This is a genomic window from Pediococcus sp. AC40, from assembly GCF_030252485.1.
GTDB lineage: Bacteria > Bacillota > Bacilli > Lactobacillales > Lactobacillaceae > Pediococcus > Pediococcus acidilactici.
Map to the genome: position 1 here is coordinate 1038089 of NZ_CP127012.1, position 57671 is coordinate 1095759.

General features: G+C 40.4%; 45 protein-coding genes, 1 pseudogene and 1 riboswitch (2 of these 47 running past the window's edge). Of the genes and pseudogenes, 9 read left to right on the plus strand and 37 right to left on the minus strand.

Annotated features, from left to right (window positions below):
• Positions 1–931: the 5' portion of a LacI family DNA-binding transcriptional regulator gene (locus tag NL111_RS05030; RefSeq protein WP_004165123.1), read on the minus strand. Its footprint begins 2 nt before the window's first position; the window shows 931 of its 933 coding nt (coding positions 1–931); the start codon lies at positions 929–931; its stop codon straddles the left edge of the window (only 1 of its three bases is visible, at position 1).
• 162 nt (positions 932–1093) lie between these two features.
• On the opposite strand from NL111_RS05030, the gene NL111_RS05035 reads away from it, so the two are divergent.
• Entirely contained in the window at positions 1094–1369 is a 276-nt protein-coding gene (locus NL111_RS05035; protein WP_002831640.1) for a hypothetical protein, read from the plus strand.
• Between the two features lie 119 nt (positions 1370–1488).
• Positions 1489–3000, plus strand: a complete 1512-nt coding sequence (locus tag NL111_RS05040; RefSeq protein ID WP_002831641.1) for a YfcC family protein — start codon at positions 1489–1491, stop codon at positions 2998–3000.
• A 482-nt stretch (positions 3001–3482) separates the two neighbouring features.
• Here the strand turns inward: NL111_RS05040 and NL111_RS05045 are convergent, their stop codons facing one another.
• Complete coding sequence (locus NL111_RS05045) at positions 3483–4508, minus strand: LCP family protein (protein ID WP_063504317.1); 1026 nt, start codon at positions 4506–4508, stop codon at positions 3483–3485.
• A 140-nt stretch (positions 4509–4648) separates the two neighbouring features.
• Positions 4649–7306, minus strand: a complete 2658-nt coding sequence (gene mgtA / locus NL111_RS05050) for a magnesium-translocating P-type ATPase (RefSeq protein ID WP_285109968.1) — start codon at positions 7304–7306, stop codon at positions 4649–4651.
• 117 nt (positions 7307–7423) lie between these two features.
• Positions 7424–7595: riboswitch (M-box (ykoK) riboswitch) on the minus strand.
• Positions 7596–8020: 425 nt separating this feature from the next.
• Between mgtA and NL111_RS05055 the strand changes: the two genes are divergently transcribed.
• Both NL111_RS05055 and NL111_RS05060 read left to right on the plus strand, forming a co-directional pair.
• The gene (locus NL111_RS05055) at positions 8021–9196 is read left to right on the plus strand and encodes a multidrug effflux MFS transporter (RefSeq protein ID WP_285109969.1); all 1176 of its coding nucleotides are present in this window, start codon (positions 8021–8023) and stop codon (positions 9194–9196) included.
• A gap of 336 nt (positions 9197–9532) precedes the next feature.
• Complete coding sequence (locus tag NL111_RS05060) at positions 9533–10102, plus strand: NAD(P)H-dependent oxidoreductase (RefSeq protein WP_024862342.1); 570 nt, start codon at positions 9533–9535, stop codon at positions 10100–10102.
• Between the two features lie 688 nt (positions 10103–10790).
• On the opposite strand, the gene folP is transcribed toward NL111_RS05060, so the two are convergent.
• The 6 genes from folP to folB are packed head-to-tail and all read right to left on the minus strand — an operon-like array spanning position 10791 to position 15227.
• Complete coding sequence (folP, locus tag NL111_RS05065; RefSeq protein ID WP_285109970.1) at positions 10791–11921, minus strand: dihydropteroate synthase; 1131 nt, start codon at positions 11919–11921, stop codon at positions 10791–10793.
• A gap of 11 nt (positions 11922–11932) precedes the next feature.
• Positions 11933–12529, minus strand: coding sequence for a non-canonical purine NTP pyrophosphatase (locus tag NL111_RS05070; protein ID WP_024862340.1), 597 nt, complete (start codon positions 12527–12529; stop codon positions 11933–11935).
• Positions 12510–13814, minus strand: a complete 1305-nt coding sequence (locus NL111_RS05075; protein WP_285109971.1) for a bifunctional folylpolyglutamate synthase/dihydrofolate synthase — start codon at positions 13812–13814, stop codon at positions 12510–12512. The genes NL111_RS05070 and NL111_RS05075 overlap by 20 nt, the downstream gene beginning before the upstream one ends.
• Entirely contained in the window at positions 13807–14400 is a 594-nt protein-coding gene (gene folE / locus NL111_RS05080) for a GTP cyclohydrolase I FolE (protein ID WP_416277131.1), read from the minus strand. Before folE ends, NL111_RS05075 begins: the two co-directional genes overlap by 8 nt.
• Positions 14360–14869, minus strand: a complete 510-nt coding sequence (gene folK, locus NL111_RS05085) for a 2-amino-4-hydroxy-6-hydroxymethyldihydropteridine diphosphokinase (RefSeq protein WP_002831662.1) — start codon at positions 14867–14869, stop codon at positions 14360–14362. Before folK ends, folE begins: the two co-directional genes overlap by 41 nt.
• Entirely contained in the window at positions 14862–15227 is a 366-nt protein-coding gene (folB, locus tag NL111_RS05090; RefSeq protein ID WP_080548161.1) for a dihydroneopterin aldolase, read from the minus strand. The genes folK and folB overlap by 8 nt, the downstream gene beginning before the upstream one ends.
• Positions 15228–15627: 400 nt before the next feature.
• Here folB and yjeM point away from each other — a divergent pair, with 400 nt between their 5' ends.
• Positions 15628–17130, plus strand: a complete 1503-nt coding sequence (gene yjeM, locus NL111_RS05095) for a glutamate/gamma-aminobutyrate family transporter YjeM (RefSeq protein ID WP_002831664.1) — start codon at positions 15628–15630, stop codon at positions 17128–17130.
• A 62-nt stretch (positions 17131–17192) separates the two neighbouring features.
• On the opposite strand, the gene msrA is transcribed toward yjeM, so the two are convergent.
• The 6 genes from msrA to NL111_RS05125 all read right to left on the minus strand — a co-directional run bounded on the left by msrA (position 17193) and on the right by NL111_RS05125 (position 25097).
• The gene (gene msrA, locus NL111_RS05100) at positions 17193–17708 is read right to left on the minus strand and encodes a peptide-methionine (S)-S-oxide reductase MsrA (protein WP_024862337.1); all 516 of its coding nucleotides are present in this window, start codon (positions 17706–17708) and stop codon (positions 17193–17195) included.
• 3 nt (positions 17709–17711) lie between these two features.
• Positions 17712–18164, minus strand: coding sequence for a peptide-methionine (R)-S-oxide reductase MsrB (gene msrB, locus NL111_RS05105; RefSeq protein WP_002831667.1), 453 nt, complete (start codon positions 18162–18164; stop codon positions 17712–17714).
• A gap of 193 nt (positions 18165–18357) precedes the next feature.
• The gene (locus tag NL111_RS05110) at positions 18358–19512 is read right to left on the minus strand and encodes a glycerate kinase family protein (RefSeq protein ID WP_285109973.1); all 1155 of its coding nucleotides are present in this window, start codon (positions 19510–19512) and stop codon (positions 18358–18360) included.
• Between the two features lie 15 nt (positions 19513–19527).
• A complete protein-coding gene (locus NL111_RS05115) occupies positions 19528–20820 on the minus strand; it encodes a GntP family permease (RefSeq protein ID WP_285109974.1) in 1293 nt (430 codons plus the stop codon).
• 174 nt (positions 20821–20994) lie between these two features.
• Entirely contained in the window at positions 20995–23526 is a 2532-nt protein-coding gene (locus tag NL111_RS05120; protein WP_285109976.1) for an ATP-binding cassette domain-containing protein, read from the minus strand.
• 251 nt (positions 23527–23777) lie between these two features.
• A complete protein-coding gene (locus tag NL111_RS05125; RefSeq protein WP_128737045.1) occupies positions 23778–25097 on the minus strand; it encodes a replication-associated recombination protein A in 1320 nt (439 codons plus the stop codon).
• A 95-nt stretch (positions 25098–25192) separates the two neighbouring features.
• On the opposite strand from NL111_RS05125, the gene NL111_RS05130 reads away from it, so the two are divergent.
• The gene (locus NL111_RS05130; RefSeq protein WP_119178901.1) at positions 25193–25993 is read left to right on the plus strand and encodes a MerR family transcriptional regulator; all 801 of its coding nucleotides are present in this window, start codon (positions 25193–25195) and stop codon (positions 25991–25993) included.
• 223 nt (positions 25994–26216) lie between these two features.
• On the opposite strand, the gene NL111_RS05135 is transcribed toward NL111_RS05130, so the two are convergent.
• The 4 genes from NL111_RS05135 to parE form a co-directional block, all read right to left on the minus strand.
• Positions 26217–27149 (minus strand): manganese-dependent inorganic pyrophosphatase, encoded by a 933-nt coding sequence (locus NL111_RS05135; RefSeq protein ID WP_005916961.1) that lies wholly within the window; start codon positions 27147–27149, stop codon positions 26217–26219.
• The gene (locus NL111_RS05140; RefSeq protein ID WP_002831679.1) at positions 27142–28128 is read right to left on the minus strand and encodes a LysR family transcriptional regulator; all 987 of its coding nucleotides are present in this window, start codon (positions 28126–28128) and stop codon (positions 27142–27144) included. The genes NL111_RS05135 and NL111_RS05140 overlap by 8 nt, the downstream gene beginning before the upstream one ends.
• Before the next feature lie 95 nt (positions 28129–28223).
• Complete coding sequence (gene parC, locus NL111_RS05145; protein ID WP_002831680.1) at positions 28224–30677, minus strand: DNA topoisomerase IV subunit A; 2454 nt, start codon at positions 30675–30677, stop codon at positions 28224–28226.
• 18 nt (positions 30678–30695) lie between these two features.
• Entirely contained in the window at positions 30696–32741 is a 2046-nt protein-coding gene (gene parE / locus NL111_RS05150; protein ID WP_002831683.1) for a DNA topoisomerase IV subunit B, read from the minus strand.
• A 169-nt stretch (positions 32742–32910) separates the two neighbouring features.
• On the opposite strand from parE, the gene plsY reads away from it, so the two are divergent.
• On the plus strand, positions 32911–33522 hold the full coding sequence (gene plsY / locus NL111_RS05155; protein ID WP_002831684.1) for a glycerol-3-phosphate 1-O-acyltransferase PlsY: 612 nt from the start codon (positions 32911–32913) through the stop codon (positions 33520–33522).
• A 45-nt stretch (positions 33523–33567) separates the two neighbouring features.
• Here plsY and NL111_RS05160 read toward each other — a convergent pair whose 3' ends face one another.
• The 9 genes from NL111_RS05160 to NL111_RS05200 form a co-directional block, all read right to left on the minus strand.
• A complete protein-coding gene (locus tag NL111_RS05160) occupies positions 33568–34452 on the minus strand; it encodes an aldose 1-epimerase family protein (protein WP_285109978.1) in 885 nt (294 codons plus the stop codon).
• A 12-nt stretch (positions 34453–34464) separates the two neighbouring features.
• Positions 34465–35877 carry an ATP-dependent protease ATPase subunit HslU gene (gene hslU / locus NL111_RS05165; RefSeq protein ID WP_285109979.1) on the minus strand — a complete coding sequence of 471 codons (1413 nt, stop codon included), beginning with the start codon at positions 35875–35877 and terminating at the stop codon, positions 34465–34467.
• 3 nt (positions 35878–35880) lie between these two features.
• Positions 35881–36435, minus strand: coding sequence for an ATP-dependent protease subunit HslV (gene hslV / locus NL111_RS05170; RefSeq protein WP_002831687.1), 555 nt, complete (start codon positions 36433–36435; stop codon positions 35881–35883).
• A 20-nt stretch (positions 36436–36455) separates the two neighbouring features.
• Positions 36456–37361, minus strand: a complete 906-nt coding sequence (xerC, locus tag NL111_RS05175) for a tyrosine recombinase XerC (protein WP_285109980.1) — start codon at positions 37359–37361, stop codon at positions 36456–36458.
• A 71-nt stretch (positions 37362–37432) separates the two neighbouring features.
• On the minus strand, positions 37433–39505 hold the full coding sequence (topA, locus tag NL111_RS05180) for a type I DNA topoisomerase (protein WP_002831689.1): 2073 nt from the start codon (positions 39503–39505) through the stop codon (positions 37433–37435).
• A gap of 172 nt (positions 39506–39677) precedes the next feature.
• Complete coding sequence (dprA, locus tag NL111_RS05185) at positions 39678–40547, minus strand: DNA-processing protein DprA (protein ID WP_128688422.1); 870 nt, start codon at positions 40545–40547, stop codon at positions 39678–39680.
• A gap of 45 nt (positions 40548–40592) precedes the next feature.
• On the minus strand, positions 40593–41360 hold the full coding sequence (gene rnhB, locus NL111_RS05190; RefSeq protein WP_128688423.1) for a ribonuclease HII: 768 nt from the start codon (positions 41358–41360) through the stop codon (positions 40593–40595).
• Positions 41347–42210 carry a ribosome biogenesis GTPase YlqF gene (gene ylqF, locus NL111_RS05195; protein ID WP_002831694.1) on the minus strand — a complete coding sequence of 288 codons (864 nt, stop codon included), beginning with the start codon at positions 42208–42210 and terminating at the stop codon, positions 41347–41349. Before ylqF ends, rnhB begins: the two co-directional genes overlap by 14 nt.
• A 772-nt stretch (positions 42211–42982) precedes the next feature.
• Positions 42983–43201: a preprotein translocase, SecY subunit, secY gene (locus NL111_RS05200; protein WP_128688424.1), complete on the minus strand. Its 219-nt coding sequence runs from the start codon at positions 43199–43201 to the stop codon at positions 42983–42985.
• A 653-nt stretch (positions 43202–43854) separates the two neighbouring features.
• On the opposite strand from NL111_RS05200, the pseudogene NL111_RS05205 reads away from it, so the two are divergent.
• Positions 43855–44313 (plus strand): annotated as a pseudogene (locus NL111_RS05205) (transposase); the annotation flags it as partial.
• Between the two features lie 86 nt (positions 44314–44399).
• On the opposite strand, the gene nagE reads toward NL111_RS05205, so the two are convergent.
• The 3 genes from nagE to NL111_RS05220 form a co-directional block, all read right to left on the minus strand.
• Complete coding sequence (gene nagE, locus NL111_RS05210; RefSeq protein ID WP_162013352.1) at positions 44400–46379, minus strand: N-acetylglucosamine-specific PTS transporter subunit IIBC; 1980 nt, start codon at positions 46377–46379, stop codon at positions 44400–44402.
• 693 nt (positions 46380–47072) lie between these two features.
• Positions 47073–48443, minus strand: coding sequence for an FAD-dependent oxidoreductase (locus tag NL111_RS05215; protein ID WP_285109981.1), 1371 nt, complete (start codon positions 48441–48443; stop codon positions 47073–47075).
• 232 nt (positions 48444–48675) lie between these two features.
• On the minus strand, positions 48676–49854 hold the full coding sequence (locus NL111_RS05220; RefSeq protein ID WP_285109982.1) for a thiolase family protein: 1179 nt from the start codon (positions 49852–49854) through the stop codon (positions 48676–48678).
• A 444-nt stretch (positions 49855–50298) separates the two neighbouring features.
• Between NL111_RS05220 and NL111_RS05225 the strand changes: the two genes are divergently transcribed.
• A complete protein-coding gene (locus tag NL111_RS05225) occupies positions 50299–50931 on the plus strand; it encodes a GyrI-like domain-containing protein (protein ID WP_002830248.1) in 633 nt (210 codons plus the stop codon).
• Between the two features lie 365 nt (positions 50932–51296).
• On the opposite strand, the gene NL111_RS05230 is transcribed toward NL111_RS05225, so the two are convergent.
• From NL111_RS05230 to purH, 6 genes are all read right to left on the minus strand, one after another.
• Complete coding sequence (locus tag NL111_RS05230) at positions 51297–53411, minus strand: ATP-dependent Clp protease ATP-binding subunit (RefSeq protein WP_002830250.1); 2115 nt, start codon at positions 53409–53411, stop codon at positions 51297–51299.
• A gap of 422 nt (positions 53412–53833) precedes the next feature.
• Positions 53834–54205, minus strand: a complete 372-nt coding sequence (locus NL111_RS05235) for a YxeA family protein (RefSeq protein WP_053906053.1) — start codon at positions 54203–54205, stop codon at positions 53834–53836.
• A gap of 16 nt (positions 54206–54221) precedes the next feature.
• Positions 54222–55238, minus strand: a complete 1017-nt coding sequence (locus NL111_RS05240; RefSeq protein WP_053906054.1) for a YdcF family protein — start codon at positions 55236–55238, stop codon at positions 54222–54224.
• Positions 55239–55462: 224 nt separating this feature from the next.
• Positions 55463–55972, minus strand: coding sequence for an isochorismatase family protein (locus NL111_RS05245; protein ID WP_063504332.1), 510 nt, complete (start codon positions 55970–55972; stop codon positions 55463–55465).
• 261 nt (positions 55973–56233) lie between these two features.
• Entirely contained in the window at positions 56234–57493 is a 1260-nt protein-coding gene (gene purD, locus NL111_RS05250; protein ID WP_063504333.1) for a phosphoribosylamine--glycine ligase, read from the minus strand.
• A 12-nt stretch (positions 57494–57505) separates the two neighbouring features.
• Positions 57506–57671: the end of a bifunctional phosphoribosylaminoimidazolecarboxamide formyltransferase/IMP cyclohydrolase gene (gene purH / locus NL111_RS05255; protein WP_063504746.1), read on the minus strand. 1370 nt of this gene lie beyond the right edge of the window; the window shows 166 of its 1536 coding nt (coding positions 1371–1536); the start codon falls outside the window, past its right edge — the gene reads right to left on this strand; the stop codon is at positions 57506–57508.

Below are 57671 nucleotides of genomic sequence, written 5' to 3' on the forward strand. Positions count from 1 at the left end.
AACGAATGATTAGGTCGGATTCAATGGCAATTTGACGAACGTCCCCAGAGATTGCTAAACGTCCCGCAGCTTGTCCTAATTGACGAAGATGGTGGTCAATAGTGGGAATTTTTAATAATTTCCCGGATATTTGATTTTCTTGGCCCATCATTTTCGGTAATTTCAATTGATTATCTATGTAATACTGGTAGACTCCAGCAATCACGTCATCGATGTTGCCAAAGATAAAATCTGGGTGGATTTGAGCGATCCGGGAAGCAGCTTGGTAAGCAACTGGATGACTATCAACTCCCTCAAAAATCAACTGGTCGTCTGGAAAAGTTTCGAAAACGTCTCGATAGGCTTGCAAAGTTACCTTACTAGTTGCACTAAGTTGGTAGGGCCGGCTTAAAGTAATGGCAATCTTAGAATACCGGTTTTTTTTAATCCAATTAAAAGCAGCCACGTAAGTCTTTTTTCGTAAAACATACGCCGCTGCAATTGGCGTAACCCCGGGGTCTTCACAGCAGATTACCGGACCGTATTTTTGATAGGCAGCTAAACGTGCCAATGGTAGCTTGTGTGAAGTAAAGATGAGCGCATCAAAAGCTTTGCGATGCAATTTTTCTAAGTATTTTTCTTCCAGTTGCTCATCGTAACGCGATTCTAGCACAGAAACGTGATAGTCCGCAGCAAAGGCGGTATCCATAATTCCGTTAATTAATTCAGTAAAGAACGGGTGCTGCATTTGTGGGATTACGATACCGATCGTGTTAGATTTACCCTTACTTAAATCGCGAGCAAGCGCGTTGGGTACGTAATCTAGTTCGTCGATGACTTGTTGGATAGCTTGCTTCGCCGATTGGGATACGTAACCAGTCTGATTGAGAAAGCGGGAAACAGTAGATGCCGAATACCCAGATTTTTTAGCAATGTCTCTAATGTTGGTCATGTAATCCATCTCCTAATCCTGATAAGTCTATTTTAATATATGAAACGCGTTTCATAACAAATTAGGTAAAAGGGAACCCGTTCCAGTTGACAAAATAAAGTACTTCACTTGATGTGAAACCGATTTCCCCCTTTAAACTTCAAGGTAAAGGGGGAGATTTATATGTATACGTATTTTGAAGTAATCGCTGGTACTCATAGTCAAATGTATTATGCTAACCTTAAATGCCATAATGGATATTTGGTTATTTCCAGCACTAGTAAGTTTAATTGTTCAATAAAGCTCAGCGATATTATTTACGTAACCCAAAGTGATTTTCTAGGTACTAAAGTATATTCCTTTAATTACCAGGGCGCGCAGCTGAAATTTTTCGAAAATGGGTTAGGGATCGGCGAATATTTACGAAACCAATTTAAAGATGTCTTAGTTAAGCTTTAAAGTTAATACGCTTAAAAGGCTACAAAATGTATCCTGACAATTGTTTTTTTGTTCAAAAAAACTTATCATCATTTTAGGTACATCAATGTGCAATTTGAATGAAAGGTGATGAGATGACTATGAACAAAAAATTTAAGTTCAAAATGCCATCCGCGTATACCGTTTTAGTATTTATTATCATTATGATCGGTATTTTAACGTGGTTCATTCCAAGCGGTCACTACGCAATGGACAAAGCGGGGCGGATTATTGCTGGAACTTACCAGCAGACGGGATATCGTCCCCAAGGCATTTGGGATATTTGTATGGCCCCAATCATTGGAATGATCGGGAACAAGTACACAGACGGTGCCATTTCAATTTCCTTATTCATCCTGGTAATTGGGGGATTTTTAGGAGTGGTTAATAAAACCGAAGCCTTAGATAAGGGGATTAATCAAATCGTCTATAAGCTACAAGGGCGTGAAAAAGCACTCATTATTATTTTAATGATTTTATTTTCCCTTGGGGGCACAACTTTTGGAATGGGGGAAGAAACCATCGCGTTTTATCCCTTACTAATTCCAGTAATGATGAAAGTAGGCTTTGATTCCCTTACTGCAGTTGGGATTGCGTTAATTGGTACGCAAATTGGATGCTTAGCTTCCACGGTTAATCCGTTTGCTACCGGAGTTGCTTCCCAAACGATTAATATCTCGATGGGAGACGGATTATTTTCTCGGATTCTCTTGCTAGTTCTATTCGACGTTATTAGTATTACGTTCGTTTATCGCTATGCTACTAAGATTAAAAAGGATCCTACTAAATCTCTGGTTTATGGTCAACGCGAGGCCGATCAGAAGCGCTTTTTACAAGGATTTGATGAGAATCAGGCTGCTGAAACTGAAAAGTTAACTAAGGCGCAAAAACGGGTGCTTTTCATCTTCTGTTTAACTTTCGTACTCATGATTATTGCTTTGATTCCGTGGAGTTCAATTAACCCAAACTTTACTTTTTGGGACCAGTCGGTTAAGTGGCTAACTGGAATTCCATTCCTTGGCAAGTTACTTGGAACGGATATTGTACCGTTTGGTAGCTGGTACTTTAATGAAATTACCATGCTTTTCATCGTAATGTCGGTTGTGATTATGTTTGTAACCCACATGAAGGAAAGTGAATTTATTGAAGCCTTTATGAATGGAATGAGCGAGCTATTAAGCGTAGCAATCATTGTCGCCGTTGCTCGGGGGATCCAAGTAATTATGAATGATGCTGCAATTACAGATACCGTTCTTCACTGGGGTGAAATGGGGCTCAAGTCGTTACCAAAGACTGTTTTCATTATCTTGACATACTTGTTCTACATTCCAATGTCGTTCCTAATCCCATCTACTTCTGGATTAGCATCGGCAACAATGGGAATCTTAGGTCCAATGGCGAACTTTGCTCACGTTGCAGAAAGCACCGTAGTAACTGCATTTCAAGCTGCGTCAGGCTGGGTAAACTTGATTACGCCAACCTCTGGGATCGTGGTCGGTGCGTTAGGAATTGCGCATGTTAACATTACCGTTTGGTGGAAATGGATGGCTAAATTGATGGTCGTTTTATTGATTGCCACGTGCGTATATTTAGCAGTACTTGCAATTATCTAAAGTTTCCTAATTAAATAAAAACACGTACTTTGTCAGCGAATTAAATTCAACGTTGTAAGTGCGTGTTTTTTATATGCTACTTAAAAATGATTGTATAGCATTAAGAAACTACATAGCAGAACGTTAACCGCCAATTTAACCGTTGTAAACAGCTTAGCTTGGTATAACTTGGTACAGATAAAGAATGCAAAGCTATCTGATCTGGGACAAGTCAAATGTCTATGAATCCTGGTGAAAGGAAGAGTGGGGACCATTAAAGTGCAGATGAATTGCTACTGAATTAGTTTTCTTTTTCTAGTTTACATAATATATATTATTGAAAGTAACGTACAACTTTAATAATGGTCTGATTTTATAAGTAATCTAAAAAATCCATGATTACTACAAAATTTAATAAAGTACAAATAAATACTCTTCTTGTAATAATCATGGTTTTTTTGAGCTGCTACTACGCTTAAACTATTTGGTTAGTACGATGCCTGCTAATAAGTGTTATCTGTATAGTAAGTTGTGTCTAGTCCCGCAGTATTATACGTGGTGCTGTTAGGATTGCTAAAGAAATCAGTGTTCAATTCGTTGAGCTTAGTTTCTGTATTGTGCAATTTCTTAGATGTTAATCCAAGATTTTTGCGCAACTGGTCTGACGCGCTTTGTAGACTAGCAGTATCGATTACTTGATAAGAACTTCCGTTGATCCAAGCTTCTCGGCCAACGAGTTGTTTTGTCACGACGTGCTTAGTACATTGATGGTAATGACTAATTAATTTTTCGATTTGCTGCGTAGTTAAGTCGGTACTAATATGCGAGCCTAATTTGTTCATCAAAGTTGGTATCCTAAACATATATTGTGGAGACTGCAATTTGTGGACGATCTGCATTAAAACTTCTTGTTGTCGTAATTGTCGTCCGTAGTCCCCACGCGGATCCTGATAACGCATCCTGGTGTAAGCTAAAGCTTTTTCACCATTCAGATGATGGGTACCCTTTGGAATTGTTTGACCATCAAAGCTAACCACAATGTCAGTTTTGACGGTCACCCCGCCCACAAAGTCGACTAACTCTTTTAAAGCGCCCATATCAATGGTTACACTGTAATCAAGTGGCATACCTAAAAAAGCGCTCACAGTTTTCTTAGCAACTGGTGCTTTACCAATTTCATAAGCAGCGTTGATTTTCTGAACGTCTTTTTTAGCATGGTTGGTCTTAATTTCGGCCAAAGAATCTCGTGGGACCGAATAAAGCAGCGTCTGCTTAGTGCGTGGGTTTAGCGTCGCGACCATCATCGAATCGGATAATCCTCTATCAATCCGGCCGTCAGAGCCCGTGTCAACGCCTAATAGTAGAACCGAGAACGGTTTTTGCTGATTAATTTTATTAGATACCGAAGAAGTACTAGTTTTTATCGTCTTAAACGCTTTATACTCGTAAAACTTAAAAACTAGTACTCCAATCACCGAAAGCACTAACACTATTGTTGCTACATATCCAAATACTTTTTTCGCTCTCATAATACAGTTCCTCCAATCTTAAAACCCTTTAATTCAGCTGTAAATATAAAATTACCTGCGCTATATTTAAAAGTCCTATACAATCAATTTTATTTAGTATCGTCCCGGTTATTATTCATATTTTGATGGGCCAAAATTTGTTAAATGAAGCCCTTGTAACGACGAATATAGGTTGATTTAACGATCGTGGCAAGCGCAAGATAGCTAAAGATTGTTACTACTAACCAAATCCAATAGCTGCCTGGTACAGCGGTCAAGCCTAAACTTTTGCCAATCGGAGTAAATGGAATAACGGTGCCGATGACAATACTCAAACTCGTGATTATCGTTAGGACGGCTGAGGCACTACTTTGAATAAACGGAATTTTGTCGGTTCTTAGCGCGTGTAAAACCATGGTTTGGGACCATAGTGACTCAATAAACCAGCCGCTTTGAAAAAGCGCGATGAAATACATTTGATTTGGATGGGTCAAATGTATAAAATCACCGCCCACAATCGCGGGACAGATAACGAAAAACATTAGTAAATAGGTGGTGATGTCAAAGATAGAACTAGTTGGGCCAAACCAAACCATGAATTTGCTGATACTGTTAACTTGCCATTTTTTATGCCTTTCTAAATAGTCTTTGTCCATCGTGTCCCAAGGAATGGACATACAAGAAAGGTCATAAATGAAGTTTAATAAAAGGATCTGAAGGGGGAGCATTGGCAAAAATGGCAGGAAGATGCTTGCAATTAATACGGAAAACATATTTCCAAAATTAGAGCTCGCGGTTGCTTTAATATACTTCATGATATTGCCAAATACTTCCCGGCCAATTAATATTCCATGCTTCAAAATAACTAAGTCGCTTTCCGTTAAAATTACGTCAGCAGTTTCTTTTACTACGTCTACGGCCGAATTAACGGATATTCCAACATCAGCCGCTTTAATTGCTGGAACGTCATTAATTCCATCGCCTAAAAAGCCCACGGTGTGTTTATTTTTTCTTAACGCCTTTATGATTCTTCGCTTGTTTTGCGGGGTTAGTTTTATAAAAACATTATTTTGGGTGACCACCGGACCTAGTTCCTGGTCGGTTAAATGATCAATATTTTCACCGCTTACTATACCAGTTACCCTTAAGCCGACTTGTTGACAGATTGCTTTAGTCACAATTGCATTATCCCCCGTCAAAACTTTGATGGTAATCCCCTTTGACTTCAAGGCTGATAGGGCCTGCTTAGCAGTCGGTTTAGGAAAATCTAAGAACGATAGAATTCCGATAAAGCTGAGGTTGGTTTCATCTTCAACAGAACAAGTGTTCGGGGCAGTCGCTAAGCGCTTATGAGCAACCGCCACCACCCGTAAACCAGCTTGGTTTAACTGGCTAACTTGCCTTAAAATTTCGTGCTTGATTTCTATTGTTAGCGGGATCAAGCTACCTGCAGAGTAAACCGTATTAGTGATTTCAAGCATCTCTTCTACCGCACCTTTGGTAATTAGCTCGTAATGGCGCTGGGATTGATCTTTAAGAATAACGGTCATTCGCCGACGCTCAAAGTCGAAAGGAATTTCATCAACCTTTTGGTAATTAGCTGCTTGAGCTTTAACTTCCGGTTTAGCTGCGTCGATAACGGCCTGATCCAACGGATTATTAAAACCAGTTTGGTAACGACTGTTTAAATACGCCCATTTTAAAGTTTCTTCGTCCGTCGTCCCCTTCCAATTTAAATAACGGTTTAAGGAAAATTGATTTTGGGTTAACGTACCCGTCTTGTCCGTGCATAAAACGTCAATCGCTCCTAAATTTTGAATTGCTTTTAAATTTTTAATGATCGTTCCACCCTTGGCCATTTTAGTTGCTCCCTTAACTAAATTAGTAGTAACGATCATCGGTAGCATTTCGGGGGTGAGACCGACCGCTACTGAAAGACCAAATAACAACGCTTCTAGCCAATCCCCTTTGGTTAAACCGTTAATTAGGAAAATAACGGTAGTCATTATTACGGTGAATTTTATAAAAAGGTACGAAGTTTTTCGAATTCCTAGATCAAAGTTAGTTTCGGTCGGCGTAATTGATGCCGAATGGGCAATTCCACCGAATAAAGTTTGGTTTCCAGTCGCTATTACCACTCCTTCAGCTTGCCCGTTAGTGACGTAACTTCCCATAAATAGTAAGTTTTCGTAGTCCGTTTCGCTTTTAACGGTCTTCTTAGATTGCAAATGGTTCTTTTCCACTGGATAGCTTTCGCCGGTGAGTGATGCTTCAGAAACCAATAAATCTTTTGACTTAATTAATCGAATGTCAGCAGGTACCATGTCTCCTACGGAAAGCTGTACTATATCCCCACAAACCACGTGATCTACTGGGATTTTTTGGATTCCGTTCGCCCTTTTGACTGTGGTGACAGATTTAATCATGGTTTTTAATTGTTCTACGGCTTTTGTAGACCGAAGTGACTGTATAAGGGTCATCGTTCCGCTTATAATTACCATTCCAAAAATTATTCCACTGCCCAGATAGTTACGTTCCCCAGGCGGAGCTAAAACCACGTCGGTAATGAAGGACACTAAGCCAATGCAAATTAAAACAATCGTAAACGGCGTAATGTATGCTCCTAAGATCGCACTGATAATTGATTTTTTCGCATTATCTGTTAGCTTATTAGGGCCAAACTTATTTCGCATTTTTTGAACCTGGGTTTGCCTAAGGCCCGTCGTCGTGATATTAAAATCTTTAAATAACTCACGAATACTTGCCTTAGCAAATTTTTCGTAATTTGGTTTTAAATTTGTCTTACCTACATTTTTCATTTTTCTCCCTCCTTAAAAACCTATAAAAGTTGTTGAGGTGGAGACTTCAGGGCAAATAAAAAACGACTTTTTGCCCCGAAGCTCAGCAAAAAGCCGCATTTAGTTTATAGTAAGTAAACGCTGATCTATTCGTTGAGCTTTAGCACTATACAACGTAAAAATTTTCCAATTTTAGCTACCTTAAGAAAAGCCTTGAATTCGACAATTCCTGTTCTACCCATTAGTGTCTCTCGACATTTTTGGGCAGCAGCCTATGTTTGTATAGGAGCCTCACCTAACAAATGTATTCAATTAAAACAGAGTACCCTGTTATGGTTTCATCATACTTTATATTTACAAATAAAACTAACGCAAACCAAACACTTAACTAATTATTTATAATTTTTTCTTGACGGTTAATAGTAACGATTTTGGGAAAGGGGGCCTCCCCAGCTAAATCCCGACTAAATTATATAAAAAGAGTGACTAAAAAAACACTTTTTTGATTATGCTTTTTAGTATTTATAAAGTTATTCTTCAAGAGGTTCGCTCACGGTAATGGGCGACTGTTGCATGTAAAATAATTAATTGTTACCCTAGTAAAGATATGCAAAATGGGAAGATAAGTGTAGAAAGAAGGTTTAAATAATCGAATATAAAGACTTTATCTCATGTGTGACAGTAATTAAATTAGGACGTTTTTCTTAAAAAATATTAAATAAAGGAAGTATAAAAATGAAAAACGTCCAAAAACAAGTTCCATCTTTAATGATTATTATCGCATTAGTGGGTTTCCCGCAAATTAGTGAATCCATCTTCACTCCCGTCCTCCCTGCCTTGAGTGCTAATTTAAATGTAGCCGATCGGACTGGTCAATTAGTAATGAGCACTTACTTTGTTGCTTTTGCAGCGGGGGTATTATTTTGGGGGAAGCGTTCAGATGTCAAGGGCCGCAAACCTGCGATGTTAGAGGGCTTATTAGTCTACCTTGTCGGCAACGTCGGACTATTTTTTGCGCCTAATTTTATAGTCATGATTTTCTTTAGATTGATCCAATCTTTCGGAGCTAGCGTGGGATCGGTAGTGACCCAGACAATCATGCGAGAAAGTTTCTCGGGAAGTAAGGGAGCTAAGGTTTTCGCTAACGTAGGTGCGGCCTTGGCCCTCTCCCCTGCGATTGGTCCCCTGCTTGGTGGATACGCCCAAACTTACTTTGGCTATCGCAGCGTTTTTGGTGTGCTAATTGCTATTGCAGTTTCATTGATAATTTATACCGGGGCGCGGTTGCCAGAAACCAATCCGGCAATTGGTATTAAAGGGCCCGAAATTTCTCTGATTGCGGTAGTTCGGCGTCTTTTTACAGACCATAATGTACTGGCCTATGGTTTATTGATCAGTGGAATTAACGGAATTTTATTTAGTTTCTACGCGGAAGCTCCGTTTATTTTTATTGATCATTTTCGTTTCTCACCAGTCCAGTATGGAATCATAGGTATTATAATTGCCTTATCCAGCATCATTGGTGCCATAATGGTTAACAAGTTAGTCTTAATCTGGTCGCCCACTAAGATTATTAAATTAGGTTTAATTTTTTCTTTATTTGGCGGACTATTTATGTTTCTAACGGTTTTACAAGATTCAGTAATCGGATTTATTACTGGTACCTTTATTGTTTTCTTAGGTTTATATACTGTACTCCCCCTTTCCTTAAGCCTTGCTTTAGTAGGTTATGAAAAAATTATTGGAGTGGCTAGTGGAATTTTTAGCTTTGCTTATTACCTAGTGATTAGTTTTCTAACCTATCTAATTAGCGTGTTCCACACTGGCTGGGTCGGCATCTTACCAATTTATATTTTTATAGTAGTTGGGATCATGTCCCTGGTTTATTGGCTTAGTTTTAATAAACAGTAAAGCCTGATTCATTTAAAAACAATAATGATTAGCTATTAATTTGGTTAATGAAAGACCATCAACTGAAGATATACAAATTATTAAGTAAATGGATTAATTAGTAAGTACCTTGTGTGCTCCTAAGTTACCTTTTTTACGGCTTATAATTTTGGATATTGTTCGGGGATGGTCTTTTTATATTAGATTAGATACGGTAGATGATTTTTGAATTCTAAGCTTTATACAAAGAATGCCTAGTTGACATTTAGAACATAAAATAAAAACAATACCCTCTATTGAATAAAACGCTTTCAAAGGATACACTTAGGATATAAATAAAAAGGAAGGCGACATTTTATGAAAACTATCATTTACGTACATCCCTGGGAAGGCAGTTTTAATCACGCAATTCTTGAAAGTGTAAAAAAGAAATTTGGCCAAAAGCATGAAGATTACCAAGTAATCGATTTGTATAAGGATCAATTTAACCCTACTTTTTCCGCTGAAGAACTGAGCATGTTCAATGCCGGAGATACTCCTTATCTAAAGGTTAAAGAGTATCAAAAAATGATCAAAGATTCTTCAGAATTGGTTTTCATCTTTCCAATTTGGTGGTTCTACTTGCCAGGAATTTTAAAGGGCTTCTTTGACAAAGTGATGTTGAAAAAATTTGCTTACCAAGTCGACGAACAAGGCACTTGGACAGGGCTCTTAACCAATATTAAGAAAGTAACCGTCATTACTACGGCTTCCATGACTAAGGACATTTTAAAAGCTAGCGGTGATCCAATTCAAGGACTGTTTATTAACGGCACCTTAGGATCCGTTGGGATTACGCCTGATAAAGTTAGCTGGCTGCATTTCGGAAACGTGGAAACTGCATCTCCAGAAGAACACACTGCGTTTTTAGAAAAAATAATTGTTTAAATATAAAAACAGCCCTGGCCATTAGAATTAATGACTAGGGTTGTTTTTTACTATTTATAACGATGCTTACCTATTCCAGTGACCAGTTTTAACTTTAAAATACACCTGAGCGCCAAAAAATACTAAATAAGATAGCCCTAAAAATATTAAAGCTCCGGTAATGATACCTGGCATTTAACTCACGCTCCCTTTGCTTGATTTTATTTTGATTGATGATATCATAATAGAAAAGGCAAGGGGTGCCTCCCTTGCCACGCCGATGGGTTTTAATGTGCGAGCTAATTACTTAATGTGATTAGCTTTTTTTATTATCTCGTAAGCTTTAGCCAGAAGCAAAATGCCCCGGCATACCACGTAGAAAGCAAGCGCCCACGCCATTAACAATCCCTTTCAAGTTATTCATATCTGACACCTCCACGCCTCTGGATTTTTTTGAAGGGTGCCATATAAAAACTCAAACGGCGGCAATTTTTCGGGGGTTGCAGATCCCCTACTTAATTACGTATCCGATTATATCATTTTGTCTCGGCTGATCACATTTCCTTCTACTTTTTAATGGGTGTATGCCAGTAGTTCCCAGTTTTATTAAATAAAAAAGAGCGCGAAACAAACTAACTTTTGTCTCACCCTCACCGAAATAGCTTTTTAAGATTTTTATCCAATTACTCATCATTTAGTGTGGTTAAAGCTAACTACCAAACCAATACCCATTTTGGATGACGTCCAACATTTTAGCTAGTTGAACCGTTTCGGCAATGTCGTGGACTCGTAAAATCCGGCCACCATGCAGATACATATATGCCTCAGCCACCAGCGTTACCGGGAGCCGGTCTTCTTTTGGTAACCCGAATAATTTAGCCCCAAACCCTTTTCTCGAAATGGCAATCATCATGGGCCGGTTTAGGTAATTAAACTGGTCGATATTTTTCATCATCGCGTAGTCTTGATAGCCATCCGCTTTTTTCGCGTAACCAATCCCCTGATCTAACGCAATTCGATTAATATTAATTCCGTTTTGAACTAGCGTGGCAATATTTTCTTCAAAGAATGTCTTCATTTCTGCCGTAAGGTTATCGTAATCTTTATTACGCGCACTGTGCATCGTTAGCAGTCCAACATTAGAATTACGCATCAGTGCCAGCTTTCGTTGGTCATCGGTAAAGGCGTTGACGTCATTAATGATATCGACATAATCGATCACCCGTTCCATTACCGCGTATTTATAAGTATCAATCGCTACCGCCACTTGACTAAAGTTCTTTTGAATTAGGTCGAGTACTTGGGTAACTCGTTTGAGCTCTTCTTCCGGGGGAATTTCTACAAAGCCTGGCCGAGTAGTTTGGCCACCAACTTCGATAACGTCTACTCCGGCGCCAACCATTTCAGAGACCCGTTTTAAGATTGCGGTTTCACTTTGATACCAGCCGCCATCGTAAAAAGAATCGGGAGTAACATTTAAAATCCCATAGATTACGGGACGTTCAGTAAGGTTAAATTCAAAGCGACCAGCTTGCCACAGCACCCGGTACTTTTGATTTAGATTGTTCATTTGTTGGTCTAAACTCGGATCATTAAAAATTTCCGTCAATTTTTCCTTAAAAAGGGCTAAGTTAACCCGTGGTAAAAGTAAGTCTACTTTTAGCCCCTCCACTGTATGAATTAAATCCATCTGGTCTAATAGTTTGGCTAACAACCTTAACTTCGCATCGTCATCAGCAATTACCTTTAACGCTAAGTAACGCTGCCGGTTAAGCAGGTCATCCCATATTTTATTTTCCAATTGACTGCTAAATTGTAAATGCCGTTCGTAGATTTCCATAACTGATTCCTTTATATAAAGTAGCTGTCCAATAAATTCTGAACCGCCTTTGTCCGATGCAATAGCGGTATTTTTTCATCGTTAGGCAGTTCCGCTAGCGTAGCGTTTTTTCCCGGGACTTCCAATATTAGATCAAAACTTTTCCCATTGTTTCCGCGGGGCTCGGCACTAATTTGCCCAACAAATTTACCGGTTGCTTTAAGGACGTGAGGTTGGTTTACCGCCACCAAAGTAGACTGCATGGTTACTTCCCTACTTTGATTGGCGACCATCTTTAAAATTTCTTGGTTCAACGCCGAATCCGTAGTTTGGTCCATGTGTAAATCTCGCGAAGTAGTGATTCCTAAACTTTGAGGGCATGCTTTTAACATCATCCCAGTATCGTCAGCCACGATCCACTTTCCCGGAAGTTTTTGAGCAATCCAGTTGGCCTTGGTAAGCGCATTTTCGGAATAACTTGTGGTACCTTCCTTAGGAAAATCAACTCGCCCTAGCAAAGACTGGTACGAAATTGACTGCTGCCCAAACCATTCAAAAATCTGAATCAGTTCCCTAGTTTTATTTCTATTATTGGAAGCAATTATAAAGTTAGTTGGCATTGGAAACATTCGGTACCTCCAGCTCCTTGATCAAATAAAATGAACCGGTAACTACAATGGTCGTATCTGCATCAGCTAATGTTAAAGCCTGTTGCAAAGCGGTATATAGGTCACGATAACTACCCACGACTTTATTGCCTAACACGGTCTGAATCGTTGTCGGACGTAGTGCTCGGGATGGATTGTCTGGTTGAACCGCAAAAATCCGATCGGCCGCTTTAGCATACAAGTGCAACATTCCTGAATAATCTTTGTCTTTTAAGAACCCTAAAATAAAAAATAATTTGTGATTGGCGTTCAAATTGGACAATCCCTTAATCAGGGCTTGAGTACCGTCCACGTTATGAGCCCCGTCTAAAATAACCAACGGATCCCGTTGCAAAACTTGAAATCTACCCGGAATCTGAATGTGCTGCATCATTTCTATTAGTGGTTGCCAATCGTTAATCACTTGCTGATTAAACAGCCATTCGTAAACTGTTACCATGGTCGTTAAATTATCAATTTGGTAATCGCCCAGCAATTTAAACGGCGTCGCTGCAATGTTAGTGGTCTTGGCATGCAGACTAACTTTGAACCCAGTTATCGAGCGCTTAATCACTTGGATTGTTCCCGGAACTGCTTGAATTACCGAAGTGGCCCGTTTTTGAACCGCCTTTTTTTCAAGGATTGTCCGCACCTGCTGCGTTTGTTTGGGGGCGATAAAGACGGTTGCATCTTTTTTGATAATTCCCGCCTTATTTTGCGCAATTTGTTCTAAGGTATCACCTAAAATTTGTACATGGTCGTAATCAATGTGGGTGAAAACGACCGCTGCGGGATGTTCAATAATGTTGGTTGCGTCATTTTCGCCACCGAGTCCTGCTTCGATAATTGCCCACTCTACGCCATTTTCAGCAAAATATTCCAACATAATCAACGTAAACCATTCGAAGATTGAAATACTTGCCGGTGTGATAGTTTGGGGAAGTTTTTGTGCGATTTTTTCGTATAAAGCCACAAAAGCTTCTTTTTCAATCATCGAGCCGTTAATTTGAATTTGTTCGCGCTGGTCAATCATTGCCGGGCTGGAAAAATGGCCCACCCGGTAGCCCGCGTTTTCGAGACTTTTTGCAAGCATAGCGCCTGTAGAACCTTTCCCGTTGGTCCCCGCTAAGTGGATGATTCGATAATTTAAATCAGGATGTCCTAAGGCTGCGAGGACTGTTTTTAGTAATGGAATGCGATCTTGGTGACTAACCAGCATGTTATGGTTTAATTTTCGAATTAATTCTTCGTAAGCTGTTTTAGGCATTTTGTTGTCCGACCTGCTGGAAAAAGTTAGCCCTTAAAGCTTGATCCGTTTTAAAAACCCCGGTCATTTTTGAAGTATAGGTAAATAAGTTCGATTGATTAATACCACGCATTTCCATACATAAATGCCGTGCTGACACGGTAACTGCGACCCCTTGAGGATCTAAGATGTTAGCTAATTCGGTGCTAATTTGGGTAGTTACTTTTTCTTGCATTCCGGGCCGTTTAACAACAAAGTCAACCAACCGGGGGATTTTGCTAATCCCAATGACTTTGCCATCCTTAGGGACATAAGCGACGTTGACGTTACCAAAAAATGGTAATAGATGGTGCTCGCATACCGAATAAAACGGAATCTTTTGAACTAAAACCATTTCAGGCTCTTCGTCTACGTGAAAGATCTTATAATCGGTAAAATCGGTCGCTTGGTGGTTTAGCCCCGCAAAAAATTCTGCATAAGCTTTCGCCACTCTTTTAGGCGTTTCCACCAAACCTTCTCGTTGGGGGTCTTCCCCAATGCCTTCTAATAAATCACTGACTGCTTTTTCAATTTTGGGTAGGTTCAATGTTTTCACTTCCTGAATCATATATTCTGACCATATTTTTGTCCGAAGTTGCATCAAGTAAAGCTTGGATTGCTTGATGAAGTTTAGGATCGTCCTGACTGACTTCCAACATCGGAATTAAAACAAAACGCCGATTTGGAATCTCCGGATGGGGAAGCGTTAATTCCGGAGAAGACACATGGTCGTTATTAAAAAATAAGATGTCTAAATCAATCGTCCTCGGACCCCAGTGGATGATTCGTTTACGTTTTAAAGCTTTCTCAATCGCGTGCAAATCATCTAATAGCTCATAAGCACTCTTCGAAGTCTTAACTTGAATCGCCATATTAAGAAAATCATCCTGTTTGACGCCACCCACCGGTTCAGTTTCATAAATATGGGAAAGTCGGCTAACTTGAGCCACCTGATTTAACTTCTCAATTGCTAATTCTAAATTCTTTTTACGATCCCCTATATTACTGCCAATGCTTAAATAAGCCGTATTAACCATTCTGTTGACCACTCACTTCTATTTCTACGTTATCAAAATGTCCGTTAATCGGGACGCTGTATTTTCTAATTTTCAACCGCACGGCTTGAAGACTTGGATACTCACGTAAAATCAATTCTAATAGGTGATTGGCAACGCTTTCGATCAAGTCATAGTTATGAGTTAAAACAAATTCTTCAACCGTTTTATAAACGGCCGAATAACTAACCGTTTCGGTTAAATCGTCATGTTTAACTCGTTCTTCAATTGGATAAGTTAGCTCGGCATCAATTTCGATTTTTTGCCCTAGCTTCTTTTCTTCCGGTAAAACACCGTTGTAAGTATAAAACTGCATGTTGTTAATTCTAATCTTTCCCAACGAAACTCACATCCAATCCTCGTTAATAGTTATAATAATACCATTAAAAATATTCCCTAAAAACTATGCTGCATCAGTAAAAAATATGTTAAACAATGGAAGCTTTGGTAACGGCCCGTTGATAGGTTAATTTAAAAATTGAATTAATGCTAAACGCGAGGTCTCTTTTATGATTAAGTCGTAAAATCCTTTTTGGGAGCCACAAAATATGTCAACTCGGAGAATTAAAGGAGAGTTTAATCGTTTGAATTAAAAAAATTATCCCTAAAATTAGATTTTAGTTCATAAAAGATTAAAATTTAATTACATACATTCTATTGACTTTTTTTTCTGCTACAATTATACTCATATTTAATTTATTTTTATTCATAAAAGGAAAAGTTAGGAGAAGATATTCAATATGGGTGAACAAAAGAAAAAACTATCGCTCGGCGCTTTAGTTTTGATGATATTTACCACCATCTTTGGTTTTGGTAATACCCCTACTGCTTTCCAGCAAATGGGTTACGGAGCAATTTTTTGGTATATTTTAGGTGCAATTTTATTCTTTATTCCCGCTGGCTTAATGTTTGCGGAATACGGGGCAACCTTTAAGGAAGCTAAGGGGGGGCTTTACTCCTGGTTGGAACAATCCATCGGTGAAAAATGGGCCTTCATCGCCACATTTATGTGGTTGGCTTCATGGATTATTTGGATGGTAATGATCGCACAAAAGATTTGGATTACCTTGGCAACCATCATTTCTGGGCACGATACTACTGGTAGCTGGTCACTATTTGGAATGAATTCAACCATGACGATTGGATTACTCGCCATTCTATGGGTAGTATTTGTAACTTGGGCCGCTTCTCGAGGAATTAATACTTTGGCAAAGGTTTCCTCATTAGGTGGTTTAGCCGTAATGGCAATGAACGTAATCTTACTATTAGCTAGTGTGTTCATTTTAATCGCTAACCACGGTCACTTGGCTCAACCAATCAATCATTTAAGTGATTTTGCAACTTCGCCAAGTGCCCAATTCCAAAACCCCATCGCGATGATTTCCTTCGTAATTTACGCGATCTTCGCTTACGGCGGTTTGGAATCCATGGGGGGAATCACTGATAGTTTAGATAAGCCTGAAAAGACCTTCCCTAAAGGGGTTATGATCGGTGGAATCGTAATCGCGGTAGGTTACTCATTTGCGATCTTCCTCTGGGGAGTTTCAGCAAACTGGCACACCGTAATTTTGGAACAAAAAGCTAACTTAGGTAATATCACGTACGTAATGATGCAGAACTTAGGATTAGAGTTGGGTAAAGCAATGGGCTTGAGTAGTTCAGCTGCAGTTGCGTTAGGAACGGCCTTCTCAAGATTCTCTGGTTTAGGAATGCTGTTAGCTTACGTTGGTTCCTTCTTCGTTTTAAGTTACTCACCATTAAAATCATTCATCTTAGGTTCACCTAAAGAATTGTGGCCAAAGAAAATGACCGAACTAAACAAAAACGGCATGCCTGCTAACTCAATGTGGTTACAAGCAATCGTAGTTAGCGTATTTATCGCTGGAATTTCTATTTTAGCTTCAATTACTCACAAAGAAGCCACTTTCTTCTACAACGTGTTGACTTCCATGAGTAACGTTTCAACTACTTTGCCATACATCTTCTTAGTAGGGGCATTTCCATTCTTCAAGGCTAAAAAAGACCTTGATCGGCCATTTGAAGTTTACCGTAGTCGGCCTTGGATGCTAACCATCGTTACGGTAGTGTTAATTACCGTCGGCGTCGGAATTGTCTTTACCGCAATCTCACCGTTCATTTCCGGAGATTTGTTCACCGGATTATGGACCGTGGCAGGACCGTTATTCTTCGGTTTAATTGCTTGGGCATTCTTAGTTAGACGTGAAAAGAATAAAAATATTTAATAAATAAAAATCGTAAGTTTCAAGCATGTGCTTGGACTTACGATTTTTTTATTTGCGCCTTTTTATTGCCAATGGGTTTGTTTAAACTGACTTCGCCCGCCAGCCTCTTCAATTTGGTATCTCCGCGGATTCTTTTTATAAAATTGCTGGTGTTCTTCTTCCGCCGGATAAAACGGTTGGGCATCCTCAATGGTAGTGACGATTGGTTCGTCAAATCTACCTGATTCCGCGAGTGCTTTACGGGAAGCCAACGCATCCTGGCGCTGTTCTTCGCTGTTAACGTAAATTACCGGTCGATAGCTGTCCCCTCGGTCTTGGAATTGCCCCATCGCGTCTGTAGGGTCCGTTTGTTGCCAATATATTTCTACTAACTCCCGATAAGAAATAATTTCAGGATCAAAAGTGATCTGGACCGCTTCAGTATGGCCGGTGGTGTGCGAAGCTACCTGTTCATAAGTGGGATTTGGTACATGTCCCCCAGTATAACCAGAAACGACGTTTAAGATTCCAGGCTGCGTTTCAAATGGTTCGACCATACACCAGAAACATCCGCCCGCAAAAATAGCTGTTGATGTCATAAGTTACCCTTCTTTATCAAAGATTTTTTTCAAATAGCCGAGGTGATGCTCTTCCAATTCATCGTACGGGATGAACTTCAGCGCTGCCGAATTAATACAATAACGCACGCCTCCAGCTTCTTGTGGACCATCCAAAAACACGTGTCCTAAATGGGAGTCAGCTTGTTTGCTGCGCACTTCCACACGTTCCATTCCCCAGGATTGGTCCCGGTGTTCGGAAACTAACTGAGGGTCAATTGGTTGGCTAAAGGCTGGCCATCCACAGTGAGCGTCATATTTAGCGGTAGAGCTAAATAATGGTTCTCCACTGACTACGTCAACGTAAACTCCTTTTTCATAGAAGTTATCATATTTCCCGCTAAAGGGACGTTCTGTAGCCGCTTCTTGCGTCACCGCATATTCTTCAGGACTAAGCTTTTCTTTTAGCTCAGCTTTAGAAAGTTTTTTGTTCTCCATTTGCAGCACTCCTAACCACTAAAATGAATATAAATACATATTTATGGGTAATTTTGTTTAATTAACCCCCTAAATATACAATTGGAAGATTAAAATAGAATTAGATCTTCGATCGTTGTGGCTACATTATAAGCTGAATATTTTCAAAAGCAAATAATTGGCTTGCCCGTAAATTTATGGGACAAAAGGGTTCTTATTTGACCGAACCAATTCCTTTCTTAATTAACCGAGCGATATTCTCCGCAACTTGGGCAACATCATGAGGACCAGTTGCCAAAGCTTCGCGTAGCGACTTAACTCCGGATACGCTCGTAAAAATTGCGTCAATTGCGTTATCTGCGTATAATTCATCAATTCCCTTGCCGACGTTACCAGCAATTACAATCACCGGCGCATCTGGAGCAACTGCCTTAGTGGTTAGTGCCACCCCATAGGGAGTTTTGCCATACTTAGTTTGAAAATCGATTCCCCCTTCTCCGGTAAATACGTAGTCCGCATTTTGCGCCTTATTTTTTAATCCACTGTATTCGATTACGATGTCGATCCCTTTTTTCATGGTTGCGTTAGTAAATGCTACTAGCCCGGCACCTAAACCGCCTGCCGCACCAGCACCAGGGCGATTAGCTAAATCAAGCCCTAAATCGCGCTGTAAGACTTTTGCATAATGAGTAAGGTTTTGATCCAGAAGTTGAACCATCTCGGGAGTCGCGCCCTTTTGGGGACCAAAAACCGCCGATGCGCCTTGTTTACCAATTAAGGGATTGGTGACGTCTGAGGCGATGATAATTTCCGTTTTTTTGATTCGGGGATCGATTTGGGTAACCCTAATTTGCTTAAGTTGATTTAAATTGCCCCCGCCTAGTTGAATAGCTTGACCACTATCGTCTAGCAACTCTGCTCCAAGAGCTTGGGCCATTCCGGCACCGCCATCGTTAGTGGCACTGCCACCGATGCCAATGATTAACCGATCAACTCCTTGATCAAGTGCCTTTAAAATCAGTTCGCCCGTCCCGAAAGTAGTTGCTTTTAATGGATTCCGAGTGGTTTTCGTAACGTATTGGATTCCACTGGCTTGCGACATTTCAATCACGCCGGTATACTGGTCACCTAAAATTCCATAAGTAGCGTTTACGGGCTTACCAAGTGGACCGGTAACTTCAGCAGTCAACAGCCGTCCCTTAGTGGCGTCAACTAAAGATTGTACGGTTCCTTCACCACCGTCTGCCATGGGAACGAGTGTATAAGTCGCTTCCGGAAAAATTCTTTTAAGTCCCGTTTTAATGGCGTTAGCGGCTTGTTTAGCTGTCATTCCATTTTTAAATGAATCTGGTGCAATCACAAATTTCATTATTCTACTCCTTTATTAAAAGAATCCATACATTACGGTTGCAACGATGGTCATTGACAATCCGACCAAGGTTTCATAGATAATTGAACGAGAACGTTCCTTAATTTCCATATGCATGGCATTGGCTGTAACGTGAAAATAATTCCCGTGTGGCAAGTGATCAATTACCGTCGCCCCAGTATGTACCATCGCAGCAGCGCCTAACGGACTTACCCCAAAACCTAAGATGGCCTTACTAAAGGAACCCGTGGCTAAGATAACCCCCGTCGACGTTGAAGCAGTTGCCGCCGCCATTAAGATTCCAGCTAACGGCGCCAAGAAGACTCCAGAAACGTGGCTGATTTTGATTAATTCAATAATTTTATTTGGCAAACTAGACGTGGTAATTAACGCGCCAATCATTCCTGCCCCGATTAAAATCATGACTACATCGGTCATTCGGGCAATTCCAGATTGAGCGTAAGCCTTTAATTGTCGTCCCTTTCGCATTGCTAACGTCCCAACTACGGCAGCAAAGGGAAGCACGTAGGTGGCATCCAAATTTAAATTAGTTAAACCGTGAATATGTAAAAGTGAACTTAACGGATTTAGTAGCAACAAAACAATCGCTAAAATCGGGGTTACCAAGGCTGTGGCCAATGATGGCAACTCCGTAGGTTGCTTAGGCTTAGTTAGATTTGCAATATCCGTATCTAAGACTGCACTCCCACGATGCTTCAAAAAGGATGCCACTACAACTGCCACAATTAAACCAACGACACTGGGAATAAAGTCTGCAATCATGATCTGACTTAGATTAACGCCAAACCCTTTTGCTGTAGCAATCGAATTGGGATTTGGTGAAATAATGTTTCCGGCTTTGCCGCCTCCGGAAAGGGCAACTAAGAGCGCCAATTTTGAAATATGCATGCGTTGGCCAACTTCAAGCGCAATCGGCGCAACGATTAAGACGGCAACTGGGATAAAGACTCCCACTCCCGTAATTACCATTGTCGCTAATGCTAAACTAAATAGCGCTAACTGATCCCCCAGTTTGTTAACAATGGTCTTAGCGATCACATCCGCTGCGCCGGATTCCATCATCACCCCGGCAAGCATTCCGGCTGCAATTACCCGTAACACAGTTCCCATAACGCTTTGCGAGCCTTGAATGAGGACGTTAATGGTTTGGCTAAGTCCTGCTCCACCTAGCAAACAACCTAAAATTGCCCCCAACATTAACGAATAAACGGGGTTTAATTTCTTGAGAATAAGGATAATGGCAACGGCTAACCCCACTAGCGCTGCCCACCATGGTAATAAATGCATGAAATACTCCTTTCTTGTCAATCAATTCACATAACATTATACAGCTAATCACAAAGTAAAATAACCTCCTTTTCAAAAGTAAGCGCTTAACTTAGCAAATATGTAAAAAGGCTCTCCGTTACCAGATCCTCACCCTTCAGTGAGCATTGGTAGCAAAGAACCACGTAATAATTATTAATCTTTTGCTGTGTTCTTAAAACGGCGCCAATAATTTGCCAGATATTGGGTGGTGAGACTTTGAGGATCTTTAATTAATTCACCAGGCTGACCGGTTGCAACAAGCTTTCCACCATTTTGACCACCAGTAGGGCCTAAATCAATTAAGTAATCCGCATTTACCATTAAATCGAGATCGTGGGTAATCACAATAATGGTTGCCTGTCGATCTAGCAAACGTTGCATGACTTGTAAAAGCACGCGGACGTCTAAAGGATGCAATCCAATGGTTGGTTCGTCAAAAACAAATAGGGTGTTGGCTTGTTGCTGATTAAGATGCTTCACTAGTTTTAAGCGTTGCGCTTCCCCGCCCGATAAGCTAGGAGTATTTTCACCCAAATGTAAGTATCTCAATCCGACTTCCATTAAGTTTTGCAAGTCTTGTTGAATCTTGGGTTCGTCCTTAAAGACGGTAATCGCTGATTTTACGTCCAAGTTTAAAACGTCCACGATCGACAAACCGTGCCATTTAATTTGCTGAATTTCAGGATTGTACCGTTCTCCATGACAAGTTGGGCAGACTTGTTGCATGTCTGGTAAAAACTGAATATCTAAAGTAATGCTTCCCGTCCCACCACAAGTCGGGCAGGCGCCCTGCTTGTTGTTGTAGGAGAAGTAGCTTGCCGTGTACTTTCGTTTTTTTGCTGCAGGTTGGCTAGCATATAGTTTACGTAAATTGTTCATGATATTAGTATACGTGGCAACCGTTGATCGAACACTTTTGCCAATTGGTTCGGCGTTGACGCTGACTACCTTTTTCAACGGGGTTTTTAGCTGCGTTACTTGTTTAGGGAGACTACGTTTTTGGGATTGCGCGGTGATTGCTGGGACTAAACTATCTAGGATTAAACTAGTCTTCCCCGCACCGGAAAAGCCGGTAACCGTGGTAAGCCGGTTGACGGGGATTTCAGCCCGCACATTTTGTAAATTGTAGTAGTCTTTAACGGTAAAATCGATTAATTTAGCAGGGTCCTGATTATTGATCTTCCGGACGTGAATCGTTGCGGTTCCCTTCAAGTAAGGGCCAATCAAGGAATCGGGATCTTCGGCCAATTCTGCTGGAGTGCCTTGATTCAAAATATAGCCGCCTTCCTGACCAGAACCAGGGCCAATTTCAATAATTTGATCAGCAGCGCGGATAACGGCTAAATTATGGTCGACGACCACCAATGAATTTCCTTGATCAACTAATTCCCGAAAGACTTTTAGCAAACCACTGACGTTATCGGGATGCAAACCAATGGAAGGTTCATCCAACACGTATAAGACTCCCGTAGTCTTTGTACGTAAAGTTCGTGCTAATTGGATTCGTTGTAACTCCCCTGTCGAAAGACTATTACCGTTTCTTGAAAGGGTTAGATAATCTAAACCTAGATCGAGTAAAGGACGTAAGTTATGGCTAAATTCGGCAAACAAACTATCCGCCATCTTTTGCATGTCCGCGGGAAGTTCTGCGAGGACCTTTTCCATCCAGGAGTTTAAGTCGCCTAAGGCAAGGTCAGAAACTTCGGCAATGTTTTTTCCGCCGGTCGTCTGCTGCATTAATTCCGGTTTCAACCGGCTTCCGTGACAGACGGGACAAGTCGAATAGTTAAAAAATTGACTTATCCGAGCCTGCGCCCGTTCGCTTTTGCTCGTTTTAGCTGATTCGAGTACGGCCTGATGCGCATTTTCGTATAAAGCGTTAAAATCATGGAAAACCCGGCCGGTTCCCGAACGAAAGTCCATCCGGTATTTTTTCTGGGGACCGTTTAAGATAAAGTCCTTTTCTTTAGCAGTCAATTCTTTGTAAGGCACGTTAATCCGCACACCGGCCTGTTCGGCAACCTTGGGCATAAAGTTTCTTCCTGGAAGATGCCAGGAAGCGACTGCACCATCAGCAACACTAAGGTTAGGATCACCGATTAATTTATCTTCGTCCAGTTGCCGGACTTTTCCAGTCCCCTGACAACGCTCGCAAGCTCCGTCACTATTGAAGGAAAATTGCTCCGCACTAGGGACGTAAAAGGCAACTCCACAAACGGGACAGGTGATTCTACCCATTGCATCACCACTTTCACTCATTGCTTGAGCAATCGCTAAGCTGGGCTTTACTCGGTGACCATTGGGGCAAACGGGCGAACCTAAACGAGAAAAAATTAATCGAATTACGTTTAAGGTCTCGCTCATCGTCCCAACCGTGGCCCTTTCGGACGGAACGCTCGGTCGTTGTCGAAGCGCCAAGGCGGATGGAATATGTTCTACGCTAGTGACGTCCGCCTGTGAGCCTAGTTTAATCCGTCTTCTTGTGTAGGTCGACAGGGCTTCCAAATATCGCCGAGAGCCTTCTTCATAAAGGATTCCCATGGCTAACGAACTCTTCCCGGATCCGGAAAGGCCCGAAATTGCAACAAATTGGTGTAAAGGAATGTCCACGTCAATATTTTTTAAATTATGGACACGTCCTCCGCGAACGTTAATTTGGGTTGGTAAGACTGCTTGATTTTCCATTACTGCTTATGGATCTCCTTTCGAATAACAACATTTTTAAGATAGCCATGGAGTTGTAGGCAATAAGAAAAGTTGAATATTTTTCCGTGAAACCTGCTAACTGCAATTCTATTCTCATTAGATAATAAATTAAAATTGTGTTTGTGATACTTTTTAAAACGACGTTATTTTTTATTAAAAATATGAACTATTTTACGAGTACTAATTTTCAAGCAAGGTCGTAGAGTTTCCTTGTTTACTTTTCTATTGGATTAGTCATGCCTCCGATGCCAATCTTTAATTTGTTTTAACCGCTCTTTAAAGCGACCTTCCTTGCCTTCTTCCGTCGGAATATAATATTCGTTGCCAGCCACTGAAGGCGGCATGGTTTTCATGGTGGTTAGTTTGTCTTTGGCATTGTGTGCTAATTCATATCCGGTTCCGTATCCTAAATCTTTCATTAATTTAGTAGGTGCGTTTCTTAATTGTAGAGGAACTGGGTCGTTGGCAGTTTTTTTAACATCCTTTGCAGCAGCTAAACGAGCCTTGTAAACGGCATTAGATTTAGGTGCTAGTGACAAATAAGTAACGGCTTCCACCAAATGAACGTCACATTCCGGCATTCCTAAAAATTGACAAGCTTGAAAAACGTTAATGGTAATGTTTAGGGCGTTAGGGTCAGCTAATCCTACGTCCTCACTTGCAAAACGAACTAGTCTCCGAGCTATGTAAAGAGGGTCTTCACCACCTTCAAGCATTCGCGAGAGCCAGTAAATTGCAGCGTCAACATCACTATTGCGCATTGATTTATGCAGAGCGGAAATAATATTGTAATGCTCTTCCCCGTTTTTATCATAAAGAACAAACTTGCGACTAATCAATTGGCCTAAATCGTCCTTAGTTATTGTAATAGCCTCACCTTGTTTTTTTCCATTTAGGACCGCCATTTCAAGTATATTCAGCGCTTTTCGGGCATCGCCATCAGCAAAGTTTGCAATGGCATTAATTTGATTTTCTTCAATTTTGATTTTTTGATTATCAAAAGCTTGGGAATTGCTGATCACATTCTGAATTAATTTAACAAGATCCCCTTGTTCTAGAGGTTTAAGAACAAATACTTTACATCTGGATAATAAAGCGGAATTCACTTCAAAAGAAGGATTTTCCGTAGTAGCGCCAATTAAAATAATGCTACCTTTTTCCACATAAGGCAGGAAGGCATCTTGTTGAGACTTATTAAAACGATGAATTTCATCAACAAAGACCAAAGTTTTCTGGCCGATTTCGCGGTCTAATTCAGCTTGTTGCATAATTTTTTTTATTTTACTAATACTACTATCAACTGCACTAAAAGTTAAAAATTTGGAGTTAGTTTTATTAGCAATAATTTGAGCTAAAGTAGTTTTGCCAACCCCAGGTGGTCCCCAAAAAATCATCGAGGAGAGCTGATCATTTTCAATGATTTCACGCAATATCTTACCAGGGCCTAATAGATGCTCCTGACCAACAAATTCGTCTAAATTACTAGGACGTACTCGGTTAGCCAAGGGCGTGTTATTAAATTTGTTTTCGAAAAGTGAACCTTGTCGCATTCGTCAAACATCTCCTCTACTGAATATAGCGCTAAAAATAAATGCTATAATACATTCTAGTCTATAACGTTACGTAACAGTCAAGAGGTGTTTGTATGTTAAAAATTAGTGAAATGGCTAAGCTAGCTGATACTACTCGGCGAACTCTAATTTTTTATGATGAAAAGGATGTCTTCAAGCCAGCACGTAAGACAAGTACAGGCTACCGGTATTACACGTATGATCAGCTGTATGATTTAATGTTTATTCGAGGATTACGCAGTCTAGATATTCCTTTAGATAAGATTAAAAAAATAAAGAACACTAATGAAGCAACTAGTGAGTTATTAGCTACTCAAAAACAAATTGATCAAAAATTAAGCGAATTAATTAAAATTAAGAAAATTATCAATAAACGTCTGGAAAAGAATAACTGCTTGAAATTGGAAAACTTATACCAGCCAATTATTAAAGAACACAATCAATTATTTTTTTGGTGTTCTCCGCAATCGATCAGTTGTACCGCAGAAGAAGTTGCGGAAATGTTTTCTAAATTTTATAAAGAGCTCGATGATTTGGCAGTAGTTAATACTGGAAAATCTGGATTTTTAACAAATTTATCGCTTAAGGATCCTAATGGATACGATGAAGCTTCTTTCAGAATTATTAAGGAAAACGACTTAGCAAAGCGCTCCGCAGTTATGCCGATGATTGAACGGCCTTCGGGGAAGTATGTTTCAATTTGCGTTGAAAATACTCTTAAAGGAATTCATAAGGGACTGAACCAGCTAAAAATCTTTTGTACGCAAAATAATTTAAAAACTAACGAGTATCTCTGGCAAATCAATGCTTCTGATGATTTAGTAGAAAACGGTGCTTCAAAATACGGCTGGTTAGAGTATTCAATTATAAATTAATCATATGTAAAACTTGGTAAAGGGATAGTAATTAATAAAGCCACTCTAAAAATAGTAGTCAAAAGAAAAAAAGCTCCCCAAGAATATTGGATTCTTGAGGAGCTTTTTAAAGTAAACACTAAAAGCTAATTGGTTGTTTTTACTTAATTTAAAACTGGTAACTATATCAAACTTAGAGATAATTTTGTTTTCGTTAAATATACTACTTAGCTTTTAACGCTGATTATTCAAAAGCCTTCATGAGTGGTGGTACCACTTGCTTCTTCCGAGATACAACGCCAGGAAGGTCGGCAGTGTTATGGTCACTTAACTTAACGTCAAAGGCCTTTTCAACCATTTCCTTAGGTTCGCCAACTACTAATAGACGAGAATCGCTTGTCAAAATGTTAGTTGCCAATAGTAAGAACATGTCGTAACCGTTCTTTTGGTTTTCGTCTTCCATTGTCTTAACTAAGGCATCTTCACGAGCGAACACATCGTCCAAATCAACGGTGTTTACTTGGCCAATGCGAACTTTCTTACCGCCCATGTCGAAGCTCTTTGCGTCGCCATCAACTAGTTCAAGTTCACTCTTGCTTGATAAATCAGTACCTGCTTTTAGCATCGCCAAACCGTATTCTTCAACGTTAACGTCAGCAATCTTAGCTAAAGTTTCTACAGCCTTACGGTCGTCATCCGTAGTGGTTGGTGACTTAAGTAAAAGCGTATCGGAAATAATTGCTGAAAGCATTAGTCCAGCAATCTTAGCTGGAATTTCAATCCCTGCTTCTTTAAACATCTTGGTTAAGATGGTGCTTGTGCAACCTACTGGTTCAGCACGATAGAATAGTGGTTGAGCAGTTTCAAAGTTGGCAATCCGGTGGTGATCAACTACGGCCGTTACCGTAACTTGGTCTACATCTTGTGCACTTTGTTGCTTTTCGTTGTGGTCTACTAACATTACAGAGTCCACTTCGTTAGCCACGGTTTCAACCACCCGAGGAGCTGGTTCGTTAAAGTGATTTAAAACGTATTCCGTTTCTGGATTAGGGTTACCTAATGCAACGGCTTCAACGTCCTTTACGCCCATTTGAGTTTGGTAATATGCAAATGCCTTTGCCGCAACAATGGCATCTGTATCAGGGTTAGAATGTCCAAAAATAAGTTGTTTAGTCATTATCTGAATGCTCCTTTAATCTATTATTAGTTATCTCTTCTAATCTTTCAGTATACCCTTTTTTGGCTAAGTATGCCTCAAATTCATTCAAAAAGCTTTCGATTCTCGGAATGCTATCTTTATCTCTTCTAAAGACAAAGTCTAAATCAAACGAAATTACCGGGTCCAACTTAGCCGTAAAGACTCCCTTTTTACGTGGGTGAGCCATTACGTATGATTCTGGCAACGCGGTTACCACGTCGGTCGCGTTCACAAAATGCCGAATCTGGTCGGGAGTGGTAAAGCAAGCGACGCTATGCGGGCGGTTAACTAAGGCATTTTTATAAGCCTCTTTGATTACCCCATCTAAATAGAATTCTTCAGGGTAAGTTACCCAATTGTAGTTGATTGTTTTTTGCAACTTAATCCGCTTTTGACGAGCGATTTTTTCATCATGATGAATAAAAACTAAGCTTTCACTCGTGATTTTGCGGGACTGGTATGGTTTCCAGTTTTTAATACTGTCATCTGGCAAATACATAATTGCTAGATCCACTTTATTATTTTCTAGATTTTCCCAAATTTCTTTTCTAGTCAGCATGTGGACAATGATTTTAATTCCGGGTTCCTTTTGGTAATAGTGCGCAATAAAGTCTTCGAAAATTTGGGTCTCAATCGAGGATAAAATTCCAATTGAAATTTCACCTTGACTTGCATTTGACGACTGTTGAATTTCGTCAGTTGCATTATTCAAGACACGGTTAATTTCATGACTAGCACTTAACATTGTGTATCCGGCATCGGTCAACCGCAATTTTTTCCCTACCGAATAAAATAGCGGCGCTCCAATGGTGTGCTCTAGTTTTTTAATTTGCTGGGTAAGCGCAGGTTGCGTAATCCCTAGAATTTGCGCAGCTTGCGTATAGTTCATCGTATCTGAAAGTTGCAAAAAATATGTCAACGCTTTTGAAGAAAAGATCTTTTCTTGTTTAGTCCGCATGTTCGTACACCTCGAGTTTCATTAAGCTTAATCGTCTAATAATCATTATAATTAAGTTTAATATTACTCCCTGTAAAGAGCAAGGGGTAATCGCTTTATTTCGCTTCGTTGACTGCTGGATCCAATGTTTTCAAGCGCATTGAAAGCGGATTACCCTCGGAGTCAATATCGATCACAAAACTACCGTTGGAATAACGTTCATTTAACGGATGTTCCATCGGCAAAATGTCATGAACTAAGCCGCGGGAAGTTAGAACTTCAAAGGCTTGGTGTTCGTTAACTACCGCAATATCAACCACCCGGTGAGGTTCTTTCTTAAGTTCACGCAAAATTTGTACTCCGCGCCGAGCTCGACTCGTTACGCTAATTTCGCTAACCTTCATCCGCTTGAAGGAACCGCGGTTAGTTATTAAGCCAATCTGGTCTTCATCGTTAACTAGCACAAAGTTAGCTACCTGATCATCCCTCAAGTCCATTGATTTAACGCCGGCAGCCCGGGGTCCTACGGTTGGAATTTCAACTAAGTCGTAGCGTAAACCATAACCGTGTTCACTCGCTAATAGAATGGTTGCTGGAGCAGTTTTAGGATCTACTTGCACAACGTTAACTACCTTAGCACCTTGCTTTTTCAACTTAGCGTAGGTAATGGCTTTTTTACGATAGGTTCGCCCTGGTTTCAAATCTTGCAAAGCAGTTTGCTTAATGTATCCATCGTCCGTCGCGATTAAGAAATTAATTGGTTGTTTAAAGTTTTTGACATCATAGGCCTTTAAGATAATTTCATCGTCAGCTAGCCCAATTGTCTGGGAAACGTGTTCTCCAGTATCTTTCCAACGCGCTTCGGTAATTTCATATACCGGCCGGTAAATCAAATTACCTTTATTGGTAAACATCAACAGATGATCTAAGGTGCTCAATTCATGTTTGAAAACGGGTTGGTCGCCATCTTTAAGGCCATCTTCATCCGCAGACGCTTTATAAGAACGCAAGCTGCTGCGTTTTAGATAACCTGCTTGGCTAACTAACACCATCACTTGTTCTTCCGGTACGGTAACCGTGCGATCAATCTTAATTTCTTCAATTTCGTCCTGAATTTCTGATAAGCGCGGTGTGGCATATTGCTTTTTAACCTTTCGCAATTCTGCTGATAATACCCGTGATAACTTAGCTGGATCGTTAAGAATTTGGTTAAACTCGGCAATTGATTCGTTTAATTGCTGAGCTTCCGTCTTTAGCTCCGTTACGTCGGTATTAGTCAAACGATAAAGTTGCAAGGAAACGATTGATTCGGCTTGCTTTTCACTAAAGTCAAACCGTTCCACCAAGTTGTGCTTAGCATCCTTTTTGTCTTTACTACCCCGGATAGTTTTGATCACTTGATCCAGAATTGAAAGGGCCTTAATCAAGCCGTCAACGATGTGTAAACGGGCCTCTGCCTTTTGCAAATTAAATTGCGTTCGCTTAGTGATTACTTCTTTTTGGAAGTCCACGTAAGCTTGAATGATTGGCTTAAGCCCCATTCGTTCGGGACGTAACTTATTGATTGCGACCATGTTGAAATTATAAGAAACCTGTAAGTCGGTGTTCTTTAATAGATAGTTGAGCACCCCTTGGGCATCAACGTCCTTCTTTAATTCAATCGCGATTGATAGGCCTTCACGGTCGGATTCGTCACGTACTTCAGCAATTCCATCGATCTTTTTCATTACCCGAATTTCATCAATTTTTTTAACTAGTTGCGCTTTATTAACTTCGTAAGGAATTTCCGTAATTCGAATTTGCTGTTTGCTACCGCGCAATTGCTCAATGGCTGTCCGAGAACGGACGACCACTCGGCCGCGACCGGTTTTATAAGCTTGTTTTAAGCCGTCACGTCCTTGGACAATTCCACCAGTGGGAAAATCGGGACCTTTAACAAATTCCATCAATTTTTCTAACGAAGGATCTGGATGTTTGATGGTATATAAAACGGCGTCAATTACTTCCCCAATATTGTGTGGAGGAATTTCCGTCGCGTAACCAGCAGAGATCCCCGTTGCTCCATTCACCAAGAGGTTCGGGAAACGCGCTGGTAGAACGGTGGGTTCGTACTCCGTATCATCGAAATTTAGCACCATGTCGACCGTTTCTTTGTCGATATCTTGCAGCATTTCTTCGGCTGCCTGGCTCAACCGCGCCTCGGTATACCGCATTGCGGCTGGGGGATCATTGTCAATCGAACCATTGTTACCATGCATTTCAATTAACGGCACTCGCAGTTTCCAGTTTTGACTCATGCGGACTAAAGCTTCATAGATGGAACTATCACCATGCGGATGAAAATTACCCATTACGTTACCGACTGATTTAGCCGATTTACGAAAGGCTTTATCATGAGTATTACCATCTTTATTCATTGCAAAGAGGATGCGTCGTTGCACGGGCTTTAAGCCATCGCGAACGTCAGGCAACGCGCGTTCTTGGATGATATATTTAGAATACCGTCCAAAACGGTCGCCCATAATATCTTCAAGTGCTAATTCTTGAATTTTTGATTGATTATCAGCCATTCGGATTCCCCTTTTACTCTAGTTATTTTCTAAATCTAATTTTAATTCTTCAAACGTTTCGTTTTCTTTTCCTTTAGGGGTAGTTGGCTTAGATTCATGTTCAGCTTTAACAGCTTCGTTATCAAGCAAGCTACCATCCTCTTCGAGGGTGAAGGAAACGTTGCTTTCAATCCACTTCCGACGTGGTTCAACCTTATCACCCATTAAAGTGGTTACCCGGCGCTCAGCTAAGGTATCATCGTCAATTCGAACCCGCACTAAGGTTCGGGTATCCGGATTCATGGTGGTTTCCCATAGCTGATCGGCGTTCATTTCACCAAGTCCCTTAAACCGTTGCAAGGAAAAACCGCGGCCCATTTTTTTGCTAACTTCCTCAAGCTCTTCATCGGTCCACGCGTATTCAATCTTGGTCTTTTTATTAGCGCCCTTTTGTAGCTTATAAAGGGGTGGCAAAGCGATGTAAATCTTACCAGCATCGATCATTGGACGCATATATTTATAAAAGAACGTCAACAATAGTGTCTGGATGTGGGCTCCATCGGTATCCGCATCGGTCATGATAATTACTTTGTCATAATTGCTATCTTCAACCTTAAACTCGGGACCTACTCCAGCGCCAATGGTGTAAATGATCGTGTTGATTTCTTCGTTTTTTACGATGTCTTGTAGCTTAGCTTTTTCCGTGTTCAAAACCTTACCACGAAGCGGCAGGATTGCTTGGAATTTACGGTTACGGCCTTGCTTAGCACTACCTCCCGCAGAATCCCCTTCGACAAGGAACAACTCATTTTTCTTAGCGTTTTTGGATTGAGCAGGAGTCAGTTTACCAGATAAAATCCGATCTTGCTTTTTGCGACGTTTGCCGGTTCGGGATTCGTCCCGTGCTTTTCGCGCAGCCACGCGCGCATCACGAGCATTGATTGCTTTACGAACTAGTTGTTGAGCAAATTCCCCATTTTCCATCAAGAAGAAGCCCAGTTGTTCACTAACCACGGCTTCAACAATTGGACGAGCTTCAGGAGTTCCCAATTTTTCTTTGGTTTGACCTTCAAACTCAAGTAATTCTTCAGGAACCCGAATTGAAATCACTGCCGACAAACCTTCTCGAACATCAGAGCCTTCCAAGTTTTTATCTTTTTCCTTTAAAAGTCCGACTTTTCGAGCAAATTCGTTGAAGGCCTTGGTCCAACCCGAACGCATCCCTACTTCGTGGGTTCCGCCATCCTTAGTCCGGACGTTATTAACGAATGACAACACGGTTTCGGAGTAACCATCGTTATATTGTCCAGCAATTTCAACTTCAATGCCGTGTTTAGAACCGTCGAAGTACATGATGTTTCCCAGAGTATCCTTATCTTCGTTAAGGTATTCTACGAACTCCTTAATCCCTTCTTCATAAAGATATTCTTCAGCTTGCTCATGTCCCGCACGTTCATCAGTAAGGGTAATCTTAACCCCCTTTAGTAAGAAGGCAGATTCACGTAGTCGAACCGCTAAGGTATTAAAGTTAAAAACCGTCGTGGTAAAAATCGTCGGATCCGGTTTGAAAGTTACCGTCGTCCCGTTAGATTCTTTGGTTTTTCCCACTTTTTTTAGCGTTCCGACCGGATGTCCGCCATTCACGAAGTTTTCTTCGTATTTCATTTTGTCCCGAACGATTTCCACCGTTAGTTTTTCAGACAATGCGTTTACCACGCTTGCCCCCACTCCGTGCAATCCGCCCGAAGTCTTATAACCGCCTTGACCGAATTTTCCTCCGGCGTGTAAAACGGTAAAGATTACTTCGGCAGTCGGTTTGCCAGACTTATGCATTCCAACTGGCATTCCGCGTCCGTGGTCCACGACCGTAATACTGTTATCTGGGCGGATTGTGACATTAATTTCTTTTCCGTACCCAGCTAACGCTTCATCGACTGCATTATCAACAATTTCATAAACGAGATGATGTAATCCGCGTCCATCAGTGGATCCGATGTACATTCCGGGGCGTTTTCGAACGGCTTCAAGCCCTTCAAGCACCTGGATGGAAGAATCATCATATGTTGTTTTACTTGTTTTTGCCATTCACGTTACTCCTTTAAGGTCAGTACTATTATCATAACTTATTTTTAATCTGATGAAAACATTTCGATAAATGTTATAATACTGCATTGTGACTGAAATTTTATCACTGTTAAAAACCGTGCTAAAATTTATTGAAACTTAAATTATTAATTAGAAAAGAGGAAGTCCCATGTTAAAGATTTTAATCATGTTGGTGATTGCCTACTTATTGGGCTCGATTCCCTCGGGAGTGTTGGTCGCCAAACATTTTAACAAAGATTTACATAAAGAAGGTAGCGGAAACACCGGGACAACCAATACGTTTCGGGTTCTCGGCGTTAAACCTGGATTACTAGTTTTGTTAATGGACCTTTTAAAAGGAACTTTAGCCACGTTACAACCCATCGTTTTTCATGTTACCACGGTTAACCCCCTCATTATTGGCTTAGCGGCCATTTTAGGGCACACCTTTTCCGTTTTTGACGAATTTCGTGGTGGTAAAGCGGTAGCCACTAGTGCGGGAATGCTGTTAGCGTACAACCCCAGCTACTTCATCATTGCTTGCTGTCTATTTGTTGGTTTCATCTACATTTCCAGCATGGTTAGTTTTTCGAGCATCGTTTCGGCAATCTTACTCGTTATTATTTCGTTTTTCTACCATGATTGGGTGCTTTCAGTAGTGGCCATTGGGCTAACTAGTTTTATTATTTATCGTCATCGTTCGAACATCAGTCGAATCTTGAGCGGAAATGAGAACCTGGTTCCCTTTGGGATCTATTACCGTCTCAAGCATAAAGGCTAAACTAAAAACCCTTGAAACTTATCTTAGTTTCAGGGGTTTTGTTTTTTAGAAGAATGAAATTGTGAAGCTTTGGTTAAACGTCTCTCCAGCCGCTAATTGGTTCATTCCTAATTTTTCACTCAATTCGCCATTAAAGTCTACGGTATCCGCAATCCCCCACCAAGGTTCCAAACAAACGAAGTTTCCTTCAGCAGGATATGGGGACCAAATTCCCAGATAAGGCGCATCTTCCACCGTAAGGGCGACCCCATGGTCATTAACACTATTTTCTAGCATTACGGTCGTTGACTTTCGTTGAAGGTCAAGAATTAATGCATCTTCAGCGAAGAGCTCGTGACTTAACGCAATTGGCTGCGTAGCATCAAGATCCTGCAAATGTTTTGGATCTGTGTAAGGTGCTTGTAACGGAATTTGATTGAAAACTTTTTTAGGAGCAATCCGCATTTGACTTTCCGCCATCCCGATCCTTGGGTCACCTAGGTTAAGGTTAAATCCCGGGTGACCACCGATTGCAAACCAGAGACCGTCCTTTTCAGCCGGATTATGAACTTCGTAACGTTCGGTTAGTTCGTGGTCGTGTAGTTCAAAATGCAACCGTAAATCAAAATCAAACGGGAATTTTTCGCGCGTTTCCGCGTTACTCTTTAATTCCATTACCACTTGTTCGTCACTTGCTGAAATCACCGTAAAGCGCATGTCGCGAGCAAAACCGTGTTGCCCCATTGGATAACGCATGCCGTTAACCTTAAATTGATCGTCTTTTAAGCGACCCACGAACGGAAAGAGAACGGGAGCATGTCTCCCCCAGATTTGGGGATCGGCTTGCCAAACGTACTCAATTTGGTCGTCGTTAGACTTAACGCTGGTTAGCTCCGCGCCTAATTCATCAATTGTGACCGTTAAAAATTTATTTTTTAAAACTGCCGCCATAAAAATTGCCTCCTACAAGATAAACTCGCTCAAGTCTTTGTTACCCGCGATGCTACCAATCTTACTATCAACGTATTTTTCGGTAATGGTTACTTCGCCCATTTCCATCGATGGTCCTTCAAAGAGGATGTCTTCCAATAGTTTTTCTAGAATAGTATGCAAACGCCGCGCACCAATGTTTTCCGTTTCATGGTTAACTTGTTCAGCAATCTCGGCAATTCGTTCAATTGCTTCGATAGTAAAGGTAACTTTCACGTTATCCGTGCCAATTAGGGCAATGTATTGCTTAACCAATGCATTCTTTGGTTCGGTAAGGATCTTGACAAAGTCGTCCTTCGAAAGGTCGTTTAGTTCAACCCGAATTGGGAAACGACCCTGCAATTCAGCAATTAAATCGCTAGGCTTGCTTTCGTGAAACGCACCCGAACCGATGAAGAGGATGTGGCTGGTGTCTACCAAACCATACTTAGTGTTAACTTGAGACCCTTCTACAATTGGTAAAATGTCTCGTTGCACCCCTTGCCGGGACACGTCGCTAGAAGTGTTTTGTGCTGAACCAGTGATCTTATCAATTTCATCAATGAAGATAATTCCGGTGTTTTCCGCCCGTTGGATTGCATTATGATACAGATCCCCATGGTTAACTAATTTGTCGGACTCTTCTTTAATTAGAATTTCACGAGCTTCCCGCACGGGTACCGTTCGACTAATTTTCTTCTTTGGTAAGAGCCCGCTCAACGATTCGTTAAGATCGATGCCCATTTGGTTCATCATATTGTTATTATTATTTTGCTTAGGATCGTCCATTTCAATGGTGACCATCTCGTTTTCGAGGAGTCCCTTAGCTAACTTGCTTGCCGTGTCCATCCGCTTTTCCTTGATGTCATCCGGCACATTTTGTCCACTTGGTTGAAAACCAGTTGGTGTCTTTCCCTGTTGCATTTGCGTAAACATGTTCATCATGTTTTGGAAGTCTACCGCTGAATTCTGCTTAGGATCTTCTGGCACCGGTACAAGCAATTCGACAATGCGGTGATCCGCATTCTTAGCTGCTTCCATCCGGACATCCTTAAAGGCCCGTTCTTCTTCTAAATGCACGGCATTTTCAACTAAGTCACGCACCATCGACTCAACGTCCCGTCCGACGTAACCAACTTCGGTAAACTTAGTTGCTTCGACCTTCACAAAGGGAGCGTTAACGATTTTGGCCAACCGCCGGGCAATTTCAGTTTTGCCGACCCCGGTTGGTCCAATCATTAGTAGGTTCTTGGGGGTGATGTCTTCTTGCATGTCGGCAGAAAGCTGAAGCCGCCGGTAACGATTCCGTAAAGCAACCGCAACGGCACGCTTAGCTGATTTTTGACCAATTACAAATTCGTCTAATTGGTTAACAATCTCTTGCGGGGTTAGGTTCTCTTTTAACATTGCTTACTTGTCCTCCTTGAAATCTAAGGCGATTACGTTGTGGTTAGTGAAAATATCGATATCTCCGGCAACGTTGATTGCGGTTTTAGCAATTTCCTTAGCGGTCATATCCTTGGCGTGTTGTTTTAAAGCCTTAGCAGCTGCTAAAGCAAAGTTTCCGCCTGAACCAATGGCTAAAATTCCATCGTCCGGAGCGATTACTTCCCCACTTCCAGAAACCAAGTACATTTCCTTTTGGTCCATTACGATCAACATGGCTTCCAGCTTTTGTAACTGTTGGTCGCCCCGCCAGATCTTTGCCAGTTCGACGGAAGCGCGTTGTAAATTTCCGCTATATTCGGATAATTTCTTTTCAAATTTTTCTTCCAGGTTGAAAGCATCGGCTACACTGCCTGCAAAGCCCACGATGACTTTTCCATCGTAAATTCTGCGAACTTTTCGTGCAGTGCCCTTCATGATGAATTTTTCACCCATGGTAACCTGACCATCACCGGCCATGGCGTTTTCCCCATTGTGATTAATGGCAATTATGGTTGTTGCGTCAAATTTTACTGGCATAATGTTCTCCTTCATTAAGATTAAGACTTAGTCGAGCGCGGAAAGAACTTCCGATAGCTCTCTTGTAATTTTTCTTTTGTAACGTGCGTATAAATTTGGGTTGTTGAGAGGCTAGCGTGCCCTAGTAGTTCCTGAACGGTTCGTAAATCTGCACCATTGTTTAACATAGCGGTTGCAAAACTATGACGGAGCATATGCGGATGAATTTTTCCGTTCAAACTACTGTTCTTGATAATTTGGTTTAAAACATATTCCACCCCAGCCACGGTAATCGGCTGTCCATAATGGTTAACAAACACGTATTGATGAGTTTGGTGATACTTTTCCAATAGACTGGTCCACTCGTTTTGGCGGTAATCCTCTAATGCATGCTTAGCATAACGACCGAAGGGCACGTAACGTTCCTTATTTCCCTTTCCTAAAACCAGGATGGTCTGCATAGAAAAGTCAATATCCGTCCAGCGTAAATTAGTACATTCACTAACCCGCATCCCGGTTCCGTAAAGTACCTCTAACAAAGCAGCGTTACGTAAATGCAAGGGACCTTGATCTTGATAAACCGTATCAAAAAGCTGGTTCATCTCTTTTTCATAGAAAAAACGCGGAAGGTGGTCAGCGTGCTTTTTTAATTGCACAAATTCAAAAGGGTTTTTGGCAATCACGTCATTTTTTATCAAAAAACGATAAAAAGCACGTAAAGACGAGACTTTTCGTGAGATTGAGGTTCTTTTTAAATTTTGGTCAAAGAGGTAACTCATGAAGACGTTCGCGTCAAAACGGTCCACTGCTAAAAGCTCCGATTTATTTCCGGTAGTCTGAAGAAACTTTTGAAATTCTTGCAAGTCTTCCAGATAAGCTGTAACCGTTTTATCAGAATACTGCCGCTCCACGGTTAAATACCTTTTAAATTGCTCTATCCAGTCCATAAAAAAACCTCCAACAATTGACACTGTAGCAAATTGTGGAGGGAAACTCAATTTATTTATTGTTTTTTAAGCTATTTTTGAGGTTCTTCCTCGTAGTCATGATTTGGACAAACGATTTGTTTACCGCCCTTAATTTTCTTTTCAATTAAGAAGCTGTGACATACGGGACACTCCCGCGCAATTGGCTTGTCCCAAGAGACAAATTCACAATCTGGGTAACGCGAGCAACCGTAGAATACGCGTCCACGCTTGGATTTGCGTTCGATAATCTGTCCTTTATGGCATTGTGGACAGGTTACCCCAATTTCCTTAACAATTGCCTGGGTGTTACGACAGTCAGGGAACCGGCTACAAGCAAAGAATTTACCATAGCGGCCCATTTTAACTACCATTGGTGCCCCACAGATCTCACAGTTAAAGCCGGCTGGTTCGTCTTTAATTTGAATCTTTTCAATTTGCCCCTGGGCTTTTTCTAATTCTTTAGCAAACGGCTTGTAATACCGGTCAACTACCTTAATCCAATTTTCTTTACCCTCTTCAATGGAATCAAGGTCTTTTTCTAAGCCAGCGGTAAAATCAATGTTAACGATGTCCGGGAAGAAGTCGTAAATGATCTCGTTGACAATTTCTCCTAGCTCCGTTGGTTCGAAACGCCGGGAGACTAACTTAACGTAGTAGCGACGTTGAATCGTATCCAGGGTTGGTGCATAGGTAGATGGACGACCGACGCCGTTTTCTTCCAAAGCCTTGATCAAAGCGGCTTCAGTATAGCGGGCTGGTGGCTGAGTAAAGTGTTGGTTTGGATTATTATTAACTAGCTTAACTTGATCGCCTTCGGCAAGGTTTGGCAGCACGTTATCCTTGTCCTTATTAGTTTTATACACCTTTGTGAACCCTTCAAACTTGGTCTTCGAACCGTTTGCCCGGTACTGGACGTCGTTTTGTTCAATTGTAACGGTCATCGTATCGGAAACTTCGGGCGTCATTTGACTTGCAACAAACCGGGCCCAAATTAGTTTATAAAGCTTAAATTGGTCGTTATTAAGGTACTCTTTAATTTGTTCCGGCGTCCGCTTAACCGAAGAAGGACGGATCGCTTCGTGGGCGTCTTGCGCCCCTTCCGGCATCTTCCCCTTCCGTGGCTTAGTAGCCGCGTATTCTGCACCGTATTGATCATGAATAAATAAGGAAGTTTCGTGCTTAGCAACTTCTGAAATTCGGGTCGAGTCCGTCCGCATATAGGTGATCAGCCCAACCGTTCCTTCTTTACCAATGTTAATTCCTTCATAAAGCTGTTGAGCAGTCATCATGGTTTTACGAGTCCGGAAATTAAGGGTTTTATTAGCCTCTTGTTGCATAGAACTCGTGGTAAACGCCGCTGCTGGGTACCGCTTCCGTTCACGCCGTTTAACTTCCGTAATGTCAAAGTCGCCTTTAGGGTCAATGTTCTTTAGGACTTCTTGAACCTTTTCATTATTTGGTAACTTCATTTTTTTATGGTGCATACCATAAAAACTAGCCTTAAACTTTGAACGGCCCTTTTTAAATTCAGAATCAATTGACCAGTACTCTTCGGGTTTAAAGGCGTCGATTTCTTTTTCACGTTTAATGATTAAGCTTAACGCGATGGATTGCACTCGACCCGCACTGAGGCCCTTTTTAACTTTTTGCCAGAGCAATGGTGAAATTGAATACCCCACTAACCGGTCTAAAATCCGGCGCGCTTGTTGGGCATCAACCAAAGTAGTGTCAATGCTGCGCGGGGTTTTAAAGGCGTTTTTAACCGCGTCTTTAGTAATTTCGTTAAATACCACCCGATTCTTATCTTTCGGATCTAGTCCTAATAGGTAGGAAAGGTGCCACGCAATTGCTTCTCCTTCCCGGTCCGGGTCAGAAGCAAGGTAAACTTTTTTAGCTTTTTTGGCTTCTTTACGTAAATTTTTAATGGTGTCACCCTTACCGCGGATCGAAATGTAGTGGGGCTCGTAGTCGTTTTCAATATCGACTCCCATTTTACTTTTCGGTAGATCCCGGATGTGGCCTAAACTAGCCACGACTTTATAAGAGCGACCCAAGTATTTTTCAATGGTTTTTGCCTTAGAAGGTGATTCTACGATCACCAAGTTTTTTTTAGTAGTCGGCATTTGTTGCTCCTTTGCCTTAAATTAGAATTTATAGTCACCATGTTATTGCATTAGAATCTAAATTGTCAAATAGCGGGTACCACCCTAAGCGATTGACGTAGTCTCTGATAGCCACTGTTATAACGGTGCTAACCAAGTTTACATATTAGCACGACTTTTTTAAAATGTATATTTATCTTTGTAAACCAACCTCTTCAAGAACGTCATTTAAAGAGATTAATGGGCGTGCTCCCGCAGCAATTAGCTCGTTGGTTCCCCGACTATTTTCGCTAAAAATACTCCCGGGCACCGCTAAAACGTTGCGATTTTCCCCTAAAGCAAGGCTGGCAGTAATTAAACTGCCTGATTTTTGTTTCGCTTCGATAATACAAGTGGCCTGAGCTAAGCCAGCAATAATCCGATTGCGTTCCACAAAGTGATGACGCAGCGGGCGTGCTCCCTGAGCATACTCACTGAGCAACAGCCCGGTTTGTTGGACCTGGTCTTGTAAAATCGCGTTTTGCTTAGGATAAGTAACGTCTAAGCCGTTACCAATTACCGCAATTGTTTTCCCAGCTCCGTCCACGGTAGCTTGGTGAGTCATCGCATCAACACCGCGAGCCAAACCACTAACGGTAACTAACTGGTGTTCAAGCAAACCAGGAACCAGTTTTTTAACCGTCGCCATTCCGTAACGGGTCATGTTTCGAGCACCCACAATCGCAATCATTCGCGGTTCTTGGAGTAAATCTAGCCGGCCCCGGTAAAACAATACGGTGGGCGGACAATAAATCTCACGTAAAATGTCGGGATATGCTGGATCCGCAATCGTTAGGATTCCCCCGTTTTGCTCATTTTCATGAATCTTACGCTTTAATTTTGAACTATGCAAATAGTTAACTAAATCACTTCGCTGTTCGTCGGCAATTAACGGGCTTGTGTGTACCCATTCAGATATCGATAGCTCTGGCTGGTCGCGGACCGTTTGATAAATTTGAGATTGCTTTTTAATGCCAAAAGTAGTGCCGATTTTAATGCGAATTAAAAAATCACGAAGTTCCATTCTTTCACCTCGAATGTACAATACGTGATTTTAGTGAATAATATTTTATTGTCGAACAAATTCTGGAACCGGTTCAAAAGTCAACCGATGTAGCGGGGTAACTCCTAACTCCTTTAAACCTTCCAGATGCTGCTTGGTTCCGTAACCCACGTTTTGATCGAAACCGTAGCCGGGATAAACTTTATTGTACGAGCGCATGAGGTGATCCCGGTAGACTTTGGCCACAATTGAAGCTGCCGCAATGCTAATACTCTTAGCATCCCCTTTATACATCACCGTCTTAGGAATACTCGTAGGAACCTGAACTGCATCAATTAACAAGTGTTCCGGCGTTACATTTAAATGGCTAATCGCGTCGTTCATCGCCGCTTTGGTGGCGTTCAAAATTCCCATTTGATCAATTTGCTGGTTAGAACGCACCCCGATACCAACACTAACTGCTTCAGATAGAATTTGGGCGTACAGAGATTCCCTAAGCTTTAAGGACAACTGTTTGGAGTCGTTAACTTCTACCAAATCAAAATGGTTGTCTAGGACCACTGCCGCCGTCACCACTGGTCCAGCTAAGCATCCGCGGCCTACTTCATCAATCCCAGCCACAAACTGTTTGCCGGACTGCCATAACTCATTTTCCAAGGAAAACCGCTTTTGAAAGGCGAGGCGTTGTTCAGCCACTTTTTGGAGCGCCTTTTCCTTTTGCCGTAATAGTTTTTGCACTCCGGCACGGCTATCATCAGCTAGATCCAAAAAGTAAGGATCATTAACGTCTTGAACGGTTACTAAGCGTTCCTTAATTTCTTTAATCGTCGCCACGGTCGTTAAGCTCCTCCACAAAATCTAAGTTAAAACGACCTAATTTGCCCTTCCGAGCATCCAACAAGATTCGTTGGCTAGCACGATCATAGTCGTCTCGCATTCCTAATTTCTGGGTGATTAATAGTAAAAGTTCTGGCAAAGGCTGATCAAAGTCTTCATCCGTTAAATGATACCGCTCCATTAAACCGTTACGGTATTTTTCACTAAAAATCTGCAAGCCAAATAATGCCACATCGTCATTGGCGTAGAGGTTGTCCTTAATTGCCCCAGTAAATGCTAACTTACTGCCAACCGACTGGTCTTCAAACTTCGGCCATAAAATTCCGGGGGTATCTAATAGGTACAAACCTTGCCGTGACTTAAGCCATTGTTGTTTTTTAGTAACGCCAGGACGGTCCCCAGTAATGGCAACTTTTTTGTTAACCAGATGGTTTAGCAAGGTCGATTTTCCTACATTAGGGATTCCGATACACATCGATTTAATCTCAGTCTTCTTAATTCCCCGACTTTCCCAGTTTTCGAGCTTATCCGCTAAAATTGCGCGGGTATGTTTTAGGATAATTTTTTCCGTTGAAGGCTCTTTAGAGTTCAACGCCACGGCATGGTCGCCATTTTTGCGGAAGTACTCTAACCACCGCTGGGTCTCTTGAGGATCGGCCAAGTCCGCCTTGGTTAAAATTAGTAAATGCGGCTTATCCTTAATAACCGACTCAATCATCGGATTGCGTGACGAAACTGGAATCCGCGCGTCGACCAGTTCAAAAACAACGTCAACGAGCTTTAATTTTTCCTCAACTTGCCGAATGGCTTTGGCCATGTGGCCCGGATACCATTGTATAATAGGCATATTCTCTAACTCCTTTTATATCAAGGCTTTAAACACCTTGTTTGTTTTATTTTTTTGAAAATTGGGCAAAAATTGGGCAATCCGGTTTTAAACCGTTAAATTAGCCCTCTCAAACTTGCTGATTAGCATTGCTTAGATTAGCTAAACATTATTGTATCAGCAACCTTTTACTACATTTAAAAACACTAATACGTTCACTGTATAATAGGTATATTTTCTAAACCCTTTTATATCAAGGTACTAAGCCCTATTCTTATTTATTTTCTTGGAAAATTGGGCAAAAATTGGGCAAATTTGTCTAAAAAAAATAACCTAACTCTTTAATGGATCCGTGAGTCATCGGATCGCTAATAATTTTTTTAGCATCAAGTACCTATGTTACCTAATTTATTGAAATTTTCAAATCTGAATATCCATTGAGGATGTATTAATTGAAATTGGGCAAATTCAAAATCTAGTAATCAACAAATCAATTTTACCATCTTCAAAGTTGTTTGTTACCATATCTTGAGTATCCGTATCGTTTCTAATAACGAGCATTGGGCAAATTTAGTAAGTCGAAAATAAGCTGTTTACACGATGTTCAATATTTAATTAGCAGTTAACTAATTTTTACTAGCCCTTAATAAAATAAAAAACAGAAATCAATTCCTCGAAAATTTGGTTTCTGTTTTTGTGTGCATCAAATCTATTCATAAAGATCCATACATACACTAGGACAAACAAAAAGAGAACCAAACTCGTTCTCTTTCACTAGTGAAATTGATTTTGTCTATCTTAAACGGTCTTTATCACCAAATTCATCCTGCATTGCCATACAAAATACGTAAATGGAAAAGAATAACATTACGAAAAATGATCCAACTACAAAGTCTGCGCTTTCCTTGAGTGGCGTAAACGTAGTCATTACTAACATTAATGAGTTAGCAATTATCCAAACAATACACAACCCTTTAGTTCTTTTCGTTAGATTTGCTTTTCTTAATTTCATGGTGAATCACTCTCTTTGCTTCATACATGCTAACTATCCCAACATTTTTTAGTTCATAAAGCCCCTTTTAACAATTGTTATTGAAACTTCTATTAGGTTCAAATATTCACTGAATTCTGACTTTTAAAATTTGTCTTTTATCCTACCCATACTTATGTAGTACATTTTTGAATTAAAAACCGTTCCTACTTTTCCGCTTTAATTGTAATCTTTCTTCATGCGTTTGCAAGCGTTTTTTAATCATGAATGTACGGCTTCGTATTTTAAGAAAAGCTGCTTAACATTTAGTCAAGTATATTTTTTACAATAACTTTCAAGTCACTAAAAAGAACCCACACCTTATTTTATTTGCCAAACATTTTTGGTTAATGAACGTTACTAGCCAAGAATATATCCTTTATTTGAATAATAATGTTACTCCTGAAAAGAAAGTTCTATCTCAGTATTTTTTAACGAGTTTATTAAACAGCGTAATAAACCTGTATTCGACGTTGAGGAAGATATGCATATGATCAAAGTACATTTAAACTGCGTTCAACAATGGAGACATTTCGGAATCTCAATCTTTTCTAATTACTTGTATACTTTCTCTGATGAATATATTCGTGGATCCTTCACTACCCTACTTAAACGTACTAAAATAATTGGTTCAATTCCAACTTTTTCAAAATCTAAATGACACTAGAACATTAAAACCCTTTATTCAATCTTTAAAAAACAGGGTGTTCTTGGGACTTATATCGTTGCTGATGCAGGATATGACTCTGAAAGCAATTATCTGTATATTGAAGATGAGCTTAGTGGACATGTTGCTTTGATTCCTCACGCAACCACGCTAAAAGAAAATTGTCGTAGATGGAAGAGCGATGACCAAAAGGTTATGAATTGGGACTATTACGACAAGGAGGATTACTTCGACCCACACAGCGTTAGATATAATTCTAATTCTTATCGAAAACGAACTAATAAAAATGGATTCACTAGGACCTTTAAGGAATATGTTGCTGAAAAATACGATGTTGACCACAAACTAATATCAAAATCACTGACTCCAAAGGATATACAGAAAAATCTTGATTAATGAAGATTGGGAATATTCTAAAACAAAAAGGACGAAAAATCGGATTTTTGATTTTTCGTCCTTTTTATTTATTGTGAGAGGCAGTTTTGTCACAACCTCATTTTACTTCACTTATTTTTACTTGGTAGTTGTTTTAAGAACTAATGACTCTGGAGTAACTTGTGCATTACCTTTGAACTTCATCACCCGAACTGCATCCATGTTCGTAACAATGACGATCATTGGTGTCTGCTTACCCGCATTTTTAATTGCGTCTAAGTTAACTTTAGCTACAACGTCACCATGTTTAACCGTTTGTCCATCTTCCACCTTAACATCGAATGGAGCACCATTTAATTCTACAGTGTCGATTCCCATATGAAGAAGAACTTCTAAGCCGGCATTTGTCTTGAAACCAATTGCATGTTTAGTTGGGAATACTGATGTGATTGTTCCATCAACTGGAGCAGTAATAATTCCATCAACAGGATTAATAGCATATCCGTCACCTAACATCTTTTGAGCAAACGTGTCATCAGGAATTTCCTCAATGTCCATGTATTGTCCATTAGCAACACTATAGAACTCTTCTGTAACATCCTGTTTAATACCATCAGCAACCGTTTCTTCTGTCGGAGCTGTTTCATCTGCAGTCTTCACTGAAGAAATTGGGGCCTTAGCATTGTTTAATTTTGCAAGTGCATCTGAAACAAATTGAACTTCAGTACCAATAATAATTTGTAGGTTATTTTTATCAATCTTGTTTAATCCTGCAGCACCACTACGTTTGATTGCATTTTCATTAATATTATCTGTATCATTCAATTTAAGACGAAGACGTGTCGTACAGTTATCTACGACTTGTAAATTGTCCGAACCGCCTAAAGCAGCATAAATCTTCTTAGCTTGAACAGTGTACTTATCATCTGAATCATCAGTTGTAACTTCTTCAACTCCGTCATCTTCTCCTAATTCTTCACGACCTGGGGTCATCAAATGGAATTTCTTAATCGCAAAATCAAAACCAAAATAGTAAATTGCAGCCATTACAAGACCCTGAACAATTAACCATAATGGTTGATTAGCGATAGGATTCTTCAAACTAAGCACATAATCAACTAAACCGGCACTGAATGCGAACCCAGCTGTCCAATGCATAAATGCCGCAAATGCAAGTGATAGACCAGTAAAGATTGCATGCAATACGTATAGAGGCCATGCAACGAACATAAATGAGAATTCAAGTGGTTCCGTAACACCGGTGAAGAATGAAGCAAATGCAGCAGCTAACATCAATGATGCAGTAGTTGCTTTGTTTTCAGGACGAGCATTTTTGTAAATAGCATAAGCTCCGGCTGGAAGTCCAAACATCATGATTGGGAAGAATCCAGCTTGATACATACCTGTAACACCCTTTGTACCTTGGGAAGCCAAGAATTTACCAATATCGTTAATCCCTGCCACGTCAAACCAGAATACGGAATTCAAAGCTTGATGTAAACCAGTTGGGATAAGGAGACGGTTGAAGAAACCGTACAATCCAGCGCCAACCCAGCCTAAGTTTAAGATAAACTTAGCGAATGTAACGAGTGCACCGTAAACTGGTGGCCAAACAAATAGTAATACTACACTGACAAGTAGCATAACAAGGGCAGCCATAATTGGTACCAAACGCTTACCACTAAAGAAGGAAAGGGCCATCGGTAATTTTGTTTCGTGGAATCGATTGTATAATGCTGCAGCAATCAAACCAGCAATAATTCCGATAAATACATTACCAATTTGAGCAAACGAAGCATCAACGGCTGTAGGTTTGATATTCATTAATGTAGCAACCGATTCAGGTTTTAATACATTAACCGGTAGCTCAAAGGCAACTAACCCAGCAAGGGCAGCAGCCCCAGATTGATCGACTGACATCCCGAGGGCTAAGCCAACGGCGAATAACAGTGGTAGTTGACCTAAAACTGCGTTACCACCAGCTTGTAAGAAATGAGCAACTACGTCATTACTGTAAGAAGCCCACCAGTTACCAATACCAACCAACAAAGCGGCGGCAGGTAAAACGGCTACGGGAAGTTGTAAAGAACGACCCATGCGTTGCAAATATGCTTTCATGAAAATACCTCCAAATAGAATATTGAATAAATGCAATAATTCAATTCTATGTTAGTGAAAGCGCTGTTTCAAGCGTAAATTATTGGTATAATCCGCCTTATGGGTCTTTTTTATAAAAAAACAAAATTGGTATATACCTATTATCAGTTTTTGAAAGCGCTGTTTTGATAAAAAATTACATATTTGAATTTACCGTGGTCTAAAGGGCTAAATTTTTTTAAAAAAATATTGGTTACAACCTCCGTAGACCGCTTTTTTGGACAGCAACTAAATCTTCGTATCGCTACTCTCTATCTATTGTTTGCTCAATATCAACTATTTCCAGTAGCCCATTGCACATTCACTGCCCTTATTTCTGGCTTTCCGCCCGCTCGATTAAAGGCCTGTTCCATATTTTCTGTTATCAGTACCACAAATATTACCGGTACTTTTCCTTATTTGTATTTATATTCGTTACATTTACCAACCGAATTAGTCTAGCATTGTTTAGGAAATGTAAATGAACAACTTAAATGTAAAGTTGGGCAGTGCCTACAAATACTTGTCCATTATGGCTAGAAATCATTCTAAAATTTAATTTACTATTCGAAATAACACTAAATAAAAAAGCCCTATATAAAGGGCTCCTTGTTAATTAGACTTACTATTTTATCCTTTTTAAAAGTGCCAATATAATTGGAGAAACAATTTACTTTAGAAACGTGCATAACCTAAAGCATGTTGCGCAGCCAAATTAATTAAACTCCATTGCCGGTCGTAACCAGGTTGGAAGAAGAAGTCAGCTTCGGCTAAATCTTCAAGCGTCAAACGATGTTCTACCGCTAATGCCAAAACATTTCCTTGAGCAGTTAAATCGTATGTTGAGAGGACTGCTCCACCTAAAACAATGTGGGTATGGGGGTCAAACGTGATATCAACATCCACGCGAACATTTCCCTCTGACTCGGGAACGTATGCCGGACGGATGTGGTCAACATAGTGTGAATTAACAATTTCAACGTTAGAACGTTCTGCAGTAAATTCATTTACACCCGTAGAAGCAAAGTGTTCGTCAAATACATGTAGCGCTGATGAACCAACTACGCCTTTAAAGATTTGGGTTGGTTTCTTCTCGAAAATATGATTTACAACGTATTGGGCTTCACGCCGGGCAGTTGTAGCTAAAGCAATTGGGGATGGCTTTCCAGCCGGGATAGATAGCGGTAAGATAGCATCTCCGACAGCAAATACGTCGGGCACGTTAGTTCTCAAATAGCCATCCACATTGATGAATCCGCGATCAGTTAGATCCACTACGCCTTTGAGCCATTCTGTATTAGGTTGTACACCGGCAGCTTGAATTACAAGATCTGCAGGGTAACTGCCCTTTTTGGTTTCCACACTGGCAACTTTTCCGTCGCCCTTAAATGCAGTAATGCTCTGGCTCATTTCTACTTGAACGCCGTTGTCCGTCAAGGTTTTATCAATAATTTCAGTCATTTCAGGGTTGAGATAATTGCCGAGGGGACGATCGATGAAATCAAATAAAGTGACGTGTTTACCTTTCTTAGCAAATACCTCAGCCGCTTCAATCCCGATGTATCCTGAACCAACTACCGCGACATTTTTAATACTCTCATCAGTTAATGCCGCCTTAATCTTTGTAGCCCAGTCGTAACCACGCATTAAATATACATTTTCAAGGTCTGTACCTGGGACTGGCAAATTTTTAGGTGTTACTCCCGAACTAAGAATCAATTTATCATAAGCAACTTGTTCTTCTGTACCTTCTTTTAAATCCTTAACGGTTACCTGTTTTTGGTCAACATCAATTGCTGTAACTTGGTGATTGTTATAAATCTTTCCGCCTTTGGAAGTGATGTCTTCTGGTCGGAAATTCCTTACGTCATTAACATCTGTAACTTGGTCTTCTAAGTAAAGTTGCATTCCACAGGACATGAACGATACGAAATCGCCCATTTCATAAATCGTAACATCAACGTTATCGTATTTATCCAACAACTCAATTGCTGACTCATGTCCGCCATGTGAAGCCCCAACAATAATAACTTTTGCTTTATCCATCTATAATATCCCCCTATTCATAATATTACAGCTATAGTCTAACTCTTTTTGTAAATCGCTTACAAATAAAACGACCATAATTTTACAAAAACTATACTTTATTGCATTAAATGTATTTGTTTAATTAAAATTATTAAGTACTTAACGTTAGATAAGTTAGAGCTAAAACGGAATTTGTTATTCAGTATAGTTTGTATCAGAACTTCAAACATCTTTTTTACGCTTTTAATAATCAAACAGCTTCAATTATTGTACCTACGCCCATACCGCCACCAACGCAAAGGCTAGCGAGCCCTTTCTTTAATTTTTGATCGTGTAATTCGTATATCAAACTCACTAATATTCTTGCTCCCGAAGCACCTACTGGGTGTCCCAAAGCAATCGCACCACCATTAATATTCACATTCTCTGTTTTTAACTTTAATTTTCTAATACATGCAATCGATTGCGCTGCAAAAGCTTCGTTGAGCTCATACAAATCAACGTCTTCTTTCGCTAATCCTGCATTTTTTAATACTTCATTAACGGCATAATACGGACCCATCCCCATTAGGTCAGGTTCTAAACCCACCACCGAACAGTTCACCCACCTTGCTATGGGCTTTAGCCCGTGTGCGATAACCGCTTCCTTAGAAGCAAGGATTAGCGCTGCAGCCCCGTCGTTAATCCCAGAAGAATTGCCGGCAGTAACCTCCCCATCTAACTTAAACGCTGGTTTTAAATTTCCCAATTTTTCAATGGTTGTGTCCTTTCGTGGAGCCTCATCTTTGTTAAATAAATATTTGCCATCCGGTTGATTTACGGTTATTGATGTAATTTCTTTATCAAAGCGACCATTATTTTGCGCATTAACTGCTTTTTGGTGGCTAGCTAAAGCAAACTCATCCATTTCACGTCTGCTAACATGGTATTTCGAGGCAACATTTTCAGCAGTAATTCCCATATGATAGTGGCCCCAGGCGTCAGTTAGCGCGTCACTTAGAATTGCATCTTCTAGGATTTGATTACCAAGCCGCTGTCCAAATCTCGATTTACGCGAAATTAAAGGCGCTGATGACATGCTTTCCATTCCTCCGGCAATTACGATTTTTGCTTGTTTCGAAGCAATCAGGCTTGCCGCTAAATTAATACTAGATAGACCAGACCCACACACATCATTAATAGTAATGGCCGGCACAGAATAATTAACGCCTGCGGATACCGCCGCTTGCCTTGCCGGGTTTTGACCATTACCTGCTTGAATCACGTTTCCCATTAGTACTTGATCAACGTAATTATCCTTTATATTAGCTTGTTCCATTGCCGCCTTTATTGCAAATCCGCCTAGTTCAGCGGCTGTAAATCCTTTCAGACTTCCACCTAGTTTGCCAATTGCCGTCCGTTTAGCTGCTACTATATAAATTTCATCCAATCCCTATTCACCCCATGTATCTTACTAAATGCCATTTCACTTAAAAGAAACGGCACAACTGCTCGTTAATATGTAAAAAATTTATTGACGCCCTTCGTCAAGAGTATCTGAGTGCTTTCAAAACTCGTTCTCTCGTTTATTCTTAAGCACTAATGTTATCACTTGTTATATTTCTTTACATATACTATTTATGCATCAGGCAAAATCATTACGTTTTTTTATAAAATGTGTTCTCTACTTTGCCCAATCTCTAAAGCGTTTTACCCCAAAATCCTCCATATTCGATAAACTAAAATGTGCTAAAATCACATTAGAATCGGAATTTGTAAGAAAAGTAGCGTATAAATGCCCATACATCACTCGAAAGTTCGTCAACGATGGTTATTGGCAACGAACGGATTTATCTAAAATATGCTATATCATTTAAGTGAATGGAGAATTCTTATGAGTAATGAAAAAATTGAATGGCGGAAGGAAGAAAAGGGCTTTTCCCTTAGGAAAAAGCCTCAAATATTAACCATCCCCGAACAAAATTATTTTAGTATTGCCGGCGAAGGTGATCCTAATTTACCTGATTTTCAGAAAAGGGTTCAATCCCTGTATCCTGTTTCTTATGCTATTCGGATGAGTCAAAAGAAAGGCTGGAATATCCCTAACTTTAAGCTATATACAGTGTACCCACTCCAAGGTTACTGGGGAATTCAAGACCAATATTTAAATGCTCCGGTAATGAAAAAAGAACACTTTAAATACATTATCAGCATTAAACAACCAAGTTTTGTAACTGACGAGATTGCTAAAGAAGCTCTAGAACGTGCTAAACCTAAGATTGATGATTTCCTGTTTGATCAAATTTATTTCGAGCATCGTCCAGCACAACTGGTCGCCCAAATCGTACACGTTGGCTCATTTGATACTGAACCCGAAAGTTTTCAAAAATTAGAGCAATTTATTGATGAAGCTGGTTATCAACGTAGTGAAAAAGAGCATACGGAAATCTATATGAGCGATTTTCGCCGGGTCGCGGAAGCTAAGCGCAAAACTATTTTACGTGTGGCTATTCAGGAGAAACAGTAATTAGTTAAGGTGATGGTTTGCTTGTTGGTTCTGCGAATATAGTCAAGTATGCTCAATTTTTCAAGTAAGGTATCTATTTTTTCGAATGAAAAGACCTTGAGGATTTTATTTCAATCTTTAAGGTCTTTTTTGTTTTTAGCTAAAATAATACCCATTCTTAGCTTTACCATTTCACCTAACTACTAATACGCGTAGCTAAATGATTAGCCAGCCCTAATCTCATTAGTTAATATCTAAAATTGCCCCTCCCTGAATTTTTTAAAAATAAAAAAGGAAACCACCTCGTCGTTAAACGAAATGATTTCCTTAATAGCCACTACTTACTAATAGCGTGACTTTTAAATGTGCAAAACACTAAAATCAAACTATTTGGCTTCGATGACAATTTGGTCATCAACCAAATCAGCTTTCAAGTTCTTCACATCTAAATGATCAAGATAGAAATCAGTAACCTTGTCCCGAATTTGTTGTTCGATCACTCTTCTTAATGGACGAGCGCCCATTGCTTCATCGTAACCTTGTTCCATCAACCAATCCTTTGCTGGTTTAGTTACTTCCAAAGTCAAATCTTTCTTCGCCAATGTCTTTTGAACATCCGCAATCATTAAATCAACGATTTGACTTAAGTCTTTCTTAGTTAAGTGTGAGAATTCTACAATGCCGTTGAACCGGTTTAAAAATTCTGGCCGGAAGAACGGTGCAAGTCGATCCATTAGAGATTGGTCCTTAGCATCGTCGCCGGTTAATTTTTCGTTACCGAATCCAGCGTTTGACGTTGCAATAATAATTGTGTTCTTGAAATTGATTACGTTTCCTTGACCGTCCGTTAAACGTCCGTCATCCATTACTTGAAGTAAAAGTGTTAGGACTTGGGGATCCGCTTTTTCAATTTCATCTAATAAAACAATTGAATATGGGTTCCGCCGTACACGTTCGGTTAAGGTATTTGAGTTATCATCGTATCCTACATAACCAGCTGACGTACCAATTAATTTAGAAACCGCCGTCCGGTCCGAATATTCACTCATATCCAACCGAATAATCGCATTCTTATTGCCAAACATATCCAAAGCCAATTGTTTAGCTAATTCAGTTTTACCAACCCCGGTTGGGCCGACGAATAAGAAACTGCCAATTGGTTGTTCGCCTTCGGAGAATCCTGCCCGGTTCCGCCGAATTGCTCGAGCAACCATTTCTACCGCTTCGTCCTGCCCGATTACCTTGCTCTTCAAACGACTATCCAAATCTTTTAGCCGTTCAATATCGTTAGCGCCCATGTCAGAAACCGGAATTCCGGTTAAACGTTCTACCGATTGAGCAACGTCGTCAACCGTTGCAACAACTTCTTCTTTCTTATCTGCATTCTTAATTTGCTTGTTGGTCTCTTCAATCCGTTGCTTTAGGTCAGCAGCACGTTTGAAATCTTCTTCTTTAACTGCCTGTTCCTTTTCTTTTTCAAGCTTATTGAGCTTTTCTTTTAAGGTTGCTTCATCACTTTCAGGCTGACGAGCTGCTAAGTGGGCGGCGGTCATATCGATCAAGTCAATCGCCTTATCTGGTAGAGTTCTTTGTGGAATGTATTGAACCGAATAATCCACCGCGGCCTTCAAAACATCATCGGGGAGTTTTACATGATGATGTTTTTCGTATAAGTCCTTAACACCTTGCAAAATTTTAAACGTATCTTCCGCGCTTGGTTCATTGACCACCACGTCGTTAAACCGACGAGCTAGCGCTGCGTTTTTCAAAATTGTATTACGGTATTCGTCTTGGGTAGTTGCCCCAATGACGGTTAATTCACCACGGGACAATGCTGGCTTAATAATATCTGCCATCCCTTTGCCACCATCTTCGCCGCCGGTTGAACCTGCGCCAATAATTTGGTGAATTTCGTCAAAGAATAGAATAATGTTTCCAGCTGCCTTAACTTCTTTGACTAAGTCTTTGATGTTTTCTTCAAACGACCCCCGGTATTGGGTTCCTGCTTCTAGAGAGGATAAATCGATTGAATAAATTTCTTTGCCTTGAATAGCTTCCGGAACGTTACCATTTACAATTGCTTGTGCTAAACCTTCAACAATTGCAGTTTTACCGACTCCGGCGTCCCCAACTAAAATGGGGTTATTCTTCGTTCTCCGGCTCAAAATTTCAGCTGTTTCTTGTATTTCATTTTCACGTCCAATAACTGGATCTAGCAGACCATCGCGGGCTTGTTCAGTCAAGTTAGTTCCTAACTTCTCCAAAATACCACCCTTTTTAAGGGCCTGTTGTCCGTCCTTGGATACTTCAATTGTTTTTGCATTTTCTGGTAGTTTACCAGTTGCTCGATATTGAGCGAATTCATCTGGAGTTAACGACTGCCCATTGACCAAGTAACGAGCGGAATCCGAGTTAGGATTTCCCATCCGTTTGAATACTTGATTAAAAATATCATCCATATCATTGTTGAAAAAAGGATCATTTCCGTAAAAATTGGCCATGTAACAACACCTCCGTTAATTAATGAAGTAAAAATTGTACTTCAGCGTTAATTCAAAAGCACTCTTTTCACCTACAACTGTATTGTACTCCCTTTTTAGCACTCTGTTAAGTAAAGTGCTAACTAGATTACCCTGTATAATATTTATGAGCGTGAAATACCATATTAGCGGGATTTCCCGGCTTTAAAAGTTTTCCATAAGGATTAAATATTACGCCTTAGCATCTAAATTTAAACATTCAGGATCTTGAATTTCGCTTCCATGGAGCAATTCGGGACTTCTTGGGAGATTTAGAAATATCTCCAACCTGCTACTAACTTTTACAATCGATAGCCATTAAAAATTTGGTTCGGAAATAAAAAAGAAACCACTCGCCACTAGACGAAATGATTTCCTTTTAGTTATTGAATATTTTTAGCAACTTACTCATGCAGCTGTTTTAAAGCCGCTTTAGGGACGTCCTTTTTAGCAACCTTTTCCCAAGAAATCACTTGGTGCCGCTTGGTGTTATATCCAACCTTTAAATATGCATGTAGTTTTAAGGGCCGTTCTAGCCCGCCTCTAAACTTAGCCATTACTTTTTGGCCATTTTGATCATAGATCGGTTGATGATACATGTAATCCACAACTTGGCTGCCCGAGTCATCTTTTTCAACAATTTTGGTTCCCTGATTAATGATTTGAGTGTAATAATTTTCGGTACCGTAGTTGGACTTATACCAGAAATAAGCACCCCCGAAAATGAATAAAAATATTGCAACAATGATACCGCTAGCTATAACTCGTTTACGCATAAACTATTCTCCCATTCTAAAAAAAGGCTAACAAGAGTCCAAGTAAAATCCATCCTAACACAATCGCAATGGTTGTTTTCTTATAAATCACTAACAAAGCGATATATTCACGAATTAGCGCGCTAGGTAAAAAGTAAAATGAAGTTGGTGAACCCACACCGTTTGCATTTAACCCCGCCTTACGAGCATAAATTGCACTGCGCAATACATGATAGTTGTTAGTAGCAAAAATAACCTTAGGCACTCCTGGCTTTTTCCAATCCTTTTCAATCTTTTGCTTTGAAAATTTCATATTTTGTAATGTAGTGGTGGATTGGTCTTCTAAAATGATTTTATCTTCGGGGACATGCTGACTTTTAAGGTATTTCGCCATGGCATAGGCTTCCGAAACAGGTTCATCAGGCCCCTGCCCGCCACTAACTATAAACTTGGGGTTCCCATCCTGTTTCCAAAAGTATTCTAACGCTTTGTCTAGCCGTCCTTTCAAGAGCGGAGTTACAGTTTCTGACCTTATTCCAGCGCCTAACGTAATAATATAATCGACTTTTTCTCTTATAGGAATTATTTGATACAGAAACGAATAGAACAAATAACAACTAAAAATAAACGTAAAAGTGACGTCGATTCCTATAAAAACGAGTAACACGCCCGTTAACCGACCTAAGTACTGACTAGCAAGTAAAATAGTCGCACCTGCACCCAATACAAGTAACAGGTTAACCCCGAAAATTAGCGACAATTTAGCCGTCAAGCTTTTGCCTTCGCGCGTTTGCATGACGTAGGAATTAATAATTAAACTAAAACCGACCAGTAACGGAACCACGATAATCCCTAATAGTAAAAACACCGCAAGACTAATGATTCCAATCCTAGAATCTCCAGCTAGATAAGAGGCAATTCCTAAAGTCGCTAATAAAGTTAAATTAATACAACTTCCCGCAAAAAAGATTCCTGCAATAAAATTACGCCGATCCTTATATAGGTAAATACTAGAAACTAGAATAGTAAGAATTAAAAGAAGGTAAACAAACATAGCAGCCCTCACAATTTTGATTTAATAAACCAGCAACTAAATCATTTAATTAATATAAAACAAGATTTATTACACGTTATTATTATCAACTAATCCGAGAACTAGCCTGCAAAAAGCCTTGTGACGCATACTAGGAAACTTTTCTGCTTTCAAGCTTTTGCTCTAACTCAAATAACCAATGACAGATTATCGATTACTGCATGTTGAAATCTACAATGCAATGTTTAACACCAATCAATTAGCGGAGTGGTCACCGTAATTAACTTGCCAAATCGGTTATCCCATATGTTTGCGTGATGCTTCTTTATTTGTTCCGCATTCAGCACATCCCCGTTAATGGTTGTAACTCCATCAATTAATATATCGGTTTTAAAACCCAGATGGAACGCGACTCGAATAGTTGTATCTACGCAAAATTCGACTTGTGCACCGCAAATTTCTATATAATTCAGATGGTTCATTTTAAGAAATGCTTCAAGTCCCGTTTGGTAAAAAACATCAGGCCGTATTTTATTAAAATAAGTATCAGTGCCTAACGAATTAAGCTCCTCAAAAAGTCTCCATTGTCCACTTGCAACTTCCATTCCTGGTTCAGTGTGCTGAACAAATACAATTGGGAGATTATTTTCTCTGTATTTATTAATCCGTTTGTTAATGTTTGATATAACTTGATTGCGATTAGCTATTTTACTTAATGCTCGTTGCATATCAATAACAATTAAAACCTGAGCCATAGGTTTAAAATTCCTTTTCTTTTTATGACGTTAAGTGCCACTAAGGACAATTTTTAAAGATACTGGAGGTTGTAAAATTGATATCAGTTTGTTAATAGCGTTAAATACTATCACCGCTCAGGCACTATGGCAACCTTTTTTCTAGGGGATGTTTTTGTACTAATTGCAGTGTGTCTAAAATTCTTGCAGTTGAAATACTTAAAAAGAAGAGCTATTCAAACTCGAATAGCTCTCCCGTTTGCCCGCTAATAACTCGACTGTCTACTCTCCACGTTTTCCAATGTCATTCCGATAACGCATCCCCACTAACTTTTGTTGATTTAACCACGAATATAAAATTGTTCGCGCTTGCGTAATATTACTAGCTTTGGTTGTTGCACAAAGGATCCGGCCACCATTACTAACCAATTCGCCCTTCGAATCTTGTGCCACGCCAGCATAATTGATGGTAAGGTCTGCTGGAACGCTATTAAAGCTGGATAATCTAATCCCTGCAGCCGAAGATTGTGGGTAATTTTCTGAACTCACAACCACTCCTAAATAAATATCGTTATTTTGCCATTTTACTTGGGGCGGTTGCTGAGCCAGTAACCCCAGAATAAGCTCGTAAAAATCACTTTGCAGCTGTGGTAATACAACTTCCGTTTCGGGGTCTCCAAAGCGGACGTTGAATTCAATTACCTTGGGCCCCGTTTTAGTCATAATCAAACCGGCATATAAAACCCCGCAAAAACTAATATCCCGTTGACGTAAAGCGTGAATGACCGGACGGACAATCTCATCCACACACCGTTTGCCCAGCTCTGTTGAAAATTGAGGTAAAGGACTATATGCGCCCATTCCACCCGTATTAGGCCCGCGGTCGCCATCATAAGCTGCCTTATGATCCTGGGAAAGCGGCATTGGGATAATTTGGTCGTCGTTGACAAATGCCATTAGCGAGAACTCTTGTCCTTCCAAGTATTCCTCGATAACGATCGACGTGGTATTAAACTGGTGCTCACTTAGCAATTGGTGAATTATTGCTACGGCATCACTTTGATTTTTAGCAATCGCAACCCCTTTTCCGGCGGCTAATCCGTCAGCTTTAATTACTAATGGATAAGTTGTCTTGGATAACGCCTGGATTGCAGAGCTTTCGTCTTGAAAGCTGGCGTAGCGCGCGGTTGGTACTCCCGCCTCCTGCATAACCTTTTTGGCAAATTGCTTCGAGCTCTCTAATTTTGCTGCCGCTTGAGACGGGCCAAAAATGGTTAACCCTGCCGCATTGAAATAATCAACAATTCCCTGTTGCAGCGGCAATTCCGGGCCGACAACCGTTAGATTAACCGCTTGCTTGCGGGCAAAATCAACCAACTTTTCAAAGTTTAATTTCTTGATGGGAACGGTCTTAATTCCGCTTCGCAACATACCGGGATTTCCGGGAGCGCAATAAACTTCTTCAACCTGCTCACTTAATAATAACTGGCGGCCAATTGCGTGTTCACGGGCACCTTGCCCAATAACTAGTACTTTTGCCACGAATTAAGCCCCCTAATGTCTAAAATGACGCCGACCGCTAAAGACTAGTGTGATTCCTAACTCGTTTGCTTTATCAATCGACGCTTGATCTTTAATGCTACCACCAGGTTCGACGATGGCCTTAATCCCGTGTTTAGCTGCAAACTCGACGCAATCGTCCATTGGGAAAAAGGCGTCG

Coding starts and splice junctions, on each gene's coding strand:
- NL111_RS05070 (WP_024862340.1), bottom strand. CDS start 12,529: ATGTTTCCAATGCCAACTAACTTTATAATTGCTTCCAATAATAGAAAT.
- NL111_RS05130 (WP_119178901.1), top strand. CDS start 25,193: ATGTTAAAAATTAGTGAAATGGCTAAGCTAGCTGATACTACTCGGCGA.
- plsY (WP_002831684.1), top strand. CDS start 32,911: ATGTTAAAGATTTTAATCATGTTGGTGATTGCCTACTTATTGGGCTCG.
- folE (WP_416277131.1), bottom strand. CDS start 14,400: ATGATTCAGGAAGTGAAAACATTGAACCTACCCAAAATTGAAAAAGCA.
- NL111_RS05230 (WP_002830250.1), bottom strand. CDS start 53,411: ATGGCCAATTTTTACGGAAATGATCCTTTTTTCAACAATGATATGGAT.
- NL111_RS05115 (WP_285109974.1), bottom strand. CDS start 20,820: ATGCATTTATTACCATGGTGGGCAGCGCTAGTGGGGTTAGCCGTTGCC.
- NL111_RS05135 (WP_005916961.1), bottom strand. CDS start 27,149: ATGACTAAACAACTTATTTTTGGACATTCTAACCCTGATACAGATGCC.
- NL111_RS05245 (WP_063504332.1), bottom strand. CDS start 55,972: ATGGCTCAGGTTTTAATTGTTATTGATATGCAACGAGCATTAAGTAAA.
- folK (WP_002831662.1), bottom strand. CDS start 14,869: ATGGTTAATACGGCTTATTTAAGCATTGGCAGTAATATAGGGGATCGT.
- folP (WP_285109970.1), bottom strand. CDS start 11,921: ATGGAAATCTACGAACGGCATTTACAATTTAGCAGTCAATTGGAAAAT.
- NL111_RS05225 (WP_002830248.1), top strand. CDS start 50,299: ATGAGTAATGAAAAAATTGAATGGCGGAAGGAAGAAAAGGGCTTTTCC.
- NL111_RS05035 (WP_002831640.1), top strand. CDS start 1,094: ATGTATACGTATTTTGAAGTAATCGCTGGTACTCATAGTCAAATGTAT.
- ylqF (WP_002831694.1), bottom strand. CDS start 42,210: ATGCCTATTATACAATGGTATCCGGGCCACATGGCCAAAGCCATTCGG.
- NL111_RS05160 (WP_285109978.1), bottom strand. CDS start 34,452: ATGGCGGCAGTTTTAAAAAATAAATTTTTAACGGTCACAATTGATGAA.
- dprA (WP_128688422.1), bottom strand. CDS start 40,547: ATGGAACTTCGTGATTTTTTAATTCGCATTAAAATCGGCACTACTTTT.
- NL111_RS05140 (WP_002831679.1), bottom strand. CDS start 28,128: ATGCGGACTAAACAAGAAAAGATCTTTTCTTCAAAAGCGTTGACATAT.
- NL111_RS05120 (WP_285109976.1), bottom strand. CDS start 23,526: ATGGAAAATCAAGCAGTCTTACCAACCCAAATTAACGTTCGCGGAGGA.
- msrB (WP_002831667.1), bottom strand. CDS start 18,164: ATGGAGAACAAAAAACTTTCTAAAGCTGAGCTAAAAGAAAAGCTTAGT.
- hslU (WP_285109979.1), bottom strand. CDS start 35,877: ATGTTAAAAGAGAACCTAACCCCGCAAGAGATTGTTAACCAATTAGAC.
- hslV (WP_002831687.1), bottom strand. CDS start 36,435: ATGCCAGTAAAATTTGACGCAACAACCATAATTGCCATTAATCACAAT.
- NL111_RS05215 (WP_285109981.1), bottom strand. CDS start 48,443: ATGGATAAAGCAAAAGTTATTATTGTTGGGGCTTCACATGGCGGACAT.
- parC (WP_002831680.1), bottom strand. CDS start 30,677: ATGGCTGATAATCAATCAAAAATTCAAGAATTAGCACTTGAAGATATT.
- NL111_RS05075 (WP_285109971.1), bottom strand. CDS start 13,814: ATGCCTAAAACAGCTTACGAAGAATTAATTCGAAAATTAAACCATAAC.
- NL111_RS05110 (WP_285109973.1), bottom strand. CDS start 19,512: ATGAAATTTGTGATTGCACCAGATTCATTTAAAAATGGAATGACAGCT.
- msrA (WP_024862337.1), bottom strand. CDS start 17,708: ATGACATCAACAGCTATTTTTGCGGGCGGATGTTTCTGGTGTATGGTC.
- NL111_RS05200 (WP_128688424.1), bottom strand. CDS start 43,201: ATGAAATTAAGAAAAGCAAATCTAACGAAAAGAACTAAAGGGTTGTGT.
- parE (WP_002831683.1), bottom strand. CDS start 32,741: ATGGCAAAAACAAGTAAAACAACATATGATGATTCTTCCATCCAGGTG.
- NL111_RS05235 (WP_053906053.1), bottom strand. CDS start 54,205: ATGCGTAAACGAGTTATAGCTAGCGGTATCATTGTTGCAATATTTTTA.
- NL111_RS05040 (WP_002831641.1), top strand. CDS start 1,489: ATGAACAAAAAATTTAAGTTCAAAATGCCATCCGCGTATACCGTTTTA.
- NL111_RS05060 (WP_024862342.1), top strand. CDS start 9,533: ATGAAAACTATCATTTACGTACATCCCTGGGAAGGCAGTTTTAATCAC.
- yjeM (WP_002831664.1), top strand. CDS start 15,628: ATGGGTGAACAAAAGAAAAAACTATCGCTCGGCGCTTTAGTTTTGATG.
- NL111_RS05240 (WP_053906054.1), bottom strand. CDS start 55,238: ATGTTTGTTTACCTTCTTTTAATTCTTACTATTCTAGTTTCTAGTATT.
- NL111_RS05125 (WP_128737045.1), bottom strand. CDS start 25,097: ATGCGACAAGGTTCACTTTTCGAAAACAAATTTAATAACACGCCCTTG.
- nagE (WP_162013352.1), bottom strand. CDS start 46,379: ATGAAAGCATATTTGCAACGCATGGGTCGTTCTTTACAACTTCCCGTA.
- mgtA (WP_285109968.1), bottom strand. CDS start 7,306: ATGAAAAATGTAGGTAAGACAAATTTAAAACCAAATTACGAAAAATTT.
- xerC (WP_285109980.1), bottom strand. CDS start 37,361: ATGGACTGGATAGAGCAATTTAAAAGGTATTTAACCGTGGAGCGGCAG.
- NL111_RS05055 (WP_285109969.1), top strand. CDS start 8,021: ATGAAAAACGTCCAAAAACAAGTTCCATCTTTAATGATTATTATCGCA.
- NL111_RS05045 (WP_063504317.1), bottom strand. CDS start 4,508: ATGAGAGCGAAAAAAGTATTTGGATATGTAGCAACAATAGTGTTAGTG.
- topA (WP_002831689.1), bottom strand. CDS start 39,505: ATGCCGACTACTAAAAAAAACTTGGTGATCGTAGAATCACCTTCTAAG.